Below are 57,671 nucleotides of genomic sequence, written 5' to 3' on the forward strand. Positions count from 1 at the left end.
CCGCAAAGCGAAAAGTGTTACCCATGTCTCCGGTACAAAACGTCACCTATCTCTCAAGTCGGACACCTGCGAATTACTCGACGAAAACCCGCACGCTCGAGGCACGTCCGTCGGCGTCGATCACCGTGAGTGTGGAAAATCCCTGACCTTCGGGCCGCCATTCGCTGTTGCGACGATGGGACGCATTCGGCAAAGGCAAACCGTTGGCGAGCCAGCGAAAAGGTGCCCGCCCGCCCTGCAGCTTCAGCACCAGCGGCGAGATGCCTGACTGACCGGAAAGCTCCACACGCGCGCCCTCGGGCGGGTAAACGATGCGCGGGGCGCTTTCACGTCTTGAAGCGGAAAGCAGGCCGCTGGCCGTCGTGGTGAAACGCCGCTGATTGGCGGGGAGGTCATTGACCGCCACCCGCGCGACACCGGAAGGTGCGGCCGGCATCGGCGTGATCGCCACGCCGGATTTCTCGAAGGCCTCGAACAGGATCGGGGCGGCCGTCGCATAACCGGCAATGCCCGGCACCGCGCCATTGTCGGCCCGGCCGACCCAGACACCGACTACATGCCGCCCGTCATAACCCACCGACCAGGCATCGCGATAGCCATAGCTGGTGCCGGTCTTGTAGGCGATGCCGCGCTGTTTCATGCCGAGCGGCGGCAGCACGCCGGACAGGATGTCGGAGATGTTCCAGATCGCCGCATCGGAGAATAAACGGTCGCTCTCCAGCCGTTCCGGGGCGGAGCGGACACCGTCTCCAAGGCGCACGGGATCGCCGCCGCCGGCAAGCCCCGCATAAAGCTGCACCAGATCGACCAGCGAAATACCCGCGCCGCCAAGGGCGATGGCAAGCCCGGGCGCTTCATTGGCGGGAAGTGCGAGTTTGACGCCCACCCGCCGGAACCGCACCATCAGCGCCGAGGGGCTGACCGCATCGAGCAGCTTGACGGCAGGAACGTTAAGCGACAGTTGCAGCGCCTGCCGGATGCTGACATCGCCCTGATAATGCATGTCGAAATTGCGCGGCCTGTAGCCGGAAAAGTCGGCCGGGCGGTCTTCGATGATGGTTTCCTGTCCGACAAGACCGTCTTCGAAGGCAAGGCCGTAGATGAATGGCTTGAGGGTGGAGCCCGGCGAGCGAATGGCCCGGCTCATCTCCACGAAACCGCGTCTTGCCGTATCGAGATAGTCCGCCGACCCCACTTCCGCCAGAATATCGCCGTTCTGCGCATCCGCCATGACGATGGCGACGGAGACCCTGTCGCCGAGCTTTTCCGCAGCATGGCGGGCGACACCCTCCAGCTCCCGCTGGATCGGCAGCTTCAGCGTAGAGCGCACCGCGGCAGTATTTGGGAATTTCACCCGCGCGGCGACGGCCATATGCGGCGCATAGGCCGGAAGATCGCGCCGGCTGGAAGGCGTATTCGCAAGAGCCGCACGTTCCGCCTCCCCCTCACCCACGACGCGCTCGACGGCAAGCCGTTGCAATACGCGCTCGCGCGCCTGTTTCGCCGCCTCCGGAAAACGATCCGGGCGTCGCTTTTCCGGCAGTTGCGGCAGCGCCACCAATAGGGCCGCCTCCGCCGTATCGAGCCGGCCAGGCTCCTTGCCGAACCAGGCGAGGCTTGCGGCGCGAACGCCTTCGAGATTGCCGCCATAGGGCGCGATATTCAGATAGAGATCGAGGATTTCCGCCTTGGTGAGTCGCCTCTCAATCTGGAGCGCGCGCGCGGCCTGCAGGAATTTCGCCGAAAACGACCGATCGGCGCGCGGCTCGATCAGCCGCGCCACCTGCATGGAAAGCGTCGATGCGCCGGAAACGATCCGGCCGTTGCTGACCAATTGCCAGGCGGAGCGCAAAAGCGCGAAGGGATCGACGCCGTGATGCTCATAGAAACGCTGGTCTTCATAGGCCACCAGCATGCGCAGGAACAGTGGGTCGACTTCGGCCGCCGTGGTTTTCAGTCGCCAGCGGCCATCGGGTGTCGCAAAAGCGCGCAAAAGCTTGCCGTCGCGGTCCAGAACCTCGAAGGAGCGTTGCTGCGCAGCGTCCAGCGGCGGCGGATAGGCCTTGTCCAGCGCATCGAGACCGAAGGCCGCGCCGCCCATAAGCAGAGCGGCCGTCATGATGCCGACAATGATCGCCTTGCGTCGCCTCATGGGTTCGCCGAGCGCACCTCCATGCGGCCGGTTGCCGTGCGGGCGGCAAATTGCGGCCGGTACATATCCTCAACCGAAGCTGCCGGGTGGTCATAGGTGCCTGGGGTGACGGCGCGGACCACATAGGCCAGCGCAATTTCCGAACTGTCGCCGGCCGAGCGGTCGAAAGCCGCCACGAAACGGTCGTAGCGGAATTCGGTATGTGCCGCTTCCGTTTCCGGCAACCAGTCGAAATTCGAAAGCGCTGCCGAATTGACGAGGCTCGGATTGTCGATTTCGAAACCGGAAGGCAACAGGTCAGTCACCAGAATGCGCGACTGCCAGTTATTCTGCGGCACCACATTCAGCACCACGACATAACGCTCGTTCTGGATCACCTCGCTCGGGTTCACCTCCTCGCCATCCATGGAATAATAGGTGCGGGTGATGGTGAAGCCTTCGCCGCCTGCGGCAAGCGGCTGCGCCGGCGGCGCCACCGTGGTGACGACAGCCGTGACCGGATCGGCCGAGGTATTGGCGATCTTCAAGGGGGCGGCCAGCAATTCATCGCCGCTCATCCGCTTGCCGAAGCCGCCGGTCTGCAAGTCACCGTTCACATCCAGGCGAATATCCTTGTCCTCGCCTTTCACGGCGCGGGCGGCCAGCAGCATCCATGCCTGTTCCTGGGTGCTGGTATAGGGCTTCTTTTTCCATTCCTTGGCCACGGCACCGGCAAGCTGCGGCACGACGGCCGGAACCGGACGGCTTTCCGCCGCAAGCGCCAGCGTCGCCGCGCCATCACGCAGGGCAGAGCCATAATCTGCACGCGCGAGGCTGACATTGGTGGTACGGCTTGCCATATCGAGCGAAGCACCAAACACGCTCTTCGAACGGGCCTGATCGCCATAAAGCGAAAGGGCGGCAGCAACCTGCGCCTTGGCGAGCGGTGTGGCGAAATCGGCCAGCGCCGTATCCGCGTAATATCTGAGATCGTTGATCGCCGCCTTGCGGTTGCGCGCCAGCACATAGAGCGAATAGGCGATCTCGTTGCCGCGATCCTTGACGTTGCTGTCATAGGACAGGCCGTTCTGCAGGTTGTTCAGCGCCTGTACCATGGCGGCTTCGGGCACATCGTAATTCTGCTCGCGGGCGCGGGTCAGGAAGTCGGTGATATAGGCATCGAGCCACAGATCGCCGTAACCGGGCGACCAGAGACCGAAGCTGCCGGAACTCGACTGGAAGGACAGCACGCGGTAGATCGCCTCCTGCACCCGCTTGCGGGTATCGGGGTCCTCAGTCATGCCGCTATCCTTCGTCAGTTCCGAGACGTAAAGCAGCGGCAACGCCCGGCTCGTCGTCTGTTCGGCGCAGCCATAAGGATATTTGTCCAGCATCATCACCAGCGCCGGAATATCGAAGGCAGGCGAGCGGGTGACATTGATCGCGACCGAAGAACCGAGCAGCATGCTGTCAGCCAATAAATCGCCATTGATGGTCAGGCTACTATTTGGCGCGATCTTGATTTCGCGCCGCGTCGTAACGGGCAGAACGGCCGGGCGCACCGGAACATTCAGCACCTGCTCCAGCGAGACACCCGATGCATTGGAGACTTTGATGGTGATCGCACCATTGCCGGGCTGTTCGCCCGTCAGCGGCACTGTCAGCGACGACTTACCGCCTTTCTGAAGCGCGAGAGTTTGCGACATCTCGCCCTGATCGACCGTCAGCGCCGTATTACTGGTCACATCCAGCCGGTAATCACCGGCCTCGCCATCCGTATTGGCGATATCGAGCCGCAATTGCGACACATCGCCGGGTGCGAGGAATTTCGGCGCGCTGGCCGTGACAACGACAGGATCGCGAATGACGGCATCGGAAACCGCATGGCCGACACCCGTCTTCGTCCAGGCCACCGCCATGATGCGGGCCGTGCCGTTGAACTGCGGAATATCGAAGCTGACTGTCGCCTTGCCGTCAGCGTCAAGTTCGACCGGACCGGCAAAGAAAGCCACCAGCTTTTCGGTGGGCGGGCTGCCCTGAAGAGCAACCTGTCCGCCGTCACCGCCGGTGCGCAGCCGGCCGGTGGCGCCAAGTGAACCGTCGATCAGGCGGCCGTAAAGGTCGCGGATTTCCAGTCCCAGCCGACGCTGGCCAAAGTACCATTCATCCGGCTTCGGCGGCTCGTAGCGGGTAAGGTTCAATATGCCGACATCGACTGCCGCAACGATGGCATAAGCCTTTTCGCCCACGTCAGCGCCGGCGACCGTGATCGGAATTTCAAGCGGCTGGCGCGGCAGCGTTTTCTGCGGCGCGCCAAGCGTGACGGCAAGTTTGCGCTCGGCCGGATCGACGGCGAGCCATTTGATGCCGATGGCGCGCATCGGCATACGGCTTTCCTGCGCATCGCCCGGGCGGAACAGCGTGGCCGTGACATAAGCGCCCGCGCCCCATTCCTCGGTGACCGGAATATCGATCTCGCCGCCATCCGCGCCGATCTCGGCATTCTGAACGGAAATCAGCTTTTCTGAACCAGAAGTTACCATCAACTCGCCGGCAAAACGCGACGAAATCTTGAGTTTAGCCGTATCGCCGATCTTGTAGCTCTGTTTGTCGAGCGCGATTTCCAGCGCATCCGGCGTTTCCGTCGAGCTTGCCTCGACATAAAAACCGGCATCGAATTCAACGCTGGAAACCGGCGCGCCATTGCCGGCGCCCTCCACTTCCAGCCGGTAGCGGCCCCAGGTGACAGGCACGGAAATCTCGCCACCATTGGCATCGACCGAAAGCGTGCCGGCTTCCTGCTGCTTGGTATATTCCACCGGCTCGTAACGCCAGGAGTTACCCTGACGATACCATTGATAGTTCCGCTCGACCTTGATGAGTTTCCAGGTCAGGCCATTCATCGCCTGTCTGGCGCCGTCGGCACTGACGCCAATGATGTGGAAACGACCAACGGAATTCTGAGCGAGATCGCCGGAAAATTGCGGTTTGATGCCGATGACAGGCGCATCCGCCTTGATAGGCAGCGTCAGCGAGCGCTCGACGGCACGGCCCCCGGCCTCTTGCATGCGCACGGTGATGTTGGCCGAAAGAAGCTGGGTAGTGGAAGGCAGATCGGTCAGATCGACATTGAAGCTCGCCTTGCCCTCTTCATCCAGATCAGGCAGATCGGCCAGCGTGGTGCGGTTTTCCTCTTCGCTTTCCTCATCGGCCAGACCGAAGAAATAACCTTCGAAATCGGCGCTGGTGCGCGTCGGCTTGATGGCGATCTCGCCTTCCAGCGTCAGGCCGGCGGCGGGCGCGCCATAGAGATAACGGCCATCGACGTCGATGGCCGTTTCCGCGCCCGGATCGATCTGTTTCGCCTTGCTGGAGAGGTCGAATTCCGCCCGGTCAGGCACGAAATCATCGACGAGGAAACTCTTTTCGCCGATCGCAGCCGTTTTCGGGTCGGTGTGGATGCGCAAAGTCCAGGTGCCGCGCATCGCATTTGCCTGCAATGGCAGATCGACCGAATGGCCGCCCAGTGCCTTACCATCGCTGACAAAACGCCGGTCCTCGACGCCATCAGGGCGCGAGAAGATGAAGGTGAGCGGAAGATCCTCGATTGCCTTGCCGTCGACGTCGCGGGCAAGCGCTGCGGCGTGCACGGTCTCGCCGGCGCGGTAAATGCCGCGCTCGGTCCAGCTGAACACGTCGATGGCGCCGGGGGCTGCACGGCCCGTCACGCCACGATCCGAAAGATCGAAGCCGGCGCGGGTCATGTCGAGGAAGACGTAATCCTTGTCGCCGTTGCGCGCCGTCAGGATTGCCGGCGCCTGTGCCGCGGTACCGCGCATCAGGCCGGCCGAGAACACCGCACGCCCATCCGCGTCGGTCTTTGCCGTGCCCAGCACCTCGTTATTCTTGGCAAGCAGCTGCAAATCCACATCCGCAAGCGGCTTGGCGCTGCCGAGGGCGCGGACGAAGACATTCAGGCCGTCAGTGCCGGCATAGGTGGTAATGCCGGTATCGGAGACAAGGAACCATTGCGTGGCGCGGGAATCCCAGGTTTCAGGTGCTACGCCCGGCGGCACGGCGGTCAGCACATAGATGCCGGGTTTGCGCTCCGGCAGGGCCTCATCCACCGGGAAGCTCGTTACCACATCCTTGTTGAGATCGGGCTGGATATCGATCGACCCCTGCCAGACAAGCTCGCCGATCTCGTTTTGAATGCGGTCGGCATTATAGCCGTCCATTTGCGTCAGAAACTGCGAGTTTGAAAGAAGCGAGGTGATATTGCGGTCGCCGACGCGATAAAGCTTCAGGTCCGCCTTGTCGGCATTGACAGAAACGATTGGAATGCCGCGGCGGGCCGTGCCCGGCAGCACGAAATTCTCGCCGGTAAAGCGAACGCTGGCGGCGCGGTCACGCACATAAATATCGAGATCGACCTGCTTTTCCAGTGGCTCTTCCACTGAAGACGGCAGGCCGGCGCGAAGCGCGATCTTGTAACGCTGACCATGGGTCAGGCCTTCCACGCAAATCTCGCTTCCCTTCGCCTCGATGGCCTTGGGAGCGGCCCCGTCCAGCGTGACGAACGAGGAATAATCGACACCGTTCTTCACCAGCGGCTCGGAAAATTGCACGCAGGCGCGCGGGCTGATACTGTCCGTATCCACGGTATTGTTGATGACGCGGAAACCCTGACGCGTGCGCAGATCGGCATAGGCCGCCTTTGTCTGCGCATTGTCGGTAAGTGCAAGGCTCTCCTTATAAGCACTGAGCGCCGCGCGATAATTCTGGGTTCGCTCAAAAGCCTTCGCCAGCCGGTTCAGGGCCTCGGTGCGGGCGCTGACCGTGCGGCTCAGCTGATAGGCATTGATGGCGGCAGACGCCGCCTGCCCGGCAATGGAATAATTATCAGTAACCTGCGCCGCCTTTTCCGACAATGCCGCCCAGAGCGCGCCATCGTCAGGCGTGATAGCAAGGGCCTGTTTGTAGGTCGTGACGGCATCGGGAATATTGCCTGCTGCTGCCTGCTGCCGCGCGATCTGCACAAGGGCTTCCAGGCCCTGTTCGCCCTCGCCCTCATTCGCCGCAAGGCCGGATTTCAGCCGGCGCGCTTCCTGCTGCAGGCTGTCGGTCACGAAGGACAGGCGCTGCGGCGCGCCGATATCGGCTTCCGTGGCCACTTCCACAATCTTGCCAGCAACTGCGCCAGGGAAGGCGTTCAGCTGATTGAAATCCGATTTGAGGAAGCACCATTTCACCTTGGGATTGTAGGTGAAGGCCTTGCAGGCGGTATCGCCGACGCAAATGTCGCCGCATTGCTCCAGCGAGACATTCTGCTCCGTCCTCAGATCGAAGCCGAAATAATCGCCATTTTGGGTCGTAACGACCTTGCGGGAGGGCTCCGCCGCCATGGCTGGCGGGAAAAACAGGGCGGTGGAAACCGCAACCAGCGAAATCCGGACGAGCGCGCGCAACGACATCAGTTTTCTCCCCGCAACAGACATGTCGGGCGGGACTCTGGTCAAATCCACGCATGGTTGTCAACGCATCTTCGTCAATTCGCGACGCGCAATGTGCGAAGGCGGCTAAGCGGGAAGGTCAGTCTTCTATTTTTCGCGCTTCCGAAATCAGCATGATCGGCACACCGTCACGGATCGGATAAGCAAGCCTGGCGCTTTCAGAGATAAGCTCATTGCGGGCGCGGTCATAGGAAAGGCGCCCTTTCGTCAAAGGGCAGACCAGAAGCTCCAGGAGCTTGGGATCGACATTGCTCATCCTGTCGTCCATGGCGGCGATCCTATTGCAGCACGTTGCCGCCCTCGCCCGATCCCTGGGCGAGGACGATCTCGGTGATGGCGATCAGTGTTTCGGCCCGCGTCTTCAGATCAGGCGCTTCCAGCAGTGCCTGCTTTTCGGCAGGCCCGAAAGGCGACATCATGGAAAGCGAATTGACGAGAACGCGATTGCCCGCCCTTTCCACGCTTTCCCAATCCGCTTCCAGCTGGTTGGCCTCCAGAAACGAGCGGAATACCCGCAGCAGGTTTTCACGGTCCACCGCATCCTCATCGTATTCGCCGGAAAGATCGGCGATGAAGGGCGCATGCCGGAAGCTGCGATAGGGTTTGCCCGCCTCCACCTCTTCCAACAGACGGAAACGGCACACGCCGGTGAGCGAGATGATATAACGGCCATCACCGGTTTCAGAAAAGGACGTGATGCGACCGAGGCATCCGACCGCGCTCAGCGGACCGCCCTCAAGCCCCGCCTCGATGACATGCAGGGCGGGCTGCACCATGCCGATGATGCGATGGCCGGACAATGCCCAGTCGATCATCGCGAGATATCGGGGCTCGAAAATATTGAGCGGAAGATGGCCTTCCGGTAGAAGAAGCGCGCCCGGCAATGGAAACACCGGCACGGTTTCCGGCAGATCGTCGTTCTTCACATATCTCGCATTTCCGACATGCATGGGAATCACGCCCCCCTGTTCACTGCTGCCCGGCCGGCGGATCGACCGCCACAGCTGGGATATGCCCGCACTACGAAAACAGTATCGCCGAAAGCTTCCTGCGGCCGGCAACGGTTGCCGGATCCTTGAAGCCCCAGGCCTCGAAAAACTCCAGAAGCTGGCGGCGCGCGCCGTCATCGTCGAAGGTCCGGTCCTTGCGCATGACGTGTAGCAGATGGTCCGCGGCCTCGTCGCGCCGGCCTTGAGCATTCAGCACCTTGGCAAGCTTCACCCGCGCCTCGTGACGATCAGGATCGAGCGCGAGCTCGCGCTCCAGCGCCACCGGGTCGCCGATCTTGCGGGCTTCCTCATATTGCGCGATCTTTTTCGAAACGAGCTGAATGCCCGCATCTTCGTTGAGTTCCGCAGGCAGCGAAGAGAGCAGTTCGCTTGCCCGCTCATATTGACCGGCAGCGATCATGCATTCGGCAATACCGGCAATCGCTGCCGGATTTTCCGGATCGGCTTGCATGACGGCGCCGAAAAGCTGCGCAGCCCCATTAAAATCGCCATCCGCCAGAAGCTGCTTGGCCTCTGTCAGAACAGCCTCGATCTCGGCCTTGGGGTCGCCCGCGTCAGGCCCGGCGATCTTCTCGATGAACTGCTTGATCTGGCTTTCCGGCACGGCGCCCATGAAGCCGTCCACGGGCCGACCGTCGGCAAAGGCGACGATTGCCGGAATGGACTGGATACCGAGCTGGCCGGGAATCGACGGGTGATCGTCAATGTTCAGCTTCACCAGCTTCACGCGGCCATTCGCCTCGTTGATGACCTTCTCGAGCACCGGCGTCAGTTGCTTGCACGGGCCACACCAGGGCGCCCAGAAATCCACCAGTACCGGCTGGCGACGCGATTCCTCTAGAACGTCCCTGGAGAAAGCCGCCGTCGTGGTGTCCTTGATGTGGCCAGAGGCCGCACCGTTCAGCTCGCCATTATGATGGGCGCTTGCAGTCATCTGCCCGCTATAGGAACCGCCGTAAGGATTATTGTCGCCGCTCATGCCGGTCTCCCGTAAACTTCTGTCATCTGGCTTATTTGAAGCAAAGATCGTATCTCACTCGCTGACTTTCAAGACAAGCGGCGCATGTCCGGTTGCCTCGAGAAAGCGAATGAGATCTTTGGACGCGATCGTTGTCGTCTGGTCGTTGGAAAGCGGATGGCCGTTCACCAACTCGTTTTCCAGAAGATCGCTGTCGAGCACGAAGGTGACCTGCCTGTCCGTGTCGTTGATGGCGCCGAACACTGTCACCGAGCCCGGCACGACGCCCAGATATTCAAGCATCTTTTCCGGTCTGCCAAAGGACACACGGCTTGCCGCACCGATGGTCTTGTGAACGCTTTTCAGATCGACGACCGCGTTTTCCTCAACGGTCAGAACGAAATACTGATCCTTCTTGTCCTTTACAAAGAGGTTCTTTGTATGGCCGCCGGGAATGAGGTCGCGCAGCGACTGGGATTCGGCGACGGTAAACACCGGTTCGTGCTGCTTCGTACTGTGGGAAATGCCGAGTCCGTCGAGAAACTCGAACAGCTCCGTTGCCGTCTTCCGGGAATTTTCCGCCATATCCTGCCGCCTGTCTCTGCCGATTCCACAATCCTTGTTTCCTGATTAAGCGGGCAACCGACGCTTGGCAACGCAGGAAAAAACAACGAGATGAAAAATTCTCAATCATTTCCGCCGCTTGTCGCATTTCTCAAAGAAATTTTCGCGTTTTTGTCATTTCCCTGTTGCATTCCAAAATCGATTGAGCGATATAGCGCCCGTCGCCGCTTGGCGGCCCACGGTTCAGCGAACTACCCCGGACCGGTGGATTTGAGCGGGTGTAGCTCAGGGGTAGAGCACAACCTTGCCAAGGTTGGGGTCGAGGGTTCAAATCCCTTCGCCCGCTCCAGTTTCCCAATGTCCAGACCGGAGACATAGGTAACAGTTTGTACCTAAGACATAGGTGACAATCTCGTGCCGAACGGATTGTCGATTGTTTGCAGCGTTCTCTGTTCCAGGTCGATATATCCTAGATCGTAATGCATGAAGCTGACGAGCCAAATGCCGTCTTCCACCTCCTTTAATCCCAGTTTCTGTCCGGCCAGTACGGTCGATATATTGATCTTCTTGCGAAAGAGGCAGGCGCGTCCGCAATTGGTGACGATGATGTCTCGATCATGGAAGGGATAATCGATCTCCGGCAGGCCAAGGTAGGGGCGCAAAGAGGCGGTATAGAGATCAGCAGGCACTTTCATGCTGATCGCCTCATGCGGCCTCTCGCCATTGAATTCGCTGACGAATGCATCAAAGCGTACCTGTTGCTGGAGAAGGCTACGTTCGGGTGGGCGAGTTGCCTCCTTCTTCAATGTCAGATGCATACGCTCATGCCGGCCGTTCTGCTGTGGATGGCCCGGTTTGATGCGCTCGATCGCTATCCCAAGCCTCAACCAGAAAACCGACAGCTTCGACAGATTGTACAGCCCGTTTGGTGAGGCAAAAGGTAGCCCGTTGTCCGAGCGTATCGCCTGAGGCAGGCCATGTTCGGCAAACAGGCGGCGGAAGGCTTCGATCACGGCTTGCTCTCGTGTCGATTCGAAGGCTTCGCAAGCCAATAGATAGCGGGATGCCTGATCGGTTACGGTCAAAGGGTAACAATAACGGCCATCCCCAAGTTTGAACTCGCCCTTGAAGTCGGCGCACCACAGATCGTTGGCATTGACGGCTTGCGACAGCGTGGTGCCCATGGCCTTGTTTGCCCGGTTCCTCTTGCGGGCCTGGCGCACAAGGCCATGGCGGTCGAGCACCGCATGTACGGTGCTGCTCGCCGGAATACGGACGTCGCCAGCGAGCTTTTTCACCAGCAGTTCGCGGATCTTGCGCGCACCCCAATGAGGCTTCTCCTTTTTGAGGCGCACGATCATTGCCTCGACGGGATCGGGGAGTTGGTTGGCGTAGCGCACCGGACGCCGGGAGCGGTCCGTCAGAGCTTCAAGCCCGTCGTCCTTGTAGCGATAGAATATCTTGTAGCCGGTCTTGCGCGATATGCCGAAGTCCCGGCACACCTCGCTCATTCCTTCGCCCTCCAGCAAACGGGCGACAAAGCGTAGACGTTCTTCCATAACCGAAGTCTCTCTCCACGGCATCAACACCTCCCGCAAAGCGAAAAGTGTTACCCATGTCTCCGGTACAAAACGTCACCTATCTCTCAAGTCGGACATCTAAAGATAGAATTGTCTTCTAAATATAGTCGTTCGCGCGCGGCGCATCGTTCCGTGTCGTGCGGCTTGAAATTTGGCCTTCGCAGCCGCTTATCCGCAGAGCGCGACGGAAATTATTCCGCAAGCGGAACTTATGCGGAAGATGTCCGTTTCAGACGCGAGGCTCCTAACCTCAGTTCCCCTCTGATTGCCCGCCTTGAGCGGGCATTTTTTTGCCGATGTCGCTGGAACAGCTTATGTGAACAGCACGTTCTCCTGCGTTGTTCAACGTGGGGAAGAGCCATGTCCGCATATCCCAGAAGAATTCTCTTGATCGCCGCATTCGCCGCCTCGTCGATACCCGGCACATCGCATGCCGCCGATACCACGGTTTATCGTGAGGAACGGGTTTTACCGCACAAAACACATCATCAACCGCAGCGGAACGAAAATACCTCTTCCAATCCCGTACAAATGAACTGCACCGAAAATATCGTGTCCTATCGCTCCCCTTACGAACGGCACACGGAACAGGTCACGCTCTGCCATCCGCCGCTAAATTGGCGAACAGGACCGTCAACAGCAACAATATGGTCGCCTTGATCTTGCCATAATTCTTTCAATGTGCTTTTGTGCAGCCGCCCTTGTGGGAGGGGGTAGAGGTTGAGACCCGCTGGCTGCATTTTTGCAGTAAGCGGGTTTCCCTTTTTTTGGGCGAAACTTGCTGGCAGAATCAATCGCTTCTCCGCCTCGGAAAAGCAACGAAATACGGGCGCAGAACGGTGCGGTCTGGATTTTTCAGATCAAGGAAAATGGTAGCGGGAGAGGGACTTGAACCCCCGACACGCGGATTATGATTCCGCTGCTCTAACCACCTGAGCTACCCCGCCACAGGGGAAACGTGACAGTCATGTGACCGGCCGTTCCATCAGGATGAGCGGCTTATAAGGTGCCGCTCCCCAAAGTGTCAAGCGCAAGATGCGCAAAAAATTCGCTTTCCGCATCATGGCAAAAAGCGAATGGTTTCAGGCGGCAACCGGTTTTTCGAGAAGCGCCTTGAGCGACGCCTCGGCATCCACTGAGCGTTCCGACCGTTCGATGAAACCGCCGCCGTAAACGCGGGCATCGGCCCCCGGCGCGGAATAAAGCACGCAGGCCTGTCCAGGAGCGACACCGGCCTCCCCGGTCATCAGATCGACATAGATGCCGTTTTCGTCCGCATGCAGCACCGCTTCCGTCGGCGGGCGGGTGGAGCGCACCTTGGCGAAACAGGCAAAGCCCTGCCCGGCGTCGACGGCCAGTTCGCCGTCACCCAGCCAGTTCATGTCACGCAGATAGACCCGGCGGGTTTCCAGCGCCTCACGCGGGCCAACGATGACCCGGCGGCCGCGCGCATCGAGATGCACGACATAAAGCGGCTCCCCCGTCGCGACACCGATACCACGGCGCTGGCCGATCGTATAATGCACGATACCATCGTGGCGGCCGAGCACACGGCCGTCGAGATGAACGATATCGCCCGCCAATGCCGCGTTCGGCTTCAGCTTGTTGATGATATCGGTATATTTGCCCTGCGGCACGAAACAGATGTCCTGGCTGTCGGCCTTCTTGGCGACGACAAGCCCCATCTCTTCCGCCAGCGCCCGTGTTTCGGCCTTGGAGAGGCCGCCGAGCGGAAAGCGCAGATAATCGATCTGCTCCTGCGTGGTTGCAAACAGGAACCAGCTCTGGTCACGGTCGCTGTCGATCGGCCGATAGAGCGCACGCCGCCCCGGCTGGCCGGCAACGGGATTGGGGCGCGATCGGATGTAATGACCGGTCGCCAGCGCATCGGCGCCCAGTTCCTGCGCGGTGGCGAGCAGATCGGCGAATTTTACCGTCTGGTTGCAGGCCACGCAGGGGATCGGCGTTTCGCCCATCGCATAGGCTTCGGCAAAGGGGTTGATGACGGTTTCGCGGAACCGCGCTTCGTAATCCAGAACGTAGTGGGGAATGCCGAGCGTTTCGCAGACCCGGCGCGCATCGTCGATATCCTGCCCGGCGCAACAGGAGCCGGCGCGGTGCACAGCGGCACCGTGGTCGTAAAGCTGGAGAGTTATGCCGAGGACATCATAGCCCTCACGCTTGAGGATACCGGCCACCACAGAAGAATCGACGCCACCGGACATGGCGACAACGATCCGGGTATCTTCCGGCCTCTTGTCAAAATCGAGCGTATTCACGTTTTTTCCCATCGTCAGTCATAACGGGGGTAAAGGCCCCGCCGCCTGTCGGTCATCCGTCGCGAGAAACCTGGCCATTCGTTGGCCGTCCTGTCTCATCATCCTGCGGATTTAAGGGCTGCATATAGAAAGGAATGGCCGCGCACGCAAGTACGGGGCGGAAAACCGCCCCGCAAAGCCGTCAGATTCGGGCTGTGACCCGGCCCTCAGGCGCCAGCCGTCTTCTGGCCGCTGCTGCCGAACCACTTGTCGCGCTCCCGCCACAGGGCTGGCAAGGCCAGCAATCCAATCGCCGTGACGGCGATCAGCGTCTTGTTGAGCTGCGACAGTTCTGCCGTGCGGCCGTCGAGATAATAGACGCCGTAGACGATCGCCACATGCCAGACATAGACCTGCAGCGAATGGCGGCCGAGCAATTGCAGGAACTTCAGCGACAGCACCCAGATGACGCCTTCGGCGATGGAACGCACGAGCGGACGGTGGTGCTTCGGACCGGCAATCACCAGCCAGGTCAAGCCGACGCCGACGGCGAGGAAGTTGATGAGATAGACCGGGCCGAAATCGGCGCGGATTTCCATGGTAGAGAATTTGCCCATCATGAAATCCGGCATCAGGCCCCAGGCAGTGGCGATGCGCAGCGGCATGAAGAACAGGCAGATGGCGAGCGCCGCTTTCGGCAACCATGTACGCTCAGGCGAGAAGATCGCCTTCCACGGAATGCGGTTCTGCGCCGTCATCGCGCCCATTACCAGCGCCGAATAGAATACCAGCTGCCAGCCGAGCAGGTTGAAGCTGACACGGATACCTTGCTCATCCGCCCCCTTGACGAGTTCGTTGAGCGGGGTCGTTACAATTTGCTGCAGGCCAAGCTGGCCTGCCATCCAGACCAGCAGGGAGCCGGCCATGACATAGGCCCACTTGCCATCCAGACAAAGCTTCACCAGAACCGGCGCAAAGATCATGTAGACGATATATTGCGGCAGAATATCCATGAAGGTCGGCTGGAAGAGGAATGTCGCAATCGCCGCGAGACGCAGCGGATCGTCGAACGACGTCATGCCAAGCCAGTTGTACCAGATATAAGGCGCATGCGGGATGACCATGCGGAAAAACAGCACGGCGATGACAAGGCCCATGGCATAACGATAAAGCTCCATCGCCCGGTTCCAGATCATCTGTTTGCCGGCGTCATAGCCATATTTCATCATCTTGCGCGCATAAACCATGCCGATCAGCAGGCCGGACAGGAACACGAAGCCCTGCGCGTCCTCGACAAAAGCAAACTGCCGGTGATTGATTTCCACCAGCCAAAAGCCGCCGGCAAACACCAGATGGTTGATCAGCATGAAGACGAGGAAGTAACCACGCATCCCGTCGATCAGGTCAAAGCGTTTCATCTCGATAGCTCTCCGTTCTCGCAGGGCCTGCATTGCCCGGCCATCCAGCCCGGCTTGGGAGGGGCCGGGTATGGATTGTCAACGCTGTTTCGCGCCTCAGGTTCCCTTTCCAAAGCGGTGTAGAACCGGCGCGAAAAGTCACATCGATGTGTGTGCCCTGTGGTTAGGACGCCGGGACTGAATGCCGGATGAATGAAAAAAGGCAATTGCGTGAAGCGGAAGAGCCATGCGCGGGTAACATGTCGCGACAAACAGGGCTAAAAACGTTGCATAGCAGGACGAAGCGGAGTTCACCGCCGATGGCCGCGTGAAATATCACCCGTTAGATTTATCAGTCGTTTTTTTGACCGCATCTTGTTGTCCCTTAGCCGAGCGAGCGTCGGCGTAACCATGTTTTCCGCGAGCGTGACGAGCAAAGGCCCGGCGGTAACGAGAACCGCCGGGCCTTTATTTGTTAAATAAGCTACGATTCGTCAGGCGGCCGCCTGAATAGCGGCGACCTGCCAGTTATCGTTTCCGGGGCGGCGGACGAAGGTCCACATTTCCACCGCCTCAGAAGGCTGGTGCTCGTCACCTTCGATCACCTTGCCGGAGGTACGGTCGCGCATCACGTCGATGGCGGAGTAGCGCATAGCCACCGTTGCATAATCCTGGCCCTCTTCGTGCCATGCTTCGGCAACATCGCCCTGTAGCAGCGTCACATCGCGCACGTCGTTTTTCACGCCGCTGGTCGCGTTGTCGCTCAGTTCTTCGGCGAGATACGACATGGCTTCCGGCGTCGTCAGCTTGCGCAATGTGCCATAATCTTCGGCGGCATAGGCGGCCTGCACGTCTTCCAGCATTTTCTGGAAAGTTTCGAGATCGCCTTGGGTAATGCCGATTTCATCGCCTTCCGACATGGCATTGGCATGAGGCGCGGGGGCATGAGGCGCAGGCTTTGCCGTTGCGGCATCGGCCACGCCGCCCGCAGCGCCGGCCAGCGCGCCGATCTTCGGAATCTTGAAGGAGGATGCGGCAGAACCCGGCTGCGAACCGCCATTATAGGAAGAACCGGAATGATCCCTACGCTGCGATCCACCGGCCGCACCGTAAGCGGGCTGGCCCTGACGGCGCGAGGCGAAGAAACGCATGGCGAGCATGACCAGAAGGCCGATCAGAGCCACCTGCAACAGCATACCGAAGAAACCGGCCATGCCGCCAAAACCGCCGCCCAGCAGCATTCCGAACAGACCGCCCATCAAGAGGCCGCCCATCAAACCACCCATCATGCCGCCGAACAGGCCGCGGCTCTGCTGCGGCGCCTGCGCGCCGGGACGGGCCGGCTGAGCAGCGCTCGGCGCTGCCTGATTGGTATTGGGAGTCATGCTGCGGTTTATCGGCGCGGTCTGGCCGGGTGCCGTGCTGGTCGAAGGCGGAGCGGAATAGGTCCGCGTGCCGCGGCTGCCGAAACCGCCGCTGGCGCGACGCGCTTCCGCCATATCAACCGCCACGAAAGACACCGCGATACCAAGCGCGACGACTGCGAACAAACCCTTGAAGCGCCGAAAGGCAGCAAACATCGTTATCTCCTGTTGGCCGCCCTCCCATGAGCGGCATGTCAGCAGGCGATATAGCAACTCATGATCATCATTTTTAGAGCAGTTGCCTTAAATTTTTCGTGATATACAACCAATGCGATAGTCACATATATTCTGCGACGAAACAGACACTGGATAAACGAAAAACCCGGCACAGGGTCTCCCCTGCGCCGGGCCTTATTGTCCCCTTGGGAGGAACGATATCAGTCGACGTTGAAGGTCAGCGGCTTGACCTGGCGGATCGCCGGGTTGGCGCGCAGCTTGTCGAGCACGGTTTCGGAAACCGGACCGTCGACATAAAGCAGCGCGATGGCGTCGCCGGCTTCCTTTTCACGGCCGAGCTGGAAGTTGGCGATGTTGACGCCAGCCTCGCCGAGCGTGGTACCCATGAAGCCGATCATGCCGGGAACGTCGGTATTGGTGATGTAGATCATGTGCGATCCGACATCCGCATCCATATTGATGTTCTTGATCTGGATGAAGCGCGGCTTGCCATCCGAGAAGACCGTGCCGGCAACCGAGCGGATCTGGTTTTCCGTCTTGACCGTCAGCTTGATATAGCCGTCATAAACGCCGGTCTTGTCGCGCTTGACCTCGGAAAGGATGATACCCTTTTCCTTGATCATCACCGGGGCCGAAACCATGTTCACATCCGCAACCTGGCTGCGGATCAGGCCGGCCAGCAGGGCACTGGTCAGTGCCTTGGTGTTCATGTTGGCGGTTGCGCCATCATAAAGGATTTCGATTTCCTTGGTGGCGCTTTCCTGCACCTGGCCGACAAAGGAGCCGAGAACATCCGCCAGACGGATGAAGGGCTTCAGGCGCGGCGCTTCCTCAGCCGTGATCGACGGCATGTTGATGGCGTTGGAAACCGCACCCTTGACCAGATAATCCGACATCTGCTCGGCAACCTGAAGGGCGACGTTTTCCTGCGCTTCCGTGGTGGAAGCACCGAGATGCGGCGTGCAGACGACATTCGGCAGGCCGAAAAGCGGGCTCTCGGTGGCGGGCTCGACTTCGAACACGTCAAAACCGGCGCCGGCGACATGGCCGGACTTGATGGCTTCGGCAAGGGCCGCTTCATCCACAAGACCGCCACGGGCGCAGTTGACGATACGCACGCCCTTTTTGGTCTTGGCGAGGTTTTCAGCGTTCAGGATGCCGCGCGTCTTGTCGGTCATCGGCACGTGCAGGGTGATGAAATCGGCCTGGGCCAGAAGTTCGTCCAGCTCAACCTTGGTCACACCCATTTCCTGCGCGCGTTCCGGCGACAGGAAGGGGTCATAGGCAAGAACATGCATCTTGAGGCCAAGTGCACGCGAGCAGACGATGGAGCCGATATTGCCGGCACCGATGACGCCGAGCGTCTTGCCGGTGATTTCGACACCCATGAATTTCGATTTTTCCCACTTTCCGGCCTGCGTGGAGCTGTCGGCTGCCGGAAGCTGGCGGGCAACTGCGAACATCAGCGCAATAGCATGTTCGGCAGTGGTGATGGAGTTGCCGAAGGGCGTGTTCATGACGATGATACCGCGGCGCGAGGCGGCTGGGATATCGACGTTATCGACGCCGATGCCGGCGCGGCCGATGACCTTGAGGTTGGTCGCGGCTTCGATCAGCTTTTCGGTCGCCTTCGTGGCCGAACGAATGGCAAGACCATCGTAATTGCCGATGATTTCAGCCAGCTTGTCCTTGTCCTTGCCGAGTTTCGGCTGGAAATCGACTTCGACGCCACGATCACGGAAAATCTGGACGGCGGTTTCCGACAATTCGTCGGATACAAGTACGCGAGGTGCCATGGTTCACGGGCTCCTTGAAAAGGGGGGTGGTTTTTGAGAACGGGAAATCGGCGGCCCTGCATCAACGCAGGGCCGGTATCGAAATCAGGCGGCAGCCTTGGAAAGTGTTGCCTTCTGCGTCTGGTAAGCCCAGGCGAGCCAGGGCATGACGGCTTCCATATCGGCCGTCTCGATGGTCGCGCCAGCCCAGATGCGCAGACCGGACGGGGCGTCGCGGTAAGCACCGATATCGAGGGCGACATTTTCCTTTTCGAGCAGGGCGACGACGCCCTTGGCGAAATCGGCCTGTGCGGCAGCATCCAATGCCTGCACCTCGGGATCGACGATCTTCAGGCAGACGGAGGTGTTGGAGCGGGTTTCCGGCTTGACGGCCAGATTGGCGATCCAGTTATTCTTCTCGATGAAGTCGTAGATAACCTTGGCATTGGCATCGGCACGGCCGATCAGCGCCTTGAGACCACCGAGGCTCTTCGCCCACAGCAGCGCGTCGATATAATCTTCAACGCAGAGCATGGACGGCGTGTTGATGGTTTCGCCGGTGAAGATGCCTTCGATCAGCTTGCCGCCGGAGACCATGCGGAAGATTTTCGGCAGCGGCCATGCGGGTGCGTAGCTCAAGAGACGCTCGACGGCACGGGGCGAAAGGATGATGACGCCATGGCCGCCCTCGCCGCCCAAAACCTTCTGCCAGGAGAAAGTGACGACGTCGAGTTTCGTAAAATCCATGTCCTGCGCGAAGGCTGCCGAAGTGGCGTCGCAGATGGTCAGACCCTTGCGGTCGGCGGGAATGAAATCGGCGTTGGGAACGCGAACGCCTGATGTCGTGCCGTTCCAGGTGAAGACGACGTCACGGTCGAAATCGACTTCGGCAAGGTTCGGCAGCAGGCCGTAATCGGCCTCCAATTTGCGGACGTCCTTCAGCTTCAGCTGCTTGACGACGTCAGTGACCCAGCCAGCGCCAAAGCTTTCCCAGGCGAGCATATCGACGCCGCGTTCACCGAGCAGCGACCATAGCGCCATTTCAACGGCGCCGGTGTCGGATGCGGGAACGATACCGATGCGATAATCGGCAGGAACGTTCAGAACTTCACGGGTGAGATCGATGGCCTGCTTCAGCTTGGCTTTGCCAACCTTGGCGCGATGCGAGCGACCGAGCGGCGCATCGGAGAGAGCATCTAGCGACCAACCGGGACGCTTCGAGCAGGGACCAGAGGAAAAATGCGTATTGCCCGGACGGACGTCCGGTTTCACGATATCTGTCATTTGACTACCCTTCCAGATAGGCGCTCCACGTTAGGGTGGAGTGTCCTGACGCCGTTGCTATTCCTGTCGCCCATCCCAGTCAAGCGGAATATGTCGCTACGCAGAAGAATCTTGGTCCATATGCGTCATGCGCCGCGTCAGGTGCCGGTAAAACAAAACCGCCCGCACCCGGAGGATGCGGACGGTCTGAAACTACCAGCAGGGCGTGACGTTTATTTATAAACGGCAGGCTGCAGCGGAATATCGGCGGGCGGCATGTATTGCGCGGTATCGCAGCCGTTGAAGACATAACGGCCGCCGACGCGCACTTCGTGCGAATAAAGGCCCTTGTCACGGCCCGGACCGCCGCCATTTTCATAAGCGAACATATCGCCCTTGTTGATGTGGCGGAAACGATAGCCGATATCGGCCTTCAGGTTACAGGTGACATCGATGGATGCGCCGGCCATCAGGGCGTAGGCGAAGCGCCATTTGCCCTTGCCGCCATGTTCGGTGGTCGGGTCGCAACCCAGGCCGTTGATGCTGCAGGATGTGTTGCGCAGCTTATCCCACTTGACGTAGGAGCCGCCGATACCGCCACCGACATAAGGCGTCACCCGCCCATAAGTGCCGAGATCGACATAGGCATTCGCCATCAGAGTATAGGCGCGAAGTGAGCTAAGGTCCTCTGAGACGCAGCGACCGGGAACGGAACCGCAGAAACCGCTCGTGGAGCCGCGAAAATCCGACTTACCCATATAGTCAAAGGTCACGTCGCTACGGAAATAGTTGTTGAACTGATAACCGACGCCGGCGCCAATGACATAGCTATCCTTGATCGTCGCGGTGTCAAAATCCGCGAGATAGCCGCCGGGGCCACCCTGATAATAATGCGCGCCGCGCAGCTTGTTGAAGGAATAACCGACGTCGCCGCGCAGGTACCAGCTACTCGCCTGGGTGACGGTCACTTCGGGTGCATCGACATAAGCAGGGGCAGGCTCGGCTTGATAGAGATCGGCAGCGATGGCGCTGGTACCGGTCAGCAGGACGGCCAGAAATCCGGCCAGGGCGTTTTTCATGACTTCCACTCCAGAAGAGACACATGCGGTTTCGGCGTCAGATGCCAGTGAATTCTTCAGTCATGAAGATTGTCGTAAAATGGTTAAGTCCCGATTAAAATGGAAACCTGTATTACAACAATCGTTACTGAAAATGGTAAACACACTGATACGGTTTGCGCTTTCTTAACCCTAAAACGCATAGGTTAAGGAAGTGCAAAAGCTATTGCGCTGATCCGGTTATGGATGAAAGCCTTACAAAATTCGGCATCTCTCTTTGCACGGAAGGCAGACGGCCCCCTGACAAAATGGCAGCGAAAAGCCGCTCAAGGCAGAAGAGATCGTGACAAAGCTCCGCCAGGTTGGCGTGCTGAATGCGCCGGACGGCACGATGACGGAAGCGAACCTTGGGACAGCCGGCGAGAACGCCGCCCCTATCTCTCGCTCCAACTCATCGTATAACGCGTACCCACCTTCCGGTCCGGGTGGGTGTGTGTCTGATCGACACGGGCGCCGATGTTCTGCGCCATCGCCATGATCAGTTTCGTGCCCAACCCTGTGCCCTTCGGCGATATGTGCGGGTTCGACCCTATCCCGTCATCTTCCACAACCAGAATGAATTGCCCATTCTCTTCAGAGAGATTGACCCGGACGGCGCCGGTTTGATCGGGGTAGGCATATTTGAGCGCGTTGGTCAGAAGTTCTGTGATGATGACGCCAAGCGCAACGGCATGGTCCGCATTCAAATCGACCTCACACAGCGACGTTTCAACAGTGATGGAGGAAGAGCCGGGCACGGCCTGAAACAGATCGCCGATGATCGAGGTCAGATAGGAATTGAGAGAGACCAGGCCCACATTCGCGGTGTTATAGAGGCTGCGGTGAACGCCGGCGATTGCCGAAATCCTGCTCTGCGTTTCCAGCAACGCGGTTTCTGCTTCCTGCGACTTCAGGGTATTTATTTGCAGTCGGATCATGGCGGAAACCAGTGAGAGACTGTTCGCGACACGATGGTTCATCTCTTTCACCATCATTTCCGCGTGCTCTTTGGCCTTCACCAGCAAGCGGTCGGCCTCCTCCTTCGTCTGGCGCAGGCGATGGTTTTCCAATGCCTGATTAATGGCTGTGAGCAGAAGCGGGAAGAAATCATCTCCGACATTCTTGATGACGTAGTCGGCGGCACCTGCCCTGAGCGCATCCATGGCGATCTGCGCCTCGTTGGACCCCGTCACATAAAGAATGGGAACACGCGCCGGTATCGTCTCGATAGCGGCGAGAAATTCCATGCCCGTCGCGGTTTGGAAATAATGGTCGAGAACGACGATATCGAACTGCCCGTTTTGAAAAAGCTCGAGTCCGGACGCCACGGAGGCGGCATGAACCACCTCCATTCCGTGGCGACCAAGAACGCGGCTCGAAAGCCGGGCCAGAGCCGGGTCGTCATCGACATATAAAACGCGCAGAGCCATCGTGCCTTCAAGGTATCTGAATTACGGAAAAGAACAGGCCAAGATTTTTGATGGCAGTCGCGAAGCCCTCATAATCGACCGGCTTGGTTATGTAAACATTCGCGCCCAGGTCATAGCATTTCTGAATTTCAGTCTCGTCATCGGTAGTTGTCAAAACCACGACGGGCAAACGACGAGTGTATTCGTTGCTTTTGATCTGCTCGAGAATGTTGATGCCCGACATGTCAGGGAGATTGAGGTCGAGCAGGACAAGAAGATAACGGTCTTTGCTGACAAGGCCATCTCGACTTTCGCCCAGTATATAGTCAAGCGCCTCAGCTCCGAGCGTAAACGGCACGATCTCGTTGTTCACGCCGGCCCGCCGCACGTTCTTTTCGATCAGCCGCGCATGGCCCTCGTCGTCTTCGATCATCACGATCGTCACTTCCTGACCGGTCGCTTTCATGTGTCGCCTTCCTTCGTCACTCGTCTGAGGTCACTCGGCAGCAGCAGGAAAAACGTGCTGCCCTCACCGAGTTTGGACTCAACTCTAATGTCACCTCCTAAATTTCTGATTAGCGAACGAACATGGGCAAGGCCAATACCCTCTCCCGGCTGGTCCTGATTGCCCGCCCGGCGAAAGAGTTCGAAAACCCTTTCGAGATCCTTTTCACCGATACCGCGCCCATTGTCGCCGACTTCGATACAGATCGCACCACGCCCGGCCGGATAGGCGCGCGCCGTCAGCCGCAGCGGACGACCAGGCATCTGGTATTTCACCGCATTGTCGAACAGATTTCCGAGAATCTGATCGAGGGATATGCGGTCGGTCACGATCGTCAGCTTCGGCGTGTCGACATCGATCTCGCCGCCGTTCGCCGTGATCTGGTGGCGTACCGTCTCGGAAAGTGACAAGAGCAATGTTTCTACGTCGACCTTCTCGGGCTGCAGCTTGCGCTGGCCGTCGCGGGATATTTTAAGGATCGCGTTGATCAGCTGATCCATTTTGCGGGTGGATGAGCGGATAAAGCCGATAGCCTCGGGAATATCCTCTTCCACCGCCAACCGCGCCTCGCGGACGACGTCGTCGGCCAGGGTTTTCCCATCCGCAAGGACATAAGCATTCACCGACTTCAGCGAGGTGTCGAACTCGGAGAGAAAGCCCATTATATTTACCAGCGGCGCCCGCAGGTCGTGTGTAACGATGTAGGCGAAGCGCTGGATTTCCTGATTGGCGCGGCGGAGATCGCGTGTCCTGCCTTCTACACGTTCCTCCAGATTCCGGTTAAGCTCGTCAACATCCTCCCGAGACCGGGTCAGAGCCTTGATATAGGTGAAGACAAGGAAGATCGAACCGCCGACGACAAGGAGAATTGCAAGCGCGCCGCCCACGGTTACCCATCGGAGTGTATTGGCGGCATCGAGCTGATCATTAACAATGACACGCAAACGATCGTCGACATTCGATTGCAGATTGGACAAGATGCCTCTGATCTCGCTCATTAAGCGCTTGCCGTCATTGTTGCGAACGATCTCAATTGCCTCCGTGATTCGACCCGTGCGCTGCAGCTCAATGGTTTCGCTTGTCTCCGCCAGCTTGGCTTCGATCGCCCGCCTCAAACCGGAAAGAGACTGCGCATATTGAGGCTGTTCCTTCAGCAGGTCGAAGAGTCTCGACTGGCGTTGCGGCAATGTACGCAGAGCCTCTTCATAAGGCGCTAGATATTCCGAGTTGTTGGCAAGCAGATATCCTCGTTGCCCGGTCTCAATGTCCTGCATCGCCGTCAGCACATCGAAAACCGCGGCACGAAAACGTCGGAGTTCCGCAGTCTCCTGTGAGTACCTGTTGTTCACCTGGACGAGCCATAAAGACACGGAGACCATGCCAATCAAAATCGCAACACCCACGGCCAGCATCAAAAGGCTTCGTTTGGCAAACGGTGAAAAACCAGTCACAGCAATACATTCCCGGTAGGCGCTAAATTAGCTGTGCAAGCTAGAGTATGACAACACCGGAGGCGACTGTTTTCTTTTTATCGATCCGTGGAACCAGCGCGGGGTTCAGGGGTTTTGCAATGTTGATTGAAAGCGGCCTGCGGGGCCGAAGTAATGAGAATACGGTGACAATGAGCTACGATTTCCAGGGAAAACAGATCCTCGTATTGGAAGATGACGCACTTCTCGCGATGGATATGGAAGATTTTCTCTCCGACCTCGGCGTCAATGTTGTCGGGCCGGTTTCCCATGTTGACGCCGCGCTCGAAAAAATAAACGTCACCGATCTCGACGGCGCGGTCATTGATCTCAATCTGAGGGGAGAATTGTCCTTCCCCGTCATCGAAGAGCTCAAGGCGGCGAACATTCCCTTCGTCATCTGCAGCGGATATGCGGAAGTACCCGGTGTCCGGGCTCAGCTGGACGGCCTGACAGTCGTTTCCAAGCCTTGCGATTTCGACAATCTCTCGCGTGTTCTGGCCAATGAGTTTTCACTGATCGACTAGGGCCGAGCCGATCGCGGCTTGGCGCCCCACCTTCATCTTTTCATCCGGCATCTTTTCATCCGGCGATTCAATCCAGGGGAAAGAGGACCTGATATTTCAGGCCGCCGCGATCGTAGCGAATTTCGCTTTCAGCCTGCAATTCGTATTGCGCGCCTTTTGTTATCAGGGTCGTTCCAAAGCCGGTTTCCTTCGGCGCGGAAACAGGCGGGCCTCCGCTTTCCTGCCACCTTAGGTCAACACGGTTGCGCCCATCTCCGTCACGCAACTTCTTCCAGAAAACCTCGACCTTTCCGTTTGCGCCGGACAGAGAACCGTATTTCTGCGCGTTCGTCGCCAGTTCATGCAGGATCATTCCCAGCGCCAAAGCTGATTTTGGCGACACATGCACGCCATCCGGACCGTCAAGTTCGACCCTGCTCGCAAAGACATTATGCGGCTCGATCGCGCGCTTCACGACGTCTCTGAGGTCAGTCTCGCCCCAATTACTCTGAAAAAGCAGGGCATGGCTCTCCGCCAGTGAACTCACGCGGGCCACAAGCCGTTCCTGATAATCCTCGATCGACGTGCTGCCTTTTGCCGTTCTGCGGATAATGGATATGACCATCGCCATGGTGTTCTTGACGCGATGGCTCAGCTCACGAACAAGAAGTTCCTTGTGCAACTCCGCCCGTTTCCGCTCCTGTTTTTCCCGCGCTTCCGCCAGCGCGCGCTCGACGGCGGACGGCAATCTCACCAGCCGCTGCTTCAGCACGTAATCCGTGGCGCCGCGCCGGAATGCGTCGATCGCAGCATCCTCGCCCAAAACTCCGGACACGAAGATAAACGGCGTATCGGGTCGGGTCTGCATGACGACGTCAAGCGCCGCCATGCCGTCGAAGTCCGGCAGGGAGAAATCCGCAAGAATGATATCAAACGGCTGTTTTTCCAAAGCCTCTATGAACGACGCCTTGCCGACCGCCCTGGTCACCAGCGGAGGTGGTGAAATACGCGAAAGCTGGTCCTCAATCAGTTCTGCATCGACCGAGCTGTCCTCAAGGAGAAGAAGCTTGCCTGCTTCCATTCGCCGCACCGCCTCATCCACCATTGCGACGTGCACCGGGTGGCGGCTCGTTCAGGAGAGCCCAGAAAACTCCGAGATCCTGTATAGCCTTAAAAAACTGTGTGAATTCCACGGGCTTGACGACAAAGGCGTTAACGCCGAGTTCGTAGCTCCGCACCAGGTCCTGCTCCTCTCGAGATGACGTCAGCATGACGACCGGAATGTGCCGCAGATGATCAGCGCCCTTTACCCTCTGCAAAACCTCAAGCCCGTCCACTTTCGGGAGTTTGAGATCGAGAAGGACGACAGCCGGATCGCCGGCAGGCCGGTTGTGATAGCTGCCAGTGACAGTGAGATAGTCGAGCGCCTCGGCGCCGTCGCGCGCCACCACCACCTCATTCGCCAGCTGGCATTTTTCGAGAGCGGTCAGCGTTAATTCCAGATCGCGCGGATTATCTTCCACCAGCAGAATAGGTCTGAGTTCAGGCAATGTCGTCCTCTTTAATCTTCACAATCGGCAATCGGAAGGAGAACGTGGCTCCCTCACCGACAGTTCCCTCAGCGCCGACCGAACCGTGATGGCGCTCGACAATTCGTCTCACCAACGCAAGTCCAATGCCCGTGCCCTCGAAATCCTCGACACGCTGAAGCCGCTGAAACACGCCGAAAAGCTTGCCGTAATAGGCCATATCGAAGCCGACACCATTGTCTTCGACGGAATAGGTGACGTCGTCTTCGCCTTCAACCGCTGAAATGCTGATGATCGAAATCGGCTCCCGGGAGGAATATTTGATGGCGTTTTCGATCAGATTGTACCAGACCTGCCGCAACAGGGTCGGATCTCCGAATATCACCGGCAGTTTTCCGATCCGCCATTCGATCTGGCGGTCAGCAACCGCCGGATCGAGAGAACGGCGGACTTCGCTCACCACCTTCTGCATATCGACCGGCTTCATGGCAATCTGCGTGCGGCCAAGCTGAGAAAAATTCAGAAGATCGTCCACCAGCCTGCCAGCGCCGAGCGCCGCCTCGGATATCATCTGAAGATAATGCAGGGATTTCTCGTCCAAGGCGTTGCTGCGCTCACGCAATAATTGCGCAAAACCGACGATATGGCGGAAAGGCGCGCGCAGGTCGTGCGAAACGGAATAGGAAAAAGCCTCCAGTTCCTTGTTGGTCCGTTGCAGTTCCCGCGTCAGATCCGCCATTTCCTCCGCCTTGCGCAGGACAATACCGATGATCGCGCTGCGCAGCTCCCTTGCGGCTGCAAGCTCGGGCTCCGACCACGCAGACGCCGTACCGCGCAATTGCTCCTTCCAGATTTCGAAGGACTTGCGCGGATGGATGCGTCCGCTTTCCTGCACCGTCTTGTGCGGATCGCCGCCCCATCGCACCGTCTTTATGACCTCCGGCCGAAACCAGATCAGCCAGCTTCCATACAGTTCCGAAACCCGCATCGCGATAATCCCGCTGGCGGCGGATGCATAGGCCGAAGCAGCAGGGTAATCACCTGCCAGATTGTCGGTCGCAAGAACATCGGTGACATCCTGCTCACCAAGCCACAGGACAAGCTCTTCAACCTGCTGCCGTGAAGGCGTCTTACCGACCAGTTCATATTTGTCGCCAAGAATAAGCGCAGCACCATCGGCTCCCACCTGTTTCAGCAGGTCTTCTCTTTCGTCGTCGCCTGCAATCAGACCGTCAACCCATTTTTCGGCAGTCGCCATCCGCTTCAGCAGACGCGCCTGAACGTGGCCAAGCTCCACGCGGCGGGATGCATCCTGAGAACTCTGCTCCATCGCTATCCGCATCGACAGCAGCTGCGCCGCAAAATCACAGGCTTCTCGCACGGCAAGGGACACCGCATGAGGTGTGGCGTGGTGGCAGGCGATCAGGCCCCACAGGGCGCCGTTAACGATGATCGACACCGACATGGAAGCGGCCGTGCCCATGTTGCGCATATACTCAAGATGAACCGGAGACACGCTGCGCAGCTGTGAAAAGCTCATATCGAGTACCGCCCCCGTTTCCGCATTCACCTGCGGTCTCACCGGGACGGGCCGATAATTGGCATCGGGGATCATTCGCAAACGGTTGATGGTATAGAGTTGCCGCGCCTGCGGCGGGATATCACCCGCCGGAAAACGTAGTCCAAGATAAGACGGCAAAGCCCCGCTACCGGCTTCCGCCACGACGTGGCCGCTCCAGTCCGGCCCGAAGTCGTAAATCAGGGTGCGATCATACTCACTGATTGCGGAGACCAGTTGCGCTGTTCGAAAAAGCGCATCTTCCAGCGACGGCGCGCTATTCAGATATTGCGCCAGACGGGTGAGTTCGCCCATCAGCCTTTCAGCCGATTCGCCCTCCCTCGTCTTTTCCACCTCAACGATAATCAGAGGGCCGGATCGATGCGCCGAAACATCGAGTTTCTTTTCGGCCCAGACATATCGGAAAATGCTCTCTTCACTGGAATACCAGGCGGACAATGCTGCGAGAAACGGCAACGCCACCTCGCTTGCAACGGCACCGATCGGCACTGCCCCGCCAATATAGTCAGCGAAATTGTCACTGGTCTGCACCACGGAAAATTCCCGCGCAGACAAGACGAGAAGAGCCCCATGCTCCTGAATAGCGCCGGGGATATGGATGGGCTCGGCGCCGCAACTATCCAGTTTCGGCGTAACTGAACTCATAACTTTCTCCAGCTGCTCCTTGTGCAAGAACGTTCGACCTGCTCAAAAGATGCGGCCAGCCTATTCATTATTGCGGGGATGTAAACGTTGGTTTCGGCAAACGTTTCGAGAGCGGTTTTTGAAACGCGCCCATGCCGATTGCGGGGCGCTGACACTAAACCGCCTTCAAGAGGTAGTGCCCCACCCCCCACACGTCACCACCATCATGCCCGAAAAGCCCCGCGGTGGCCAAGAAGAACAATCGCCACCGCCTTTCCCAAAGCCGCGCATCGGCGCCATAGGTTTGTTGCAGAATGGGTCGGATGCGATCAATTTTTCTGTCGAAGTTTTCGAGCCAATCGAGAGCTGTCCGACGATAGTGCGACCCTGACCAGCGCCACTCCCGCTCGACGGTGAAAAGCTGGTTGAAACGATGGGGAAGGTCAAAGGCCGGCATGATGCCGCCGGTGAAGAAATGCCGGGCGATCCAGTCGGCAGGATTGTTATGGTCGAAACGATAGGATCGGTCGCGGTGGTTAAACACATGCATGAAAAACCTGCCGTCCGGCTTCAGCCACGCGTGAACACGCTCAAACAACACGCGCCAATTCGACATGTGCTCGAACATTTCCACCGATACGATACGGTCGAAGCGATCGTTCGTCGTGAAATCATTCATATCGGCCGTTATTACAGAGAGGTTTGAAAACCCAGATTCTCGCGCACGACCGATTATATATTCGCGCTGCGACACGGAATTCGAGACTGACGTGATACGCGCATTGGGAAAACGGCCGGCCATATAAAGTGACAACGAACCCCATCCGCAGCCAAGTTCCAGAATATCCATGCCGTCTTCAAGGTCGGCATGGGCCGAGGTCTTGGCCAAAGCAACATTTTCAGCTTCATCCAGCGTCGCCGTTGAATCATCATAATAACAGCAGGAATATTTGCGATGCTCTCCCAGAACGAGCGCGAAAAATGCCGCTGGCACTTCATAATGCTGTTTGTTCGCGTCGTCGGTATGGCTGGCGACGGGAAATTTCACCATATCCGCCGCGAAAACCTCTTCCGCATCGGCTGGGATGGCGGCAAGCCGCCGCTTCGTCCGTCCGCAGAGCATATCTATTCCGGCAAGCGTCACGCTATCGCTAAGCGGCGTGCGCTCGGCGGCGTTGATGGCGAGTGCGAGCATGTTCATGGCCTGTCCTCGTTCTTGCGCGGCCCCGGGAAAAAGGCGTTGACGCGTTGTTGAAGGGCGCGGAATTTTTCCCCGCGCGATTGCAGCATATGGTCTTCAAGCGGCGGAATGCCGGAGACATGGACAAGCAGCCAGTACATCATCGCCGGTGCGGCGAGCGACGCCCATGACAAGGCCGGCCCCTGAATGGCCAGCAGCGGAAAACTGCACCAGAAAAGCCATTCGAAAAAATAATTGGGATGGCGGGAATAACGCCACAGGCCGGTTTCGCAGACACTGTTTTTTGCCGCTGCGGTCTTTCTGAATTTCGAGAGCTGGGCGTCGGAGAGCGCTTCGCCTGCCAGCGCGCCAAGGGCAAGCACCATGGCGATCACGTCAACGATACGCGGAAAACCATGGGTGTTGCTTGCGGCGAGATAGACCGCGAGAACGAGCACAAAAGCAGCGATTGCCTGTATTTGCAGGAAGATGAAGAGCCGCAGGGCGGCAGCGCTCCCCCATTGCTCCATAAGCTTTGCATAACGGGGATCTTCCCCGCCTCCTCGCGTGCGCATGCCGATATGGCCGGCAAGCCGCAGGGACCAGACAACGACCAGGAAAAGTGTAGCGCCGCGCCGCCAGCCGTCTCCGCCGGCGAAAACAACAGCGAAAATTCCGCCAAGCCCGACGCTCGCCGCCCACACCGTGTCGATCCAGCCGCTTGAACCGGTTGCTCTCTGCAACGCCCAGGCGCCTGCCATCAGAAGCGACATAAGAATGGCCAGCGCCAGGACAACAGAAAATATCACCACTTTGCTCGCCCTTGTGAACAGTTTGAGGTCGGGTTTCGTGATGGGAAATACGGCCGAACCGGCAAAAGAGTTTCAGGCGTCGAACAAAATTTCAGAAAATCAATGCGCCGGTGAAACTGATCGGGCGCCCTCCTCGTACATGTCGCAGACCCAAAGACTGGATTGGCAATGCGATAGCGAGGAAAAATGGTCGACACCGAAGCGAAAAAACAACAAAGCCGGCGCCGCATCGCCGTGGTTGGAACGGGAATTTCCGGTTTGTCGGCGGCCTGGCTTTTGTCGCAACGGCACGATGTAACTGTTTTCGAAGCTGCTGATCGCATCGGCGGCCACACCAATACGGTGACGTTCAGGACGGACCACGGACAAGTCCATGTCGACACCGGATTCATTGTCTACAACGAGCAGACCTATCCCAATCTCACCGCTCTTTTTCGAACACTGGACGTGGCCACGGCGGCTTCGAACATGTCTTTCGCTGTTTCTCTGGATGATGGCGGTTTCGAATATTCCGGCGGAACCGGCCTTGGCCTGCTGGCCCAGAAGTCCAATATCCTGAGGCCACGTTTCTGGGCGATGCTTGCGGACCTTTTGCGCTTTTACCGCAACGCCCCACGCGACCTGCATGTGATGGGCGATCTGTCTCTCGATGAATATCTCTCCCGCAACCGGTATGGTTCAGCGTTTCGCGACGATCATCTTTATCCCATGGCTGCGGCCATCTGGTCCACGCCGGCCATGGAGGTCGGCCGTTATCCGGCGGCGCATTTCATCAAATTCTGCCGCAATCACGGCCTGCTGTTGCTGCGCAATCGGCCGGTCTGGCGCACCGTCGTCGGTGGCTCGCGCGAATATGTGAAACGCATCACGGCGCCTTTTGCGGATCGAATTCGCCTCTCGACACCGGTGAAGCGCATCCACCGCCTGCCGGACGGCGTCGAAATCACTACTGCGGACGGCGAAGCCGTGCGCTTCGATGAGGTGGTGATCGCAACCCATGCGGATCAGGCGCTCGACATCCTTGCCGACGCAACACGCGCCGAACGGCGCATTCTCGGCGCTTTTACCTATACCCAAAACCGCGCCGTGCTTCACACCGACAGCAGCTTCATGCCGCGCCGCCGCGCTGCCTGGTCAAGCTGGAACTATGTGGCGGACACGTGCATTAAAACGGGCCAGCCGAGCATTACCTACTGGATGAACAGGCTTCAGCCGCTGGGCGAAATCCCGGACGTTTTCGTAACGCTGAACCCGGCGCGGGAACCGGATCAAGGAAAAATTATCGCCGAGGAAACCTATCACCATCCGGTTTTTGACGCTGGCACCGAACAGATGCGTCAGGAGCTATGGGCCTTGCAAGGCCTGCGAAACACCTGGTTCTGCGGCGCTTATTTCGGATCCGGTTTCCACGAGGACGGCCTCCAGGCCGGCCTCGCCGTCGCCGAAGATCTTGGCGGCGTATCCCGCCCATGGAAGGTTGCCGATGACAATGGCCGGATCATTCGCCTGAATTTGGCGACAGTTGCGGCAGGCACGGAAGTGATGGAGGTGATGGCATGACGTCTCCCCTCAACTCGGCGCTTTTTCCCGGCCATGTAACGCATGCGCGTTTCAAGCCGAAAACCCATAAACTCGCCTACCGGATTTATTCGCTGCTCCTCGACCTCGATGAGTTGAATGTGCTCGACCGAAAATTGCGGTTTTTCTCCGTAGACCGGTTCAACCTTTTCTCATTCCACAGCAGGGACCGCGGCAGCCGCAGCGCCATCGGGCTGCGCCAGCAGATCGAAACAGCCATGACGGCGGCAGGCATGCCGGTGGACGGAGGACCTATACGTCTGCTCACCATGCCGCGTGTGCTCGGCTGGGCCTTCAACCCACTCAGTGTCTTCTTCTGTTACGGGCGCGACTTGTCGCTCAAAGCTATCCTCTGGGAAGTGGACAACACGTTTGGCGAGAGACACGCATACCTGATCCCCGTGGAAGCCGGCAAATCGACCGAGATCGTCCAGCGATGCCAAAAGGCCTTTTATGTCTCGCCTTTCATGGACATGGATCTCCGTTATGTTTTCCGCGTCACCCCACCCGGCGACAGGCTGAAAATCGTCATCGAGACTTTCGACGATGACGGCCTGGTCCTGACCGCCCGCCATCTGGCCCGACGTGTCGAGTTGACGGACAGCGCACTTGTGAAAGCTTTCTTCGCCATCCCCCTCCTGACGCTCAAGGTCATTCTGGGCATTCATTGGGAGGCGCTGAAAATTTGGCTGAAGGGTGTGCGTTTCAGAAAACGTCCGCTGCCGCCTGCCAGTCCAGTCTCCTTCCTTCATCCTTCATCGTCGCAAACCGAGGCCAAAATTCATGACCCCGTTTGACAATCTCACGGAATCATCGGTGAAAAATACGCGTCTTGACCGCCGCATCAGCCCTGGCATGTGGCTCATCAGCCGGCTGTTGAGCAATATCGACCGAGGAAGATTACATGTTATTCTTCCCGGCGGCGGTTTCATTGAAAAATCCGGCGCAACAAATGGCAGCGAGGCGACCATTGTCCTGCATAGCTGGCGCGCGCTCCGGCGAATGCTGCTGAACGGCGACATCGGCTTTGCCGAGGGGTTCATCGAAGGCGACTGGACAACACCGGATCTGACGGCGCTTATTCGCTTCGCGGCCCAAAATCGCGAGGCGTTCACAAGGTCGATGCGCGGCAGCCTGCCCATGCGCCTTCTCCACCGCACTGCGCACAGGTTGAATGCCAATACCAGACGGGGCAGCCGCCGTAATATCGAAGCACATTATGATCTCGGCAACGAGTTCTACCGGCAATGGCTCGATCCTTCGATGCTGTATTCATCGGCGATCTTCGATGACACGGCGTCTACGCTCGAGGCCGCCCAACTGAAAAAACTGGAACGCATTGTCGATAAACTGCAATTGAGTGGCGGCGAAAACATATTGGAGATCGGCTGCGGCTGGGGCGCACTCGCCATTCACCTTGCCACCCAGGCCAAAGCCAACGTCACCGGCATCACCCTTTCCCCCTCCCAGTTGAAATGGGCAAAAAATGCAGCGGAAAAAGCCGACAGCACGGACCGCATCGATCTGAGACTGCAGGATTATCGTGACCTGAATGGCCAATTCGACAGGATTGTCTCCGTCGAAATGTTCGAAGCAGTCGGCGAAGCCTATTGGCCAAGCTATTTCGAAACGCTGAAAAGATGCCTGAAACCCGGCGGCCGCGCTGTGCTGCAAATCATTTCGATTGAAGAAAGCCGCTTCGATACATATCGGCGTAAGGCGGATTTCATCCAGAAATACATCTTTCCCGGCGGTTTTTTGCCCTCGAATGACGCGCTCGAAAAGGCGGTCGGCAAGGCCGGCCTGAAGCTCACGGATAAGGAGCTTTTTGGCCAGTCCTATGCGCTCACGCTCGCCGAATGGCGTCAGCGTTTTCATGCGCGGTGGCAGACGATATCCCTGCTCGGTTTCGATGACCGCTTCCGGCGGCTTTGGGATTATTACCTTTGCTATTGCGAGGCAGGTTTTGCCGAGGGGACCATAAACGTCGGATTCTACACCATCGAACACGGATAAGGCGGGACCAAACTACGGAGTGAGACAATGATGATCAATGGATTGACAGCTGCTTCCGTCCTGTGGCCACTGCTGGTTGCATCCAGCGCCATGGCGGCCGATATCGACGGCAACTGGGCGCGCGGAGACGGCAAGGCGAAAGTAATGATCGCGCCCTGCGGCGAAAATATCTGCGCCACAAATACCTGGATCAAGCCGGGAACCCCGAAAGAAAAAACCGGGGACCAGTTGATCATGGACATAAAGCAGACAGAGGCGGGCAGCTATTCCGGCACCGCTTTCGACCCCCAGCGTGACAAGTCCTACAGTATAACAGTGACAGTGAACGGCAACGGCATGACCACGAAAGGCTGTATCGTCGCCGGTCTGCTGTGCAAGGGCATAAACTGGACAAGGATCGACTAGCCACATCTCCACATTGCTTTGCCCTCGCATCTTCGCTTCCGCATCAATGTCCTGCAAAGGAAAACACCGATGAAGACCTATTTCGCGGCATACCTTGTTACCCTCGTCGCCTTTCTGGTGATCGATTTCATCTGGTTGAGTACGATGGCGTCGCGCCTTTACCGCCCGGCTATCGGCGATCTTCTGGCGGACAATTTCAGGCTTGCTCCAGCGGTCGTCTTTTACCTCATCTATGCCGCCGGCCTGACCTTTCTTGCGGTTCGCCCGGCCTTTCAGACGGGGGAATGGACGACCGCGCTGCTTTATGGCGCGGTGGTCGGCTTCATGGCCTACGCCACTTACGACCTGACCAATCAGGCGACGTTGAAAAGCTGGTCCACGACCTTGACCGTCGCCGATCTTTTATGGGGAACCTTCGTCTCCGCAGCGGCGGCCACAATCGGCTATCTCATAACGGCGCGGCTCGTCGGCCCACTGGAAAATCCGGCGGGCCTGTGATGACGACATCCTCTCTTACCGGCAGCTTCGTTCCGATACCCCTGCAGCGTATCCGTTGCCGGGTTCCCGGCATACATCTCTTGTCTTCCTGCGAAAGACGGCTCTATAAGGGAGACGCAGCAAGGAAGGTTCGAATGCAGGCCACAGAGATCGCAAGCCTTATCAACCGCGTCGGCATGGGTGATCGTTCAGCATTCGTCTCGCTTTACCAGGCGACCAGTCCGAAGCTCTTCGCAATCTGCCTGAAAATCCTGCGGGACAGGACGGAAGCCGAAGAGGCTCTGCAGGAAATCTATATCAAGGTCTGGCAGCGGGCCCGAACATTCGCCGCCAGTGCCGGAAAACCCACCACATGGCTTGCCGCCATTGCCCGCAACCATGCCATCGACACGATCCGGGCGCGCAAGCCCATAACCGATGACATCGAGGAAGCCTACGATCTTGCCGACGAGAGCGTCCGCGATCCTGAGCAGCAGATCGTTCTCGCCGATGAAGGCCGCAGGATCGAAGACTGCATGCGCGAACTTGAGACCGTACACGCGCAGGCGGTTCGCCGGGCCTATGTCGAGGGCTTGAGTTATCTCGAACTCGCCGAGGAATTGCGCGTGCCGCTCAACACGGTCAGAACCTGGCTACGACGCAGTCTCCTCAAACTCAGAGAGTGCATGCAGCGATGACGACGGGCGAACAGAGCGGCGGCAAGCATTCGCGCGACGATATCCTCGCCGGTGAATATGTTCTGGGCGTCCTGCCGCTTGAAAAGCGTCGGGAACTGGAACGACGCATGCAGGACGACGCGGCCTTCGCACAGCTGGTACAGCGTTGGGAAGCGGAATTTTCCGACTTCAATGCCGATTACGAGGAGCACGTACCGAGCGCCACTGTTCTTGAGCGTATCGAACAACGACTGTTCGGAAGCAAGGCCGTCAATACCAATGGCAGCCTGTGGAATTCCGCATCCTTGTGGCGCTGGATTTCGGTTGCCACCAGCGCAACCGCCGTTGCCGCCGTCGTTTACGCCGCCTTCCCCGAAAAGCGGCAGGGCACCGCACCGCTGGTGGCCGAACTTGCAACGACGGACAGCCAGGTCAATCTCCTTGCCTCCTACGACGCGGAATCCGGACGGATGCGGATTGTGCCTGTTGCAACCGGCAAGACCGACGAAAAATCACTGGAATTGTGGCTGGTGATGGACGGCGGCAAGACCCGCTCGCTCGGCGTTTTCCAGCCCGGAACGAATGGCGACCTCATCATCCCCGCCGACATGCGCAACAGCATCACCGAAGGCACAACCTTCGCCATCAGCGTCGAACCTTTCGGCGGCTCGCCGACTGGTCAGGCAACCGGCCCTGTTATCGCTGTCGGCACTGCGCGATGGGGATGAAGGTTTAGCGCTTCCCGATTTCGAGGCGAGTCCCGATGAACGCGTCACGATAGGAGATGGGTTGTAACGGTCAGTCTCCGAAACCGACGATGCCCTTGATTTCGGTGAACGACATGCTGGATGCACAACGGGTGTATTTGGGCAAAAAATGCTGTGTTGCGGCCGGGTTTCCGCAGCTTTCCGCGCCAGAAACCGGCAATTGTGGACGAGGACGGGATTGCGGCCGCATCAGCCGACACCACCAACTCCGATGCACCCTATCCGACGAGCATTGTCCGGCGAAATGGTCTTGTCCTTATGCGCCAGCCGCATCACTATCGGCATCTCGTCAAATGGCATGAGTGAGAGACCGATAAGATGTCCACATTCACATTCGCAACCGTCCCGCAGATAATCGCAGGCCCCGGTAGTATCTCAAGACTTTCGGAGCTGAAGACCGGGCTTGGGTCGCGTATTCTGGTAATTTCCGACGATGGCGTCGTCAGGGCTGGGCTTGTTCAGCCCGCCCTTGCAAGTCTTTCGGAGGGCGGGGCCGAAACATCGATCTTCACCGGCGTTGTCGCTGATCCTCCGGAAGCCGTCATCCACGACGCTGTGGCGCGTGCAATCGAATTCGGGGCCACCGGCATACTGGGCATCGGCGGCGGCTCATCGCTCGATGTCGCGAAACTCGTGGCGCTGTTGGCAAGGAGCGGTGAAGCGCTCTGCGATATCTACGGGGTCGGCAAGGTGACCGGTGAACGCCTGCCATTGGTGCTGGCGCCGACGACGGCAGGCACCGGATCGGAAGTCACACCGATTTCCATCGTTACCACGGATGCACACCAGAAAAAGGGCGTCGTGTCGCCAACCCTGCTGCCGGATGCGGCCATCCTGGACGCAAGTCTGACAGTCGGCCTTCCTCCGTCGGTAACGGCGGCGACGGGAATTGATGCGATGGTCCACGCCATCGAGGCTTTCACCTCCGCAAGCGCGAACAACAATCCTGTTTCCCGCACACTTGCCAAAGAGGCGCTCCGGCTACTTGGAGCAAATATCGAGGCCGCCGTAAAGAACGGGACCGACATGGTTGCCAGACAGGCCATGCTGCTTGGTGCGATGTTGGCCGGTCAGGCCTTTGCCAACTCGCCGGTGGCGGCCGTTCATGCTCTCGCCTACCCGATTGGCGGTCTCTATCATGTTCCACACGGGCTCTCCAACAGCCTGGTCCTGCCGCATGTGTTGCATTTCAACGCAACGGTGTGCGGCGATGCCTATGCGGAACTGGCGCCATGTCTTTTTCCTCAGCTGGAGCCTGCCGACAGGTCAGGACGACTTGCCGGCTTCCTGGAAGGGCTGGCCTTGCTTCCCGTGCGCCTGAACCTGCCGGTGCGACTGAGAGATGTTGGAATACCAAAAGACGGGCTTGCCTTGCTGGCGGAAAATGCGATGGAACAGACACGCCTGCTGGTTAACAATCCACGCACGGTGTTGCTGTCCGATGCCGCCAGAATCTACGAAGATGCTTGGTAGGCAAGGGTCAGCGCCTCCATATCTCCACTTCGACATGTCGGCGCAAAAGTTCTGATATTCTTCCCGACTGTTACCTTTATCAAAGTCGACTGCTCCGATACGGTTGTGGCGGGGATATTCGGAGCCGAAAAGTCCGGGTTCAGAACTGGGAACAACATTGTGCGCTTGGCCCATTGCTCATGTCGTCAGCTAACTGTCGTGACAAATGGAGAACCCCGCAAGGTATCCGTTTGTCACTGTCGTGCGTGCCAGCATCGCACCGGCTCAGCGTTCGGCGTCGCAGTGTTTTATGAAGCCGATCAAGTCACTGCGTCGGGAGAGTACAAAACCTACATGCGGCCCGGAGATAGCGGAAAGAACCTGGAGTTCCGCTTCTGCCCCGCCTGCGGATCCACGGTTTATTGGTTACCGGAATTTCGGCCCAGGCTCGTCGCCATCGCCTTGGGCTGTTTTGAAGATTCAAGCGCCATGGAACCAACGCAGAGCGTTTATGAGGAGACCCGCCATGCCTGGGTGTCTCTATCTATTCGAGATTCTGGAGAAAAATGAAGCTGCAAGGCTCAGCCATGGGCTTTCAGGTCCCCTGATCCGGCTCCGGTGAAACAGACAAATTTTAAAGAGGCTATAAAACCGTGTTGACTCGGCCTAGCTTTTAGACTTTTTTGTAAAGCGGTTTAGTAAATCGCTTTACAAGCCAAACAGAGGTCGAAAAGACCCGGTAGAGTGGAACAGAAAGCGGGAGTGTGATGGCGCGAAACCCTGCGACCAGCCTCAAAGATGTCGCCTTGGCGGCAGGCGTTTCAGTTGCGACCGTATCGCGGCTTCTGAACGGCACGCTGGAGCTGCCGCCAGAAACGAAAGCGCGCATCGAGGCCGCGATCCGTGAACTCAATTACGTGCCCAATCCCCATGCCAGACGTTTGAGCCGAGGGCGCTCGGACACGATCGGCCTTGTCGTTCCTGATATTGGAAACCCGTTTTTCGGCATGCTCGTTGCGGCCGTGGAAGAAGAAGCCGACAGGCGAGGACTTGCCCTTTCGCTTTTCGCCACGCTGAACCGTACGGGTCGGGAATTGTCCTATCTTCGTCTGCTTGCCCGCAATCATGTCGATGGGCTCGTTTTCATCACGAACCACCCCAATACCGATGAACTGGCGGAGCTGATCAATACCACCGGAAAGGTCGTGGTGGTCGATGAAGACGTGCCCGGCGCCACCGTGCCGAAACTCTTCTGCGACAATGAGCAGGGCGGTCGTCTGGCTGGCGCGCATCTGGCTATGCATGGGCATAAACATGTCCTTTATGTCGGAGGACCAGAGGACATGATCAGTACGGAGCGTCGTTTTCGCGGTCTAAAATCTGCTCTCACCGAGCGGGTGGCGGAGGCAGAGCTTTCGATTTCCAGATATTGCGGCGCATATACAGTGGAATTTGGCCGGGCTGCCGCGCGCCGCTTTCTGGATGAGGGGCGCCCGGCAACGGCTGTTTTCGCCAGTTCGGACGAAATCGCCATCGGCTTCATCGAAGTTCTGCGATCCGAAGGCGTGCGTATCCCGCAAGATGTGTCGATGATCGGTTTCGATGATGTCGGACCGCTGCATCTGTTTGCCCCGCCGCTCACCGCCATTCGCCAGCCTGTCAGCGCCATTGGCCAACGCGCCCTGTCGCTTTTGCTCGAAACCAATTGGGACCAGGAACCTCCTTTGCTGTCAGAGGAGCTATTGCCCGTCGAAATCGTCGTGCGTGAATCCGTTGCGCCGCCCGCGATCAAATAAAAAGCAACGAAACCAACAGAGGAAGAACGATAATGCTGAATTTTAAACGTCGATATTTTTCCGCAGCGCTCGCTGCGACCGTTCTTGCCGGCGCGACCCTGTCTGCCGGTCTTGCCACCGCCGCCGAAAAAACAATCGCCTTGGTGCAGATCAACCAGCAGGCGCTGTTTTTCAACCAGATGAATGAAGGCGCGGAAAAGGCCGCCAAGGAAGCCGGCGTCAAGCTGGTGATCTTCAACGCCAACAATGATCCCGCCGCCCAGAACAGCGCGATCGAGACCTATATCCAGCAGAAGGTGGACGGCATTGCCGTGGTCGCCATCGATGTCAACGGTATCATGCCGGCCGTAAAGCAGGCTGCTGCCGCCAATATTCCCGTCGTCGCGATTGACGCCATTTTGCCGGAAGGGCCGCAAAAAGCGCAGATCGGCGTCGACAATGGCAAGGCGGGCGCCGACATGGGGCAATTTTTCCTCGACTACGTGAAGTCGGACATGGGCGACAAGGCAAAGATCGGCGTCGTCGGCGCGCTGAACTCCTTCATCCAGAACATCCGCCAGAAGGGCTTTGAAGACACGATCAAGGATAAGTCCGGCATCACGACGGCTGGCGTCGTCGATGGCCAGAACGTTCAGGACACCGCACTGTCGGCAGCGGAAAACCTCATCACCGGCAATCCTGATATGACCGCAATTTATGCCACGGGTGAACCGGCTCTTCTTGGAGCGGTCGCCGCCGTTGAAAGCCAGAGCAAGCAGAAAGACATCAAGGTGTTTGGCTGGGACCTGACCAAACAGGCGATTGCCGGCATCGATGCGGGTTATGTCGCAGGCGTCATCCAGCAGGATCCTTCCGCCATGGGTGCAGCGGCGGTCAAGGCGCTCAAGACCGTCTCCGACGGCGGCACCGTTGAAAAGACCATCGCCGTGCCGGTTACCATCGTCACCAAGGCCAACGTCGAACCCTACCGCGCGGTCTTCAAATGATTGCGGCCGGACAGCACACAGGCGCTGTCGACGGCGCCGGGGGAGATCTTCTCTCCCGGCAGCCCGACCGTGAAGCGCGTATCTCCCTGCGCAATATCCGCAAGACATTCGGCTCGCATCAGGCGCTTCGCGGCGTCGATCTCGATATCTTCCCCGGCGAGTGCCTCGGTCTCGTCGGCGACAATGCGGCCGGTAAATCCACCCTCACCAAGGTGATTTCCGGCACCTACATACCCGATGAAGGCACGATCACGATGGAAGGCGAAGCCATTCGCTTTTCAGGCCCCGCCGATGCTCGTAACCGCAACATTGAAATGGTCTTTCAGGATCTGAGCCTCTGCGACCACATCGACGTCGTCGGCAATCTCTTCCTCGGACGCGAGATTACCAGGGGGCCGTTTCTCGACCGGCCAACCATGCTTTCGGAAGCCCGCAAGATGCTGGATGCGCTGGAAATCCGCATTCCGCGTCTCACCGCGAAGGTGGAAAAACTGTCCGGTGGCCAGCGGCAGGCAATCGCCATCGCGCGGGCGGCCTCTTTCAATCCCAAGGTCCTGATCATGGACGAGCCGACATCCGCGCTCGCCGTTGCGGAGGTGGAAGCGGTGCTTTCGCTCATCAATCGCGTCAAGGCGAAGGGCGTGTCGGTCATTCTCATCACCCACCGTCTTCAGGATCTCTTTCGGGTCTGTGACCGCATCGCCGTCATGTATGAGGGCACCAAGGTGGCGGAGCGCCAGATCAACGACACCAGCCTTGAGGATCTCGTAAGACTGATCGTGGGAGGGCAACGTCATTGACCGTCTATACTGAACGCGCCAAAGGCTCACCGCTTTCGGACTTTTTTGCCGAAAATGCGCAGGTGCTTTCCATCGCGGCCTTTTTTGCCCTCTGCCTGGTGTTCTTCTCCGCGACGACGGATACGTTTCTGACGGCCGGCAATCTTCTGAACGTCGTCCGTCAGGCCGCACCTATCCTGATCGTCTCCGTCGCGATGACATTCGTCATCATCACCGGCGGTATCGATCTGTCCGTCGGCTCCATGGTTGCCCTGATCAATGCCGTCGGGGCGATCCTTCTTGCAGCCGGCTACCCCTGGCCGCTGGTTGTCGTCGCCATGCTCGTGCTCGGCGGCGGCCTTGGCCTCGTGCAGGGCTGGTTCATTGCCTATCAGGGCATTCCAGCCTTCATCGTCACGCTTGCCGGCCTCTCCATCCTGCGCGGCGTTGCCCTCTATATCACGCAGGGTTATTCCGTGCCGATACCGGAAGCACCCGGTTTCTTTTACCTCGGGCGGGGTGATTTCCTCGGCATGCCTGTGCCCGCCCTGATCGGCGTCGTCGTCACCGTGATTGCCTATATCGTTCTTTCGAGCACCCGATATGGTCGTCGCGTCGTGGCCGTCGGTTCCAATCCCGAAGCGGCGCGCCGTGTGGGAATGCCCGCCAAATGGATTCTCGCCTCCGTCTATCTGGCTGCGGGCGTGGCCTCGGCCATTGCCGGCCTGATGATTGCGGCGCGGCTGGGGTCTGGATCCTCGAATGCCGCAGTCGGGTTCGAGCTTCAGGTGGTGGCGGCCGTGGTTCTGGGCGGCACATCGCTGATGGGCGGCCGAGGCACCATTCTCGGCACGGTGCTGGGCACCATGACCATCGCCGCGATCGGCAACGGTCTGATCCTCATGCACATCTCTCCCTTCTTCACCCAGATCGTGACGGGCGCCATCATCCTTGCCGCAATCTGGCTCAATACGCGCATCTTCACCGCGAACTTCCGCCTGGGCGCGAAGAGAAAGGGCTGATGCGATGACCACGGAACTGTCTGAAGGACATATCCGGTCGGGAAAGGTCATGACCGTGCGCGGCGCAATCGCTGCGGATCAACTCGGCGTCACGCTGATGCACGAGCACATCCTCAACGATTGCCGTTGCTGGTGGCACGCCCCCAAGACACCGGAGCGGCAATATCTTGCCGAGGGATTCGTCTGCATGGAAATCCTCGGCGAGCTGCGTCAGGATCCCTTCGTCAACAAGCACAATATTACGCTTGACGACGAACCGCTGGCGATTGCGGAACTGAAGGATTTCGCCACGGCCGGTGGACAGACGGTTGTTGAGCCGACCTGTCAGGGTATCGGCAGAAATCCCTTGGCGCTGCGCAGGATTTCAGAGGCAACCCGGCTCAATATCGTCATGGGGGCGGGTTATTACCTTGCGTCCTCTCACCCCGAAAAGGTGGCCGGGCTGACGGTCGAAGCCATAGCCGACGAGATCGTGCACGAGGCGCTCCACGGTGTCGATGGGACCGATGTCCGCATCGGCCTGATCGGCGAAATCGGTGTTTCCGCGGATTTCACGGCAGCGGAGGAAAAATCCCTGCGGGGAGCGGCGCAGGCGCATGTTCGCACCGGCCTGCCCCTGATGGTTCATCTGCCGGGATGGCTGCGGCTGGGGCATAAGGTTCTCGACATCGTCGCGGAGCAAGGTGCGGATCTGAACCACACCGTTCTTTGCCATATGAACCCTTCCCACGCGGATCTTACCTACCAGAGCGAACTGGCAGGCCGCGGCGCCTTTATCGAATATGACATGATCGGCATGGATTTTTTCTATGCCGACCAGCAGGTGCAGTGCCCCAGCGACGAGGATGCCGCCCGTTCGATTGTCACGCTGGCGGAGGGCGGTTACCTCGACCGCATTCTGCTTTCCCACGACGTCTTCCTGAAAATGATGCTGACGCGATATGGCGGCAATGGCTACGCCTATATTCTCAAGCACTTCCTGCCGCGCCTGAAGCGGCACGGGCTCGACGACGCCACCCTTCAAACCCTCATGCGGGATAATCCGCGCTCGGTCTTCCAGGCAAAGACCTGACGAAACTATGGAAATGGAAAGATCATGACAAAAAAAGTGCTCCTCGTCGGTGAAAGCTGGGTCAGCTCCGCCACCCACTACAAGGGCTTCGATCAATTTGGCAGCGTGACGTTTCACCTCGGTGCCGAGCCGCTGGTGAAAGCGCTAGACGGCAGCGAATATGAGCTGACTTACATGACAGCCCATGATGCGGTGGAAAAGTTCCCCTTCGAGATGGCCGGGCTAGACGCGTATGACGTCATCATTCTCTCGGATATCGGTGCGAATTCGCTCCTGCTGCCACCCGCCGTCTGGCTGCAATCCAAGACCGTGCCGAACCGGTTGAAGCTCATCAAGGCATGGGTGGAAAAGGGCGGTGGCCTGCTGATGGTCGGCGGCTATTTTTCCTTCCAGGGCATCGACGGCAAGGCGCGCTGGCGTCGCACGCCGGTGGAAGACACCCTTCCCGTTACCTGCCTTCAGTGGGACGACCGTGTGGAAATTCCGGAGGGCTCGACAGCCGATATTCTTAAACCCGACCATCCGACCGTCGCAGGCCTTTCCGGCAAATGGCCGCTTCTGCTGGGGGTGAACGAGGTCGAGGTGCGTGACCGCGCCGATGTCGAGGTGGTTGCCCGGCTGCCGGAAGATCAGGGTTCCCATCCTTTGCTCGTCACCGGACGTTTCGGCCAGGGCCGCACGGCCGCATGGACCTCGGACATCGGCCCCCACTGGCTCTCTCCCGCCTTCTGCGAGTGGGACGGCTATGGGCGCCTGTGGAAGAACATTCTCGGCTGGCTGACGGAAAAGCCGTGATCGGCAGGCTCAGGCCCGCAGGATGGTTGTCAGTTCTTCATGGCTGGGAAAGGCGTCCTGCGTGCCACGGCGGCCGACCGTGATGGCTGCGGCCCTCGCGGCATCCTCAAGGGCACGCGTATCCACGGCGACGCCGCGACGCGTGGCGGAGGCGAGCGCAACACCCGCGAAGCAATCGCCGGCACCCGTGGTGTCGACAATCGTGGCGGGCGCGGCCAGCACCTCGATTGCACCATTGGCAGACACGAGCACGCAGCCCTGTCCGCCGAGTGTGACGACAACGAGGCCGACGCCGGCCCGCAGCAGAAAAGCGCCGGCCGCAGCGCCACTCTCGCCTGATAGCACCTCTGCCTCGATGCGATTGAGGACGGCGATATCGATGAGCGGCAGGAGGCTTGCGAACCAGGGTTGCAGGGGCGAAGGATTGAAGGCAGTCGTCAGCCCCTTTGATCTCGCCGCATGGAGAATGGCGAGGGTTGTTTCTTCCGATAGATTGCCCTGCAGGACAACGAGGTCACCCGATACGGCATCACCGAGTGCCTCCAGGGCCGCGTCTTTATCAAGCGCTGCGGCTGCCGACCGGGTGGTGATGATCGAGTTTTCGCCGTCCGGGGTCGTCAGAATGATGGAAATATCGCTACTGGTGCTGTCGACGGGAATGAGTTTTGGTGTCAGGCGTTCGCGGGCAAGCGCTTCTCTGATCGCAACGGCGCGGTCATCCCTGCCGACGGCGGCGACCAGCGTGGTTTCGACGCCGCACCGCGAAAGAACGATGGCTTGGTTGCAGCCTTTGCCACCCAGACTGCGCGAGGCCTGCTCGCCGAAGATTGAAGCGCCTGCCTCGGGCAGCGCGGCAATGGAATAGGTTTCATCAAGTGCGATATTGCCGATAACAAAGGCGCGCATGGAGAACTTTCGAAAGGGACTGAAATGCAGACCATATCCGACAATGCGGCCAATGCTATCAAGGAAATTTTCGGTCGAAGCAAGGCGCTGATCGGCATGATCCATTGCCCGGCCTTTCCCGGAGCGCCGCGTTATCGCAACGCGAGCATGGATGCCATCTACGATGCGTGCATGCGCGATGCCGAACGGCTTGTCGAAGGTGGCATGCACGGTCTGATGATCGAAAACCATGGCGACGTGCCGTTTTCCAAGCCCGACGATATCGGGCCGGAAACCTCGGCTTTCATGAGCGTTGTGACAGACCGTATCGTTCGCGCCGCCGGCGTTCCCGTTGGCGTCAACGTGCTGGCCAATGCCCCCATTCCTGCCTTCGCCATCGCCATGGCGGGCGGGGCAAAGTTCATCCGTGTCAATCAATGGGCCAATGCCTATGTGGCCAATGAGGGTTTCATGGAGGGGCGTGCAGCCGAGGCGATGCGCTACCGTTCGTTGCTGCGGGCAGAGCACATAAAGGTTTTTGCCGACAGCCATGTCAAGCATGGCGCCCACGCCATCACGGCGGATCGTAGCATTGATGAACTGACTCGCGACCTTGCCTTCTTCGACGCCGACGGGGTCATCGCCACGGGCCAGCGCACCGGCAACAGCGCGACCCTGGAAGAAATCGAGGAAATCGGTGCGGCAACACATTTGCCGCTGCTGGTTGGGTCGGGTGTCAATGAAGGCAATATCGTCGACATCCTCAAACGCACCAGCGGCGTGATCGTGGCCTCATCGCTGAAGGAAGGCGGTGTCTGGTGGAACCCGGTCGAACTGTCCCGGGTACGTTCTTTCGTTGCAGCGGCTCATAGCGGCCTCGATGGCTGAGAAGGAGACAGCAATGGCAAAACTTTCGATCAACGGCGAGAGACTGCTGGCAAATCTTGATCGATTTGCGGCGATCGGCGCGACTGAAAAGGGCGGCGTCAACCGGCAGGCATTGACCGGACTGGATCGAGAGGCGAGACGACTGCTGGCGAAACTCGCCATTGATCGGGGGTTTTCCGTGTTTCAGGATCCCCTTGCCAATCTTTTCATTCGCAGGAGTGGCCGCGACGAGAGCCTTGCACCGCTTCTGATCGGCAGCCATCTGGATAGCCAGCCGTCAGGCGGCCGGTTTGATGGAGCGCTGGGAACGCTTTCGGCATTCGAGGTTCTCGAAACGCTCGAAGATTTCGGAATCGATACGGAGCGCCCCATTGAGGTGGTCGCCTTCACCAATGAGGAAGGCTGCCGCTTCGCTCCCGGCTGCATGGGTTCCATGGCTTTTGCTTCCGGTAATATCCCCGACAACTGGCTTCATCTTGTGGCAACGGATGACGGCGCCGGTTTTGCAGGTGAGCTTGACGCCACCCTGAAAAGCCTGCCGGAAGCGACCATGCGCGATCTTGGTTTTCCGGTCTTTGCTTTTGTCGAGGTGCATATAGAGCAGGGTCCATCCCTTGAAAAACAGGGCATTCCCATCGGGATTGTGACGGGCATACAGGGCACACGCTGGCTGAAGGTGTCAATCACCGGCCAGACCGCCCATGCAGGCACAACAGCCTTGGCATACAGACGCGATCCCTTTCATGCTGCGGTCAATGCACTGGGATCGCTTTTCCCCGCCATGATGCCGCAGGATCCTGCGGCCCGGTTCACCGTCGGCCGAATGGCGTTGCAACCTGGCGCCGTCAATGCCATTCCACAATCCGTGACTTTTACCGTCGATATCAGGCATCCATCATCAGAAACGCTCGCCAAGATGGAGAGCAAAATCCGCGCGATCGTGCACGAAGCTGCGACGGGCCAAAAGTGCGACGCGAAGATTGAACAGATATTCGACATGTCACCCGCGAATTTCCAGGATAGCATCGTCTCGGCATTGGACCGCGCTGCGCGGGAGCGTGGTTTTCCGACCGAACGCATGTTGTCGGGCGCATTTCACGATGCACTTTTTATGAATAGGGTCGCCCCATCAGCCATGATTTTTGTTCCGTGCCGCGATGGTCTCAGTCATAACGAGGCAGAACATGTTGAACCTGAACATAGCATGGCGGGATGCGACATGCTTTTAGCTTCGGTTCTTCAAATCCTGCCATTGGTCACCTTCGAAGACCCTGGGCAGGATACGTGCACATGACCCGATCAGTTTGCTGCGTCAAACGCCAAGGACAACGACCAGGCCGAGGAAATCAAGACAGATGTGCTGCCCGAACCGCGTTGCCGTCTGATCCGGCTCGCCGAGGTCAAGGCGCAGATTGGCTACAAGCGCCGTCCCGGTATCTATGGCGGCAGGCCGAAGGCGGCAACGAACTTCGAATCTATTCAGACGGTCCATCGCTTCGATGACAACCACGACCGTCCACTCCATTTATCAACAAATACCCAAATAAAAAGCCGGCTGCAGAGCCGGCTTTTTTACACGTTACCATAGCGGACGTTTACGCCGCCGAGCGGGCGTTGGCGATAACGCCGACGAGATCGTTGACGATCTGTTCCACCTTCGCACTGTCGTCGCCTTCCGCCATGACGCGGATCAGCGGTTCCGTACCCGAAGGGCGAATGACGAGACGGCCATTATTGGCCAATGCGCTTTCCGCATCCGCAATTGCCTGCTGCACAACAGGGTTTTCGAGCGGTTTGCCGCCGGAAATCCGCACATTCTTCAAAAGCTGCGGCACAGGCTCGAACTTGCGACAGACTTCGCTGACCGTGCGGCCCGAGCGCTTGACCTTGGCGAGAACCTGCAAGGCCGCGACAAGGCCATCGCCCGTCGTGCCATAGTCCGACAGGACGATATGGCCGGACTGCTCGCCGCCGACGTTGAAGTTGTGGTTGCGCATGTGCTCGACGACATACCGGTCGCCCACCTTGGTGCGGGCAAGGGTAAGGCCCTTGTCGCCCAGAAAGCGTTCCAGCCCGAGGTTAGACATGACGGTCGCGACAATGCCGCCGCCGCGCAGCATGTTGTCGGCAGCCCAGCTATCGGCGATGACAGCCATGAGCTGATCACCGTCGACGATCTCGCCGCGCTCGTCGACGATGATGACGCGGTCCGCATCGCCATCGAGCGCGATGCCGATATCGGCCCGCACCTCGTGCACCTTTTTCTGCAGGGCTTCAGGATGGGTGGAGCCGCATTCGAGATTGATATTGATGCCGTTCGGCTCATTGCCGATAGTGACGACTTCCGCGCCGAGTTCCCAGAGCGCAGCGGGCGCCACCTTGTAGGCCGCGCCATTGGCGCAGTCGATGGCGATCCGCAGACCGCTCAGCGTCACGTCGCGTGGCAAGGTGCGCTTGACGAATTCGATATAACGATAAATGTCGCCGTCCACACGCTTGGCACGGCCGATCTCGCTCGGCTTGCCAAGCTGCGCATAGATATCCTTGTCGAGAAGATCCTCTATCTCCAGTTCCAGCTCATCGGAGAGCTTGTAGCCATCCGGTCCGAAAAGCTTGATGCCGTTGTCGGAGAACGGATTGTGCGAGGCCGAGATCATCACGCCGATATCGGCGCGCAGCGAGCGGGTCAACATGGCGACGGCCGGAGTGGGAATGGGCCCGAGCAGGAAGACATCGAGACCGGCGGCGGTGAAACCGGCGACCAGCGCGTTCTCCAGCATGTAGCCGGAAAGGCGCGTATCCTTGCCGATGACGACGCGATGGCGGTGATGGCCACGACGGAATATCGTCCCGACCGCAATGCCCACACGCATCGCCAGATCAGGCGTCATGGGGAATACGTTCGATTGTCCGCGGATACCATCGGTTCCGAAATAACGGCGTGCCATTTAAACTCCAAATCTTTTCCAGCATTCCGGCAAAAGCTGAAAACAGCCGGAAGCGTTTTTGGCTAGATGCCACAAACCACGACAAACAGCACGTAAATTACCGCAAAAATGGCTTATATCTTGTTACCAAAATGAAAAGGCCACCCGGAAACCCGGATGGCCTTTTACAATTCTCAGCTTGCGCGCACGATCAATGCGGCTGCGGCTCCATGCCGCCTTCGGCCTCGCCGTCGCCTTTTGTTTCACCATCGGGCTTCGCTTCGCTGGGACCGTCCTTCTTGGCGCCGGCTTTCGGCACCGCCGAACCACGGCTGCCGGGAGAATCGTCACCCAGATCGCGCGCGGGCTTCTCACCCCTCAGCAGCGCCTTGATCTCGTCACCCGTCAGGGTCTCATATTCGAGAAGACCCTCGGCAATAGCGACAAAGCCATCGTGGTTGTCCGTGAGGATACGCCGTGCTTCCGTGTAAGCCTCGTCGATCAGGCGGCGAACTTCCGTATCGATGGTCTGGGCAGTCGCCTCGGAGACGTTCTTCGACTGCGAGACGGAATGGCCGAGGAAGACTTCCTGCTGATTTTCACCATAGGACACCTGGCCGAGAGCATCGGAGAAGCCCCATTGCGTGACCATCGCGCGGGCAAGCTTGGTGGCCTGCTCGATATCGGAAGATGCGCCCGATGTGATGTTCTCCTTGCCGAAGGTCAATTCTTCAGCAACGCGGCCACCCATCATGATGACGAGACGCGACACCATCCACTTGTAGCTCATGGAATAGCGGTCGCCTTCCGGCAGCTGCATGACCATGCCGAGCGCACGGCCGCGCGGGATGATCGTCGCCTTGTGCAACGGATCGGCCACGGCAACCTTGAGTGCGGTGATGGCATGGCCCGCTTCGTGATAGGCGGTCAGCTTCTTTTCGGCCTCGGTCATGGCGGAAGAGCGGCGCTCCGCACCCATCATGATCTTATCCTTGGCGTCTTCGAATTCCTGCATGGTGACGACGCGCTTGTTGCGGCGGGCAGCCATAAGGGCGGCTTCGTTGACGAGGTTCATCAGATCCGCACCCGAGAAACCAGGGGTACCGCGGGCCAGAACCTTGAGGTCGACATTCGGCGCCAGCGGCACGTTGCGGATATGCACCTTAAGAATGCGCTCGCGGCCGACAATATCCGGGTTCGGCACGACGACCTGACGGTCGAAACGGCCAGGACGCAGAAGTGCGGGGTCGAGAACGTCGGGACGGTTGGTGGCAGCGATCAGGATAATGCCCTCATTCGCCTCGAAACCGTCCATCTCGACCAGCAGCTGGTTCAGCGTCTGTTCGCGCTCGTCGTTACCGCCGCCGAGGCCAGCGCCGCGATGGCGGCCGACGGCGTCGATTTCGTCGATGAAGATGATGCAGGGCGCGTTCTTCTTGGCCTGTTCGAACATGTCACGCACACGGCTCGCGCCGACGCCGACAAACATTTCCACGAAATCCGAACCCGAAATCGTGAAGAACGGGACGTTGGCTTCACCGGCGACGGAACGCGCGAGAAGCGTCTTACCCGTACCGGGAGGTCCGACGAGCAGCACGCCGCGCGGAATTTTACCGCCGAGACGCTGGAACTTCTGCGGATCACGCAAAAATTCCACGATTTCCTCGAGGTCCTGCTTGGCTTCGTCCACACCTGCAACGTCATCAAACGTCACGCGGCCATGGGCTTCCGTCAGGAGCTTGGCCTTGGACTTGCCAAAGCCCATCGCACCACGCGAACCGCCCTGCATCTGCCGCATGAAGAACAGCCAGACGCCAAGAATGAGGAACATCGGCAGAAGCGTGCCGAGATAGCTCAGGAAACCGGAGGAACCATCACTTTCGGGACGCGCCACGATGGTCACGTTCTTGCTCTGCAAGCGCTCCATCAGGCTGTCGTCGATGACGGGGGAATAGGTCTGAAAGGCCGTGCCGTTTTCGGTGTAGGTTCCAAGAACCCGGTTACCGGTGACGGTCACGTCGCGAACTCGCCCGGAATCCACATCGCGAAGAAACTGGGAATACGGAATTTCCCGCGAACCCGTTTGCGTCGGCGACGTCTGGAACATGCTGAACAACGCGATCAGCAGCAGGGCGATCACGGCCCACAAGGCGAAATTTCTGAAATTTGGGTTCATCGAACTCCCCGAACTCACACGGACATATCTGCTGCCCGCCATTATGTGCCCCTAACATAAGGACGACATATGCCGTTGCCAAGGCAAAGCGCATTTTCTGATGCGTTTTGGTGTAAAAACTATTCCATGGCAATTCACGAAAAAGAGGCCGGATTTAAACCGGGGGCTGTGGATATGCGGCGCGCCCGAATAAATTGGCGATTGCGTTCGCCAACTCAAGGTCGAAACGCGGTAGGAAAAGATCGAAAGGCGCAAGCCTCGGCGTGATGGTGACGGTCTCCACCCACGAAACCGGCCCGTCGGCCGCTACGGCAATTTGCGGCAGGCCCGCCATTGCCTGTTTCGCCACGCCAACAGGTACTGACGGAAAAAGTGCGGCGGCTTCCGCAGCATTGCTCGCTCTGCGCGCTTTGACATGCACTGGAAAAGCCGATCCGTTCTTTACGAAGAAACGATCGTCCCACAGCATCTGTTCGTATGCGCCAATATGAAGCTCTGGCAGGCTTCGCTGCTCGCGGAACATATAAAGTCCGTCCCGCCGGCGATCGAGCAGGACGCGACCAACCGTCAACCGCCCGTTTTCAGCCTTATCGAGGAACCGCAAAACGCGCTCGAAGCTGCTTGCGGCCGGAAAATATGCCCTTCCGCCAAGGGTTGCGATCAGCGTCGCCAGCCCATGCCGGAACGCGGGAAGATCGGGATTGACACTATCGCCGGGCAATCTGGCGAGCGCAGCATGAAAGACCTGTGTGTGGCCGCGCAGGAAAGCGGCCGTTGTTTCGGAAAGCGCCTGCCTTTTGAAAGAGGTTTCCGCATCGATCCGGACGGGAGAGACGAGAAGCGTCTGCCGTACACGCACTCTCTCATATCGGGTGTTCTCATTGCTCGGATCGTCAAACCAGCCGCGTGAGCGGGAAGACACATAGTCGCGGATCGCCTGCCTCTCACACCTCAGGAACGGCCGCATGACCCAGTGACGGCCATCGTATAAGACCGCATCCGCCATGCCGGAGAGACCAAGATTGTCAGAACCGCCGTTCCGGGCGGCGCGCATCGCCACGGTTTCGCGCTGGTCGCCGATTGTATGTCCAGTCACGACAAGATCAGCGCCGGTCTCGCGGGCGACCTCGGCAATCAGGCGGTAGCGGGCAAGCCGGGAGGCTTCGGAAAGGCCTGAGACCGGTTTGTCGCCCCCCCATCGGCAGATGAAATGGGGGATGCCAAGTTCGGCGCAGAGTGTCGCCACTTTGCGCGCCTCATCGGCGGATTCCGCTCTCAGCGCGTGGTCGACGGTGACGGCGGAAAGGTGTAACCGTTCCTGACCCATCTCCGCCGCTGCCTCATGCAATGCCAGCAACAGGCCGCAGGAATCACTGCCTCCAGAGATTGCGACAAGGATATGGGCGGGCGTGTGCAGATTTTTGACAAAAGACCTCGCCGCCGCGAGCGGCGCAACAGTCTTTTCGCTCAGAATGCGGGCGTCAACCGGCATGGAAATACCCGCCATGACAGGGAAAAATCAGCAGCTCAGGCGCTTCTGTTCGCTGGCAACCTTGTTCAGCACGGTCTTCGAGGCACTGGGATAACGCTTCGGCACCTCGCGCAGCGTGGCGCAGGCGGTTTCGGTATTGTCGAGAGCGGCAAGCGACATGCCGAGCTTCATCAGCATTTCCGGCGCCTTCGGAGATTTGCCGTAGGCCTGATGGCCGTTCAGGAAGGTTTTTGCGGCCTCATTGAATTTGCCCTGAGAATATTGCGCCTCGCCTAACCAGAAGCTCGCATCCGCGGCCTTCGCGCCCTTGGGATAACCCTGCAGATATTGCTGGAACCCCTGTTCCGCCAGCTTGTAGTCACCCGAAAGAACATGGCCGTAAGCGGCCTGATAGATATCGCCTTCACTGGTAAGCGCGGCCGTATTCACCGGATCGGTCTTGCGCTGGCTATTGCCCGTGTTGACGCCTGGAAGGCTGGCGGAGGAATTGTTTGCACCCTGATTCAACGTGCCGCCAACCGGCATTCCCTTGGAATCGAGTTCAATCGAGCCGAGCGTCGTCTCACCCGGCGCGCCTGTCGGAGCACTGGAGGGAGCAGACGGAGAAACGGAAGCGCCACCCTCGGGTGGCGTTTCGATGATCGTTGCAACGTCGTCGGTCGGCGGCGTGGCCGGATTGACCGGACTGGCTTCAGCCTTCTTTTTCGGCGCAGCGGTCGGGCTTGCACCCTTGCCGCTTTCCAGTTCCTGGAAGCGGAACTCATTGTCTTCCTGTGCTTTGCGGATCGTCTCCTGCATCTGCAGAAGCTGGAAGCTCATTTCCTCGATACGGCCGTTGAGCTGCCGGATCTGTTCTTCAAGCTGCTGAACCCGATAGGCTTCATTGGCTTGAACCCGGACGACCGGGGGCTGCTGAGAGTTGATCGTGCCGAAGCTACCCCCCGCACCGAACAGCGGACCCGAAACGGCGATGCCGCTCAAGCCGGTGCAGGCTGCAAGCCCCAGCATTCCCGCCACGACAAGTTTCTTCATCTCATTCGTCCTGCCTTAACTGATTTGCACCGGAATGGCGCAAGCCGGATTTTTTCCATATCAACCGAAAAAGCAACTTAACTTCGGCCAAACTATGAAAAAAACAAAAGGCGGCCCGAAGGCCGCCTTTCATTCTCGTTCACAATAACGTCAGGCCATTACATGCCCGCGCCACCGAGAACCGTCACAGCACGACGGTTCTGGGACCAGCAGGAAATGTCGTCGCAAACCGCGACCGGCTTTTCCTTGCCGTAGGAGATCGTCTTCATGCGGCTGGCCGGAACCCCCTGGGAAGCCAGGAAGTCACGGGTTGCAGCCGCACGACGAGCGCCCAGCGCCAGGTTGTATTCACGCGTGCCGCGTTCGTCGGCATGGCCTTCAACGGTGATGGCGTAGTTCGGATAACGGGCCAGCCACTGGGCCTGACGCTGCAGGGTCTGCTGGGCGTCGGCGCGGATCGAAGTGGAGTCGGTGTCGAAGAAGATACGGTCGCCGACATTGACCGTGAAGTCCTGCTGGGAGCCCGGCGTTGCGGAGCCCGCGCCACCGAGGCCGAGTTCACCGGCGCTGTTCGGCATGTTCTTCTTGTTCGCGCAGCCTGCGAGAGCAAGCGCGAGCGTCATGGCGATGACAGCCGGGTTACGGGCCAGTTTCTGCATGGGGCTGAGTGCCGAAATGTGTGTACGGCTCATCGCCGGTCTCTCCTTAGGATTTCAATAACGTTGCCGGACACTAACTGATCGCGGTTAATAGCCGGCAAACGCTTATGGTTAACAGAAAGGAAATGTCCCACCTTTTGCTCCCTCACAACACTTTGCGGCAAGAAAGAGGCGCACTTCCCCATCGTATCAAGTAAAACATGACGGCGCCGGTTCATACCGACGCCGTCATGGCAGTCATATCAGTCCAGAAGCGGCGACCATGCCGGATCCGAAGCGAAAGTCGGCGTCTTGATGAGCTGTTCGTTATAGCCCGTCAGGTCGATCGAATAGAGCTGCGGACCGCCCGCGCCGGCGTTCTGACGGAAGAACATCAGCACGCGACCGTTGGGCGCCCAGGTCGGACCTTCATTATGGAAGCCGCTGGTCAGGATGCGCTCGCCCGAACCGTCGGGCTTCATCACGCCGATCGAAAACTTGCCGCCCGACTGCTTGGTGAAGGCGATCAGATCGCCGCGCGGAGACCATACCGGCGTGGAATAGGAACCGTCGCCAAAGGAAACGCGCTGTTGCCCGGAACCATCGGCATTCATGATGTAGATCTGCTGGCGGCCGCCACGGTCGCTCTCGAAGGCAACACGCTGACCATCCGGCGAATAGGACGGCGCGGTATCGATAGCGGCTGTATTCGTTAGCCGCGTCGTGGTGCGCGAACGCAGGTCCATGGTGTAGATATTGGCATTGCCATCCTGCTGCAGGCTCATGATAACTTTCTGGCCATCCGGCGAAAAGCGCGGCGAGAAGGTCATGCCGGGGAAATTGCCGACAACTTCACGCTGTCCGGTTTCCAGCTGCAGCAGGTAAACGCGCGGCTGCTGGCCTTCGAAGGACATGTAGGTCACTTCCTGACGGTTCGGCGAAAAACGCGGCGTCAGAACGATATCGTTCGAATTGGTGAGGTTGCGGACGTTGAAACCGTCCTGATCCATGATCGACAGCTGGCGCTTGCGGGCCGTCTTCGGGCCGCTTTCAGAGACGAAAACGACGCGGGTATCGAAGTAGCCCTTTTCACCGGTGATGCGCTCATAGATGGCGTCGGCGATGATGTGGGCGACGCGCCGCCAATTTTCCGGCTGGGTGAAGAACTGCTGGCCGGTCATCTGCTGGCCCGCGAACGTATCCCACAGGCGGAACTCGGCGCGAAGGCGGCCATCGCTTTCACGCGTGACACGGCCGGTCACGAGCGCCTGGGCGTTGATGACCTTCCAGTCCTCGAAACGCGGCTGCTGATCCGGATTGCTGATCTTTTCAATGAAAGCGTTCTTGTTGACCGGCGCGAATAGGCCGGAGCGCTGCAGGTCGGCAGCAATCACCGCGGAAACCTGTGCGCCGATGCCGTCGCTCGACATGAAGTCGGTGATGGCAATGGGCAGCGGCTCGACATTGCCCTTGTTGATGTTGATTTCCACCCGCGCAAAAGCCGGTGCGGAGAAAACCGACATGAGGGCCGCGAAAGCGAGCACCAGCCGGATCGGCGAAAATATCTTCATGTTGCCAGGCCTTTCAGCATTCATAGCAATTCACTGGGATCGAAGTTCACGACAACTTCGTTCCATGCGTCGTATTTATCGGCAGGAAGGTTCGTGAAAGGAGCAGAACGCATGATGGCGCGATACGCTCCGCCGGAAAGAGCACGGCGCGTCCCTTCGGAACCACCGGTCGCCTCGATCTCGGGCCGACCGATGATCGACCCATCACGGTCGAGCTTCATGGTGACCCGGACGCGAACGTCCGAGGCATCTGCCATGCCGGGAATGATCTGCCAGTTCTTCTGGATCGCGCCGCGCAGCGCATCCATTTCCGTCTGGCTGAGCGTCGAACCGCCCGTCGTCTTCTTGCCGCCAAGCGAGGCCTGTTGGGTGGAACGCTTTGCGCCGCCGCCCGAAGGCGCCTGCTTGTTCAAAAGCGCAGCGATATCGTCAGCGTTAAAATCGCTTTCCTTCGAAGAGGCCGATTTCGCAGTCTCCTGCTTCTTCTCGCCGGGTTTCTTGTCGGAAGGCTTGTCAGTGGACTTCGCCTGATCGGGCTTGGTCTCAGCCTGCTTCGGCTCTTCCGGCTTCGGCGGCTCGGGGCGGGAATTCGGGCGAGGAACGTTCTGCGGCACGGGGATTTCGGCCGGTTCCTGCTGCGCGGGCGGTGGCTCTTCGGCCTTGGTTTCCTGCGGCGGCGGTTCCGGCTTCGGCTGCGGCGCGATCTCGGGCTTGGTTTGCGGCAAGGCGGCCATTTCCTGCGGCTTCGGAGCCGAGGTTTCTTCCTTGACGATTTCCTTTACCTCGTTCGCCTTGGTATCGACGACGGGTTGCGGCTTTTCCTGCTTTGGCGGAGCGGCGGCGCTGAGATTGTCGTTGGGCTTGGTGGTCGGGGTCGGCGGCGCTTCGATATCGGCCGTGTTGTTGCCGACATTCTGTGCGTTCTCGACAATATCCGGCCGCGTAGTCGGCACCGGGGCTGACTTTTCCGCTTTCGGCGCGTTCTTGTCGCCTTGCTGGATCTGGCTCAGCTCCTCGATAGGCACCAGTTCCACCGGCAGGGCCTCTGCCTGCGACACGTCAAGCGGCTCCGGCGAGCCCAGGGAAACAAGGGCGAAAGCCAGAAGCGACGCGTGCACGATCGCGGATGTGGTAAGGCTGCCCTTCATCGCTTTACGTCAATTGTCCTGTTTCTGCTGGGTCACGAGGCCGATATTCTTGAAACCAGCTGCCTGGATACGCGCCATCACATCGGCAACGACGCCATATGCAGCAACGGAATCCGCGCGCACGAAGATGCGTTCGTTATAACCTGTCGTGGCAATCGCCTGCAGCTTGTCGGCCACTTCGGCCGCCTGGATTTCGGTTTCCTGCAAATGGATCTGGCCATTGGCATTGACGGAAATCGTGATCGGCTGCGTGTCCGAGTTCAGCGCATTGGCGGATGTCTGCGGCAGGTCGATCGGCACGCCGACAGTCATCATCGGCGCCGCCACCATGA

48 protein-coding genes, 2 tRNA genes and 1 pseudogene (1 of these 51 running past the window's edge) are annotated in these 57,671 nt (G+C 58.9%); 20 read left to right on the forward strand and 31 right to left on the reverse strand.

Annotation, left to right across the window (positions count from 1 at the left end):
* Nucleotides 1-73: 73 nt before the first annotated feature.
* From pbpC to O9X91_RS15240, 6 genes are all read right to left on the reverse strand, one after another.
* Entirely contained in the window at nucleotides 74-2,152 is a 2,079-nt protein-coding gene (gene pbpC, locus O9X91_RS15215) for a penicillin-binding protein 1C (protein WP_162520636.1), read from the reverse strand.
* On the reverse strand, nucleotides 2,149-7,605 hold the full coding sequence (locus tag O9X91_RS15220) for an alpha-2-macroglobulin family protein (protein ID WP_142914324.1): 5,457 nt from the start codon (nucleotides 7,603-7,605) through the stop codon (nucleotides 2,149-2,151). Before O9X91_RS15220 ends, pbpC begins: the two co-directional genes overlap by 4 nt.
* Before the next feature lie 118 nt (nucleotides 7,606-7,723).
* Complete coding sequence (locus O9X91_RS15225; RefSeq protein WP_003497541.1) at nucleotides 7,724-7,912, reverse strand: Trm112 family protein; 189 nt, start codon at nucleotides 7,910-7,912, stop codon at nucleotides 7,724-7,726.
* Nucleotides 7,913-7,922: 10 nt separating this feature from the next.
* The gene (locus O9X91_RS15230; RefSeq protein WP_162520637.1) at nucleotides 7,923-8,594 is read right to left on the reverse strand and encodes an LON peptidase substrate-binding domain-containing protein; all 672 of its coding nucleotides are present in this window, start codon (nucleotides 8,592-8,594) and stop codon (nucleotides 7,923-7,925) included.
* 70 nt (nucleotides 8,595-8,664) lie between these two features.
* Complete coding sequence (gene trxA, locus O9X91_RS15235) at nucleotides 8,665-9,633, reverse strand: thioredoxin (protein WP_142914325.1); 969 nt, start codon at nucleotides 9,631-9,633, stop codon at nucleotides 8,665-8,667.
* A gap of 54 nt (nucleotides 9,634-9,687) precedes the next feature.
* Nucleotides 9,688-10,197, reverse strand: coding sequence for a prolyl-tRNA synthetase associated domain-containing protein (locus O9X91_RS15240; protein WP_077985246.1), 510 nt, complete (start codon nucleotides 10,195-10,197; stop codon nucleotides 9,688-9,690).
* Between the two features lie 253 nt (nucleotides 10,198-10,450).
* Between O9X91_RS15240 and O9X91_RS15245 the strand changes: the two genes are divergently transcribed.
* A tRNA-Gly gene (locus tag O9X91_RS15245) sits at nucleotides 10,451-10,525 on the forward strand.
* A gap of 43 nt (nucleotides 10,526-10,568) precedes the next feature.
* On the opposite strand, the gene O9X91_RS15250 is transcribed toward O9X91_RS15245, so the two are convergent.
* The 11 genes from O9X91_RS15250 to O9X91_RS15300 all read right to left on the reverse strand — a co-directional run bounded on the left by O9X91_RS15250 (nucleotide 10,569) and on the right by O9X91_RS15300 (nucleotide 24,473).
* Entirely contained in the window at nucleotides 10,569-11,759 is a 1,191-nt protein-coding gene (locus tag O9X91_RS15250; protein WP_269834263.1) for an IS481 family transposase, read from the reverse strand.
* Nucleotides 11,760-12,626: 867 nt separating this feature from the next.
* Nucleotides 12,627-12,703 (reverse strand) — tRNA-Met (locus O9X91_RS15255).
* Between the two features lie 135 nt (nucleotides 12,704-12,838).
* Nucleotides 12,839-14,035, reverse strand: a complete 1,197-nt coding sequence (gene mnmA, locus O9X91_RS15260; protein WP_077985344.1) for a tRNA 2-thiouridine(34) synthase MnmA — start codon at nucleotides 14,033-14,035, stop codon at nucleotides 12,839-12,841.
* A gap of 206 nt (nucleotides 14,036-14,241) precedes the next feature.
* A complete protein-coding gene (locus tag O9X91_RS15265; protein WP_077985247.1) occupies nucleotides 14,242-15,432 on the reverse strand; it encodes an OpgC family protein in 1,191 nt (396 codons plus the stop codon).
* Between the two features lie 473 nt (nucleotides 15,433-15,905).
* Nucleotides 15,906-16,991, reverse strand: coding sequence for a Tim44 domain-containing protein (locus O9X91_RS15270; RefSeq protein WP_269834323.1), 1,086 nt, complete (start codon nucleotides 16,989-16,991; stop codon nucleotides 15,906-15,908).
* 221 nt (nucleotides 16,992-17,212) lie between these two features.
* Nucleotides 17,213-18,808: a phosphoglycerate dehydrogenase gene (gene serA, locus O9X91_RS15275; RefSeq protein WP_046799887.1), complete on the reverse strand. Its 1,596-nt coding sequence runs from the start codon at nucleotides 18,806-18,808 to the stop codon at nucleotides 17,213-17,215.
* Nucleotides 18,809-18,892: 84 nt separating this feature from the next.
* Nucleotides 18,893-20,071: a phosphoserine transaminase gene (locus tag O9X91_RS15280; RefSeq protein ID WP_142914088.1), complete on the reverse strand. Its 1,179-nt coding sequence runs from the start codon at nucleotides 20,069-20,071 to the stop codon at nucleotides 18,893-18,895.
* A 212-nt stretch (nucleotides 20,072-20,283) separates the two neighbouring features.
* Nucleotides 20,284-21,129: an outer membrane protein gene (locus O9X91_RS15285; RefSeq protein WP_269834068.1), complete on the reverse strand. Its 846-nt coding sequence runs from the start codon at nucleotides 21,127-21,129 to the stop codon at nucleotides 20,284-20,286.
* A 413-nt stretch (nucleotides 21,130-21,542) separates the two neighbouring features.
* Complete coding sequence (locus tag O9X91_RS15290) at nucleotides 21,543-22,577, reverse strand: sensor histidine kinase (protein WP_142914090.1); 1,035 nt, start codon at nucleotides 22,575-22,577, stop codon at nucleotides 21,543-21,545.
* Between the two features lie 7 nt (nucleotides 22,578-22,584).
* Nucleotides 22,585-23,022, reverse strand: a complete 438-nt coding sequence (locus tag O9X91_RS15295; RefSeq protein ID WP_077985250.1) for a response regulator — start codon at nucleotides 23,020-23,022, stop codon at nucleotides 22,585-22,587.
* On the reverse strand, nucleotides 23,019-24,473 hold the full coding sequence (locus O9X91_RS15300; RefSeq protein WP_077985251.1) for a sensor histidine kinase: 1,455 nt from the start codon (nucleotides 24,471-24,473) through the stop codon (nucleotides 23,019-23,021). Before O9X91_RS15300 ends, O9X91_RS15295 begins: the two co-directional genes overlap by 4 nt.
* 209 nt (nucleotides 24,474-24,682) lie before the next feature.
* On the opposite strand from O9X91_RS15300, the gene O9X91_RS15305 reads away from it, so the two are divergent.
* Nucleotides 24,683-25,057, forward strand: coding sequence for a response regulator (locus tag O9X91_RS15305; RefSeq protein WP_077985252.1), 375 nt, complete (start codon nucleotides 24,683-24,685; stop codon nucleotides 25,055-25,057).
* Nucleotides 25,058-25,124: 67 nt separating this feature from the next.
* Here the strand turns inward: O9X91_RS15305 and O9X91_RS15310 are convergent, their stop codons facing one another.
* The 5 genes from O9X91_RS15310 to O9X91_RS15330 all read right to left on the reverse strand — a co-directional run bounded on the left by O9X91_RS15310 (nucleotide 25,125) and on the right by O9X91_RS15330 (nucleotide 30,754).
* Nucleotides 25,125-26,117, reverse strand: coding sequence for a sensor histidine kinase (locus O9X91_RS15310; protein ID WP_077985253.1), 993 nt, complete (start codon nucleotides 26,115-26,117; stop codon nucleotides 25,125-25,127).
* A gap of 13 nt (nucleotides 26,118-26,130) precedes the next feature.
* On the reverse strand, nucleotides 26,131-26,586 hold the full coding sequence (locus O9X91_RS15315) for a response regulator (protein ID WP_077985254.1): 456 nt from the start codon (nucleotides 26,584-26,586) through the stop codon (nucleotides 26,131-26,133).
* Nucleotides 26,579-28,789 (reverse strand): sensor histidine kinase, encoded by a 2,211-nt coding sequence (locus tag O9X91_RS15320; RefSeq protein ID WP_142914091.1) that lies wholly within the window; start codon nucleotides 28,787-28,789, stop codon nucleotides 26,579-26,581. Before O9X91_RS15320 ends, O9X91_RS15315 begins: the two co-directional genes overlap by 8 nt.
* Before the next feature lie 154 nt (nucleotides 28,790-28,943).
* Nucleotides 28,944-29,969, reverse strand: a complete 1,026-nt coding sequence (locus O9X91_RS15325; protein WP_142914092.1) for an SAM-dependent methyltransferase — start codon at nucleotides 29,967-29,969, stop codon at nucleotides 28,944-28,946.
* Nucleotides 29,966-30,754: a DUF1295 domain-containing protein gene (locus O9X91_RS15330; protein ID WP_142914123.1), complete on the reverse strand. Its 789-nt coding sequence runs from the start codon at nucleotides 30,752-30,754 to the stop codon at nucleotides 29,966-29,968. Before O9X91_RS15330 ends, O9X91_RS15325 begins: the two co-directional genes overlap by 4 nt.
* A 192-nt stretch (nucleotides 30,755-30,946) precedes the next feature.
* Here O9X91_RS15330 and O9X91_RS15335 point away from each other — a divergent pair, with 192 nt between their 5' ends.
* From O9X91_RS15335 to O9X91_RS15405, 15 genes are all read left to right on the forward strand, one after another.
* Nucleotides 30,947-32,320 carry an NAD(P)/FAD-dependent oxidoreductase gene (locus O9X91_RS15335; RefSeq protein ID WP_269823792.1) on the forward strand — a complete coding sequence of 458 codons (1,374 nt, stop codon included), beginning with the start codon at nucleotides 30,947-30,949 and terminating at the stop codon, nucleotides 32,318-32,320.
* Nucleotides 32,317-33,135: a DUF1365 domain-containing protein gene (locus O9X91_RS15340; protein WP_269823793.1), complete on the forward strand. Its 819-nt coding sequence runs from the start codon at nucleotides 32,317-32,319 to the stop codon at nucleotides 33,133-33,135. Before O9X91_RS15335 ends, O9X91_RS15340 begins: the two co-directional genes overlap by 4 nt.
* Nucleotides 33,122-34,354, forward strand: coding sequence for an SAM-dependent methyltransferase (locus O9X91_RS15345; RefSeq protein ID WP_269823794.1), 1,233 nt, complete (start codon nucleotides 33,122-33,124; stop codon nucleotides 34,352-34,354). Before O9X91_RS15340 ends, O9X91_RS15345 begins: the two co-directional genes overlap by 14 nt.
* Before the next feature lie 27 nt (nucleotides 34,355-34,381).
* Complete coding sequence (locus O9X91_RS15350; protein ID WP_142914094.1) at nucleotides 34,382-34,759, forward strand: DUF2147 domain-containing protein; 378 nt, start codon at nucleotides 34,382-34,384, stop codon at nucleotides 34,757-34,759.
* Nucleotides 34,760-34,828: 69 nt separating this feature from the next.
* Nucleotides 34,829-35,257, forward strand: a complete 429-nt coding sequence (locus O9X91_RS15355) for a DUF2177 family protein (RefSeq protein WP_137411416.1) — start codon at nucleotides 34,829-34,831, stop codon at nucleotides 35,255-35,257.
* Between the two features lie 134 nt (nucleotides 35,258-35,391).
* Nucleotides 35,392-35,934: a sigma-70 family RNA polymerase sigma factor gene (locus tag O9X91_RS15360; RefSeq protein ID WP_269823795.1), complete on the forward strand. Its 543-nt coding sequence runs from the start codon at nucleotides 35,392-35,394 to the stop codon at nucleotides 35,932-35,934.
* Nucleotides 35,931-36,641, forward strand: coding sequence for an anti-sigma factor (locus O9X91_RS15365; protein ID WP_269823796.1), 711 nt, complete (start codon nucleotides 35,931-35,933; stop codon nucleotides 36,639-36,641). The genes O9X91_RS15360 and O9X91_RS15365 overlap by 4 nt, the downstream gene beginning before the upstream one ends.
* Before the next feature lie 357 nt (nucleotides 36,642-36,998).
* Nucleotides 36,999-38,153 carry an iron-containing alcohol dehydrogenase gene (locus tag O9X91_RS15370; protein WP_077985263.1) on the forward strand — a complete coding sequence of 385 codons (1,155 nt, stop codon included), beginning with the start codon at nucleotides 36,999-37,001 and terminating at the stop codon, nucleotides 38,151-38,153.
* A gap of 156 nt (nucleotides 38,154-38,309) precedes the next feature.
* Entirely contained in the window at nucleotides 38,310-38,702 is a 393-nt protein-coding gene (locus tag O9X91_RS15375; protein ID WP_077985350.1) for a GFA family protein, read from the forward strand.
* 197 nt (nucleotides 38,703-38,899) lie between these two features.
* A complete protein-coding gene (locus O9X91_RS15380) occupies nucleotides 38,900-39,928 on the forward strand; it encodes a LacI family DNA-binding transcriptional regulator (RefSeq protein WP_142914097.1) in 1,029 nt (342 codons plus the stop codon).
* 32 nt (nucleotides 39,929-39,960) lie between these two features.
* The gene (locus O9X91_RS15385; protein ID WP_137411411.1) at nucleotides 39,961-40,914 is read left to right on the forward strand and encodes an ABC transporter substrate-binding protein; all 954 of its coding nucleotides are present in this window, start codon (nucleotides 39,961-39,963) and stop codon (nucleotides 40,912-40,914) included.
* On the forward strand, nucleotides 40,911-41,714 hold the full coding sequence (locus O9X91_RS15390; RefSeq protein WP_137411410.1) for an ATP-binding cassette domain-containing protein: 804 nt from the start codon (nucleotides 40,911-40,913) through the stop codon (nucleotides 41,712-41,714). The genes O9X91_RS15385 and O9X91_RS15390 overlap by 4 nt, the downstream gene beginning before the upstream one ends.
* Nucleotides 41,711-42,715, forward strand: coding sequence for an ABC transporter permease (locus O9X91_RS15395; RefSeq protein ID WP_142914098.1), 1,005 nt, complete (start codon nucleotides 41,711-41,713; stop codon nucleotides 42,713-42,715). Before O9X91_RS15390 ends, O9X91_RS15395 begins: the two co-directional genes overlap by 4 nt.
* A gap of 4 nt (nucleotides 42,716-42,719) precedes the next feature.
* Complete coding sequence (locus O9X91_RS15400; RefSeq protein WP_142914099.1) at nucleotides 42,720-43,787, forward strand: phosphotriesterase family protein; 1,068 nt, start codon at nucleotides 42,720-42,722, stop codon at nucleotides 43,785-43,787.
* 24 nt (nucleotides 43,788-43,811) lie between these two features.
* Complete coding sequence (locus O9X91_RS15405; RefSeq protein WP_269834069.1) at nucleotides 43,812-44,582, forward strand: glutamine amidotransferase; 771 nt, start codon at nucleotides 43,812-43,814, stop codon at nucleotides 44,580-44,582.
* Nucleotides 44,583-44,591: 9 nt separating this feature from the next.
* Here O9X91_RS15405 and O9X91_RS15410 read toward each other — a convergent pair whose 3' ends face one another.
* Nucleotides 44,592-45,488, reverse strand: a complete 897-nt coding sequence (locus O9X91_RS15410) for a ribokinase (protein WP_142914101.1) — start codon at nucleotides 45,486-45,488, stop codon at nucleotides 44,592-44,594.
* Between the two features lie 24 nt (nucleotides 45,489-45,512).
* Here O9X91_RS15410 and O9X91_RS15415 point away from each other — a divergent pair, with 24 nt between their 5' ends.
* The 3 genes and pseudogenes from O9X91_RS15415 to O9X91_RS23940 form a co-directional block, all read left to right on the forward strand.
* Nucleotides 45,513-46,355 (forward strand): BtpA/SgcQ family protein, encoded by an 843-nt coding sequence (locus O9X91_RS15415; protein ID WP_142914102.1) that lies wholly within the window; start codon nucleotides 45,513-45,515, stop codon nucleotides 46,353-46,355.
* 13 nt (nucleotides 46,356-46,368) lie between these two features.
* A complete protein-coding gene (locus O9X91_RS15420) occupies nucleotides 46,369-47,649 on the forward strand; it encodes a Zn-dependent hydrolase (protein WP_142914103.1) in 1,281 nt (426 codons plus the stop codon).
* 58 nt (nucleotides 47,650-47,707) lie between these two features.
* Nucleotides 47,708-47,823 (forward strand): annotated as a pseudogene (locus tag O9X91_RS23940) (IS3 family transposase); the annotation flags it as partial.
* Nucleotides 47,824-47,950: 127 nt separating this feature from the next.
* Here O9X91_RS23940 and glmM read toward each other — a convergent pair.
* The 8 genes from glmM to tolR form a co-directional block, all read right to left on the reverse strand.
* Nucleotides 47,951-49,303, reverse strand: a complete 1,353-nt coding sequence (gene glmM / locus O9X91_RS15430) for a phosphoglucosamine mutase (RefSeq protein ID WP_269834324.1) — start codon at nucleotides 49,301-49,303, stop codon at nucleotides 47,951-47,953.
* A 190-nt stretch (nucleotides 49,304-49,493) separates the two neighbouring features.
* Nucleotides 49,494-51,458 carry an ATP-dependent zinc metalloprotease FtsH gene (gene ftsH / locus O9X91_RS15435; RefSeq protein WP_137411406.1) on the reverse strand — a complete coding sequence of 655 codons (1,965 nt, stop codon included), beginning with the start codon at nucleotides 51,456-51,458 and terminating at the stop codon, nucleotides 49,494-49,496.
* A 154-nt stretch (nucleotides 51,459-51,612) separates the two neighbouring features.
* Nucleotides 51,613-52,950, reverse strand: a complete 1,338-nt coding sequence (gene tilS, locus O9X91_RS15440; RefSeq protein WP_077985352.1) for a tRNA lysidine(34) synthetase TilS — start codon at nucleotides 52,948-52,950, stop codon at nucleotides 51,613-51,615.
* A 27-nt stretch (nucleotides 52,951-52,977) separates the two neighbouring features.
* Nucleotides 52,978-53,982: a tol-pal system protein YbgF gene (gene ybgF / locus O9X91_RS15445; protein WP_162520608.1), complete on the reverse strand. Its 1,005-nt coding sequence runs from the start codon at nucleotides 53,980-53,982 to the stop codon at nucleotides 52,978-52,980.
* Nucleotides 53,983-54,140: 158 nt separating this feature from the next.
* The gene (gene pal, locus O9X91_RS15450) at nucleotides 54,141-54,674 is read right to left on the reverse strand and encodes a peptidoglycan-associated lipoprotein Pal (protein WP_077985275.1); all 534 of its coding nucleotides are present in this window, start codon (nucleotides 54,672-54,674) and stop codon (nucleotides 54,141-54,143) included.
* Nucleotides 54,675-54,883: 209 nt separating this feature from the next.
* Nucleotides 54,884-56,191, reverse strand: coding sequence for a Tol-Pal system beta propeller repeat protein TolB (gene tolB, locus O9X91_RS15455; RefSeq protein ID WP_137411405.1), 1,308 nt, complete (start codon nucleotides 56,189-56,191; stop codon nucleotides 54,884-54,886).
* Between the two features lie 20 nt (nucleotides 56,192-56,211).
* Complete coding sequence (locus tag O9X91_RS15460; protein WP_269834070.1) at nucleotides 56,212-57,339, reverse strand: hypothetical protein; 1,128 nt, start codon at nucleotides 57,337-57,339, stop codon at nucleotides 56,212-56,214.
* A gap of 9 nt (nucleotides 57,340-57,348) precedes the next feature.
* Nucleotides 57,349-57,671: the 3' portion of a protein TolR gene (tolR, locus tag O9X91_RS15465; RefSeq protein WP_077985277.1), read on the reverse strand. Its footprint extends 133 nt past the window's final position; only the last 323 of its 456 coding nucleotides appear in the window; its start codon lies beyond the right edge, outside the window — the gene reads right to left on this strand; it ends in the stop codon at nucleotides 57,349-57,351.

The sequence above is a fragment of the Agrobacterium salinitolerans genome (assembly GCF_027498475.1).
Classification (GTDB): Bacteria; Pseudomonadota; Alphaproteobacteria; order Rhizobiales; family Rhizobiaceae; genus Agrobacterium; species Agrobacterium salinitolerans.

Bases quoted from the DNA above. Each gene is read 5' to 3' on its own strand.
- O9X91_RS15350 (WP_142914094.1), top strand. From the start codon at position 34,382: ATGATGATCAATGGATTGACAGCTGCTTCCGTCCTGTGGCCACTGCTG.
- O9X91_RS15305 (WP_077985252.1), top strand. From the start codon at position 24,683: ATGAGCTACGATTTCCAGGGAAAACAGATCCTCGTATTGGAAGATGAC.
- O9X91_RS15225 (WP_003497541.1), bottom strand. From the start codon at position 7,912: ATGGACGACAGGATGAGCAATGTCGATCCCAAGCTCCTGGAGCTTCTG.
- O9X91_RS15270 (WP_269834323.1), bottom strand. From the start codon at position 16,991: ATGTTTGCTGCCTTTCGGCGCTTCAAGGGTTTGTTCGCAGTCGTCGCG.
- O9X91_RS15325 (WP_142914092.1), bottom strand. From the start codon at position 29,969: ATGAACATGCTCGCACTCGCCATCAACGCCGCCGAGCGCACGCCGCTT.
- O9X91_RS15385 (WP_137411411.1), top strand. From the start codon at position 39,961: ATGCTGAATTTTAAACGTCGATATTTTTCCGCAGCGCTCGCTGCGACC.
- O9X91_RS15295 (WP_077985250.1), bottom strand. From the start codon at position 23,022: ATGAAAGCGACCGGTCAGGAAGTGACGATCGTGATGATCGAAGACGAC.
- O9X91_RS15300 (WP_077985251.1), bottom strand. From the start codon at position 24,473: ATGCTGGCCGTGGGTGTTGCGATTTTGATTGGCATGGTCTCCGTGTCT.
- O9X91_RS15355 (WP_137411416.1), top strand. From the start codon at position 34,829: ATGAAGACCTATTTCGCGGCATACCTTGTTACCCTCGTCGCCTTTCTG.
- trxA (WP_142914325.1), bottom strand. From the start codon at position 9,633: ATGAGCGGCGACAATAATCCTTACGGCGGTTCCTATAGCGGGCAGATG.
- glmM (WP_269834324.1), bottom strand. From the start codon at position 49,303: ATGGCACGCCGTTATTTCGGAACCGATGGTATCCGCGGACAATCGAAC.
- O9X91_RS15230 (WP_162520637.1), bottom strand. From the start codon at position 8,594: ATGCATGTCGGAAATGCGAGATATGTGAAGAACGACGATCTGCCGGAA.
- tolB (WP_137411405.1), bottom strand. From the start codon at position 56,191: ATGAAGATATTTTCGCCGATCCGGCTGGTGCTCGCTTTCGCGGCCCTC.
- O9X91_RS15380 (WP_142914097.1), top strand. From the start codon at position 38,900: ATGGCGCGAAACCCTGCGACCAGCCTCAAAGATGTCGCCTTGGCGGCA.
- O9X91_RS15405 (WP_269834069.1), top strand. From the start codon at position 43,812: ATGACAAAAAAAGTGCTCCTCGTCGGTGAAAGCTGGGTCAGCTCCGCC.
- O9X91_RS15240 (WP_077985246.1), bottom strand. From the start codon at position 10,197: ATGGCGGAAAATTCCCGGAAGACGGCAACGGAGCTGTTCGAGTTTCTC.
- O9X91_RS15360 (WP_269823795.1), top strand. From the start codon at position 35,392: ATGCAGGCCACAGAGATCGCAAGCCTTATCAACCGCGTCGGCATGGGT.
- O9X91_RS15335 (WP_269823792.1), top strand. From the start codon at position 30,947: ATGGTCGACACCGAAGCGAAAAAACAACAAAGCCGGCGCCGCATCGCC.
- O9X91_RS15420 (WP_142914103.1), top strand. From the start codon at position 46,369: ATGGCAAAACTTTCGATCAACGGCGAGAGACTGCTGGCAAATCTTGAT.
- O9X91_RS15460 (WP_269834070.1), bottom strand. From the start codon at position 57,339: ATGAAGGGCAGCCTTACCACATCCGCGATCGTGCACGCGTCGCTTCTG.
- O9X91_RS15220 (WP_142914324.1), bottom strand. From the start codon at position 7,605: ATGTCGTTGCGCGCGCTCGTCCGGATTTCGCTGGTTGCGGTTTCCACC.
- O9X91_RS15250 (WP_269834263.1), bottom strand. From the start codon at position 11,759: ATGCCGTGGAGAGAGACTTCGGTTATGGAAGAACGTCTACGCTTTGTC.
- O9X91_RS15345 (WP_269823794.1), top strand. From the start codon at position 33,122: ATGACCCCGTTTGACAATCTCACGGAATCATCGGTGAAAAATACGCGT.
- O9X91_RS15410 (WP_142914101.1), bottom strand. From the start codon at position 45,488: ATGCGCGCCTTTGTTATCGGCAATATCGCACTTGATGAAACCTATTCC.
- O9X91_RS15320 (WP_142914091.1), bottom strand. From the start codon at position 28,789: ATGAGTTCAGTTACGCCGAAACTGGATAGTTGCGGCGCCGAGCCCATC.
- O9X91_RS15265 (WP_077985247.1), bottom strand. From the start codon at position 15,432: ATGAAACGCTTTGACCTGATCGACGGGATGCGTGGTTACTTCCTCGTC.
- O9X91_RS15280 (WP_142914088.1), bottom strand. From the start codon at position 20,071: ATGACAGATATCGTGAAACCGGACGTCCGTCCGGGCAATACGCATTTT.
- pal (WP_077985275.1), bottom strand. From the start codon at position 54,674: ATGAGCCGTACACACATTTCGGCACTCAGCCCCATGCAGAAACTGGCC.
- O9X91_RS15290 (WP_142914090.1), bottom strand. From the start codon at position 22,577: ATGGCTCTGCGCGTTTTATATGTCGATGACGACCCGGCTCTGGCCCGG.
- O9X91_RS15310 (WP_077985253.1), bottom strand. From the start codon at position 26,117: ATGGAAGCAGGCAAGCTTCTTCTCCTTGAGGACAGCTCGGTCGATGCA.
- O9X91_RS15285 (WP_269834068.1), bottom strand. From the start codon at position 21,129: ATGAAAAACGCCCTGGCCGGATTTCTGGCCGTCCTGCTGACCGGTACC.
- O9X91_RS15365 (WP_269823796.1), top strand. From the start codon at position 35,931: ATGACGACGGGCGAACAGAGCGGCGGCAAGCATTCGCGCGACGATATC.
- O9X91_RS15415 (WP_142914102.1), top strand. From the start codon at position 45,513: ATGCAGACCATATCCGACAATGCGGCCAATGCTATCAAGGAAATTTTC.
- ybgF (WP_162520608.1), bottom strand. From the start codon at position 53,982: ATGAAGAAACTTGTCGTGGCGGGAATGCTGGGGCTTGCAGCCTGCACC.
- pbpC (WP_162520636.1), bottom strand. From the start codon at position 2,152: ATGAGGCGACGCAAGGCGATCATTGTCGGCATCATGACGGCCGCTCTG.
- O9X91_RS15390 (WP_137411410.1), top strand. From the start codon at position 40,911: ATGATTGCGGCCGGACAGCACACAGGCGCTGTCGACGGCGCCGGGGGA.
- O9X91_RS15370 (WP_077985263.1), top strand. From the start codon at position 36,999: ATGTCCACATTCACATTCGCAACCGTCCCGCAGATAATCGCAGGCCCC.
- tilS (WP_077985352.1), bottom strand. From the start codon at position 52,950: ATGCCGGTTGACGCCCGCATTCTGAGCGAAAAGACTGTTGCGCCGCTC.
- ftsH (WP_137411406.1), bottom strand. From the start codon at position 51,458: ATGAACCCAAATTTCAGAAATTTCGCCTTGTGGGCCGTGATCGCCCTG.
- serA (WP_046799887.1), bottom strand. From the start codon at position 18,808: ATGGCACCTCGCGTACTTGTATCCGACGAATTGTCGGAAACCGCCGTC.
- O9X91_RS15340 (WP_269823793.1), top strand. From the start codon at position 32,317: ATGACGTCTCCCCTCAACTCGGCGCTTTTTCCCGGCCATGTAACGCAT.
- O9X91_RS15400 (WP_142914099.1), top strand. From the start codon at position 42,720: ATGACCACGGAACTGTCTGAAGGACATATCCGGTCGGGAAAGGTCATG.